We start from the raw sequence: 55650 nt of genomic DNA, 5'->3' as shown, positions 1-55650 counted from the left end.
TCAACGCGGCCCTGATGGCGAAAGCCAAGCCGGACGCGCTGTTCATGCACTGTCTGCCGGCGCATCGCGGTGAGGAGGTTACCGACGAGGTCATCGATGGGCCGCATTCGGTGGTGTTCGACGAGGCCGAGAACCGGCTCCACGCCCAGAAGGCGGTTTTGGCCTGGTGCCTGGGCGCTTGATCCGGGCCGCCTTGATCCGGGAGTTCGTGGTGCCTATCTCAGGCGCATCACGCAAATCGAGCGCGTCTCGTCGCATGCGCCCCGGAGGGCGGCATCGCCGCGCCCCGGAGCTTTGTCATGTTGGAAACTCGTCAATTGGCTGAACATCAACCCAAGCTCGGCGAGTTCGGCTACGCCGGCGACGACCATGTCGTGCCGTTTGAGGTCGGCCCGCTCGACGTGCGCGGCCGTACCGTCCAGCTCGGGCCGATGCTCGACGCTATTCTCAGCCGCCACGAGTATCCCGAGCCGGTGGCACGACTACTGGCCGAAGCCTGTGTGCTGACCGTCCTGCTCGGAACTTCGTTGAAGTTCGAGGGCAAGTTCATTCTGCAGACCCGCACCGACGGGCCGGTCGATATGCTGGTCGCGGATTTCTCCACGCCGCACGCGCTGCGCGCCTATGCCCGCTTCGATGCCGACCGGCTGGAGGCTTTGACGGCTGCCGGCGAGACGTCGCCGCAGACGCTGCTCGGCAGCGGCGTCCTGGCGCTGACAATCGACCAGGGCGCCCACACGCAACGCTACCAGGGCATCGTCCAGCTCGACGGCGTCACGCTGGAAGAAGCCGCACGCACCTATTTCCGCCAATCGGAGCAGATTCCGACCGACCTACGGCTTTCGGTGGCCAAGCTTCTGACGCCCGGCGTCGGCGGTGCCCGCGAGCAATGGCGCGCCGGTGGCCTGCTGGCACAATTCCTGCCGCAGTCGCCGGAACGCATGCGCGTACCCGACCTTCCCGGGGGCGACGGCGATCCGCGTGAGGAAATCCACGACCCGACCGACAATTCCTGGCAGGAACTGCTGGCGCTGCTTGGTACCATTGAACCGACCGAGCTGATCGATCCGACTATCGGCGCCGAGCGGCTGCTTTACCGGCTGTTCCACGAGCATGGTGTCCGCGTCTTCGGCGGCGTGCCGGTCGCCGACCAGTGCTCATGCTCGAGGGAGAAGATCCGCGGCATCCTCGAGGGTTTTTCCGCCGAGGAGATCAGAGACAGCACCGAGGATGGTAGCATTCACGTCGCCTGCGAATTCTGCTCGAAGCAATATGACTTCGACCCGGCGGAATTTGCAGCGGCTCAATAACGAGCGTCAGTGCGGCTGCCTTCGCAGAACTTGGGTTCCTCGCCCCGCAAGGCGGGAAGAGGAATCAAAGTGAACGTCAATTGACGGTGCGCCGCGTGCCTGGCAAATCGAGTGAGAAGGCGGGGATGGCGACGTCGAAGGTCTCGCCCCGCTTGTTGCGCATTGTGTAGTGCCCGACCATGATGCCGGACGGGGTCGAGAGCGGGCATCCAGACGTATACTGATAGCTGTCGCCGGGGTTGAGTCCCGGTTGCTCGCCGACGACCCCGGGGCCGCGCACTTCCTCGACCTTGCCGGTGCCGTCGGTAATGTGCCAGTAGCGCGACAGAAGCTGCACGAACTCGTCCGACTGATTGTCGATGGTCACCTGGTAGCCCCAGACATAGCGGTTTTGCGGCGGGTCGGAGTGATCCTCCAGATAGAACGGCCTGACCTGCACTTCGATGTTGCGGGTGACGGCGCTGTACATAAACTGCTCCAAAGCAATGTAGATGGAACTTTCGACGCTCAGCGCAGTTTGATCAACGATGCGCGTCATCTCCTTGCCCGACTCAAGCGCAGGTGCCGAAAAACAATGTCATTTAAGTGACACATGACAATGATGGTGTGCAGGCTTGTGCCGGGCGACTCGGTGTTCTGTCGAATTGTTGAAAACGGCCGTCAGGCGGCCGGCATTTCTGGAGTGACCAGATCTCGATGGAACCGACATTCGCAGCCGCCCTCTTTTCCATAGCTCTCCTTCTTTCAAATCTCGCCAGCATCCTGTTAGCTTCGCTGAAGCTGAAGCGAGCAGCCAGGATCGCATCGCCCGCCGCCACCGTGCTACCGGTATCGATCGTCGTCCCGGCGCGCGGCGTCGAGCCGTTTACCGAGGAGACGCTGGAGCGCGCCTTCTCACTCGACTGGCCGCGCTACGAACTCATCTTCTGCGTCGCCCATGCCGACGACCCCGTGGTCAAGTCGATCACCGCTGCAATGGCGCGTTTTCCGGCTATACGCGCCCGGCTGCTCGTCGGCGACGACCGCATCAGCGGCAATCCGAAACTCAACAATTGCGTGAAGGGTTGGGAAGCGGCGCTTTATCGCTGGGTCATCCTTGCCGATTCCAACGTGCTTATGCCGAGCGATTATGTCCAGCAGCTGATGGCGGCATGGCGGCCCGACACCGGCCTCGTCTGCTCGACACCGATCGGCTCGCGGCCTGAAGGGTTTTGGGGGGAGGTCGAATGCGCCTTTCTCAACACGCTGCAGGCACGCTGGCAGTACGCTGGAGAGGCGCTCGGCCTTGGCTTCGCCCAGGGCAAGAGCATGTTGTGGAACAAGTCGATGCTTGACGCCAATGGCGGCATCCGCGCACTGGCCGCCGAGATTGCCGAGGACGCCGCCGCGACCAAGCTGGTCAACCGGCTCGGACTGCGGGTCAATCTTGTCGCTTCGCCGTTCGAACAGCCGCTCGGCCGGCGCACGCTTGGCGAGATCTGGTCTCGGCAGGCGCGTTGGGCGCGGCTGCGCCGCGTCACCTTCGCGCTGTTCTTCGCCCCCGAGATCCTGATCGGCGCGGCGCCGCCGCTGGTGCTTGCGCTGATCGCGGCGGCTGACGCCGGCGTCAGCCTGCCGGCAACCGCCATCGCCGTGCTGGTCGCGGCCTACCTGCCGGAATGTGCCCTGGCCTGGGTCAAAGGATGGCACCTGTCGCTGCGCACCATCTTGGCAATGATGGTTCGCGACTGCATGCTGCCGGCGATATGGGCGCGCGGCTGGCTGAGCGGCGCCGTCGACTGGCGCGGCAACGTTATGACCATCCAGACCAAGGCCGTCGCGGAGCTGGAAGAGACCCCGTCCGGCGCCTGACCGGCACGTCCGGCGCGGGCTGTACGAACCCGCTCGCCCTGTTCGGCCAGCCTTATCCGGCAGCTCTCAGCGCTTGCTCGATATCTTCGAGCAGATCGTCGGTATCTTCCAGGCCGACGGAAAGCCTGAGCGTTCCCGGTCCGATGCCGAGCTCGGCGCGGGCCTCATCGGTCAAATTCTTGTGCGTGGTCGTCGCCGGATGGGTGATCAAGCTCTTGGCGTCGCCGAGATTGTTGGAAATCAGCACGATGTCGAGCGCGTTCTGGAAAGCAAAGGCCGCCTGCTTGCCGCCCTTCACATCCAGGCAGATCAGCGTCGAACCACCCGACATCTGCTTCTTGACCACGGCCGCTTGCGGGTGGTCGGCACGGCCGGGATAGATGACGCGGGCGATTTGCGGGCGCTCGGCGAGCAAATCCGCGATGCGGCCGGCACTTTCCGTCTGCTGGCGTACGCGCAGCGGCAGCGTCTCCAGGCCTTTCAGCAGGGTCCAGGCATTGAAGGGCGAGAGGCTGGGGCCGGTGTGGCGGAAATAGTCATGCAGGTTCTCGTCGATCCATTTTTTGTCCGACAAGATAACGCCTCCAAGGCAGCGCCCTTGGCCGTCAATATGCTTGGTGGCCGAATAGACGACGATATGGGCGCCGAGCTGCAAGGGTTTCTGCTGCAAGGGCGTGGCGAAGACATTGTCGACGATCAGCCTGGCGCCAATCGAGTTGGCAAGTGCCGCGACGGCGGCGATGTCGACCACCTCCAGCGTTGGGTTGGTCGGGCTTTCCAGGAAGAACAGTTTGGTGTTCGGCTTGACCGCCTGTTCCCAATTGGCGATGTCAGTGCCATCGACCAGCGTTGCCTCGATGCCGTATTTCGGCGCCAGCGTCTCGACCACCCAGCGGCAGGAGCCGAACAATGCGCGCGCCGCCACGATATGGTCGCCCGCCTTGGCGCTGCACAGCAATGCTGCCGTCACCGCCGCCATGCCGGACGCCGTGGCGCGCGCGTCCTCGGCGCCTTCCAGCGCGCACATACGCTTTTCGAACATGTCGACCGTCGGATTGGCATAGCGCGAATAGATGAAGCCCGGCTCCTCACCCTTGAAGCGCGCTTCCGCTGCTTGCGCCGTCTCGTAGACATAGCCTTGGGTGAGATACATCGCCTCAGAGGTCTCGCCGAAGCCGGAACGCAGCGTCCCGGCATGCACGAGTGCGGTCTGAGGCTTCCAGTCGCGCTTCTTGGTCATCATTCTATCCAAACACCAAAAATGGTCCAAACAACAAAAAACCGGTCGCGAAAGTCGCAACCGGTCCATATGGCCTTGCGGCCCGACGGTCCTTTAGCGACTTGTTTAACGTGGCTGCAAGCCGACCGGCCAAATCACCACGGGATAACGAGCTTTAGACCCGCGCCACGCTTGCGTCAATTGCCGGCATGATTAAGAGGGTTGTACCAAGCAGGTGCCAAAGGCGTCCAGTGTCGGACCTGCGGCAGAACAAGACCTCGCCCGGCGTTCGAACGGAGCCAGACCCTTGCGGCAGACAGGCATTCTTCCCGATCAGGATATTTCCGCGCTGTTCCAGACGGGCGCGCTGAAATCGCCGCGCGCGCTCGATGCCGACCAGATCCAGCCGGCCAGCCTTGACCTCAGGCTCGGCGACAAGGCCTGGCGCGTGCGTGCTTCCTTCTTGCCCGGCCCCGACCACAGAGTTGTCGACAAGCTCGACCGGCTGAAGTTGCACGAGATCAACCTCGCCGAAGGTGCCGTGCTCGAAACCGGCTGCGTCTACATCGTGCCACTGCTCGAAAGCCTGGCGCTGCCCGCGCATATTTCGGCTTCGGCCAACCCGAAGAGCTCGACCGGGCGGCTCGACATCTTCACTCGGGTAATGACCGACCGCGGCCACGAGTTCGACAAGATCGCCGCCGGCTATGAAGGCCCGCTCTATCTGGAGGTCAGCCCGCGCACCTTCCCGATCGTCGTGCGCACCGGCTCGCGGCTGTCGCAGATCAGGTTCCGCACCGGCAATGCGCTTTTGTCGGAAAGCGAACTGCACGACCTGCATCGCGCCGAGATGCTGGTCGCCACCGAGCCGCCCAACATCTCAGGCGGCGGCATCGCGTTGTCGATCGACCTCGACGGTGACAAGGACGGGCTGGTCGGCTATCGCGGCAAGCACCACACCGGCTTGGTCGACGTCGACAAGCGCGCCGCGCAGGATGTCGTCGATTTCTGGGAGCCGCTCTACAAGAGCGGTGCCGGCGAGCTGGTGCTCGATCCGGACGAATTCTATATCCTGGTGTCACGCGAGGCGGTGCATGTGCCGCCGCTCTACGCCGCCGAAATGACGCCCTTCGATCCGTTGGTCGGCGAGTTTCGCGTCCATTATGCCGGTTTCTTCGACCCCGGTTTCGGCCATTCGGCGTCGGGCGGCACCGGCAGCCGGGCGGTGCTCGAGGTGCGTAGCCACGAAGTGCCGTTCATTCTCGACCATGGCCAGATCGTCGGGCGGCTGGTCTACGAGCACATGCTGAAACGGCCGCAGGCACTCTACGGCACCGATCTCGGCTCCAACTATCAGGCGCAGGGCCTAAAACTGTCCAAGCATTTCCGCGCGGCGCGCTGAGCTTCCCCTTACTTGCGGCTATGCCGGCTCAAAGCGCCTTCACCGCCACCTTCACCGGCTGCTCGATTTCGAGCGGATTGCGCAGCGGCAGGCCGAAATCCTTCGCCTCGATTTCGAACACGTCGCCGGCCTCCGTCCTGATGCCGTCGGCGAAGGACAGCGTCGCCGTGCCGAACATGTGCACATGCACGTCGCCCGGCTGGCGGAAGGCCGAGTATTTGAAGTGGTGATGCTCGAGATTGCCAATGGTGTGCGACATGTTCGCCTCGCCCGACAGGAACGGCTTTTCCCAAAGCAGCTTGCCGTGGCGCAGGATGCGTGAAGCGCCGCGAATGTCGGACGGCAGGTCGCCGATCAGGATCTCCGGCCCGAACGAGGCGTTGCGCAGTTTCGAATGGGCGAGGAAGAGATAATTCACGCGCTCGGTGACGTGGTCGGAAAACTCGTTCGACAGCGTGAAGCCGACGCGGAACGGGGCGCCGTCGTCGCCGATCACATAGATTCCGGCGATTTCCGGCTCCTCGCCGGCATCCTGGGCGAAGGCGGGCGACATGAGCGCCGCGCCGGGCGCCACTGCCATGGTACCGTTGCCCTTGTAGAACCATTCGGGCTGCACGCCGATCTGGCCCTTCGCCGGCTTGCCGCCCTCCAGCCCCATGCGGAACATCTTCATGGAATCGGTCAGCTGTTCCTCGCCGCCATCGCTGAGCTTCTTGTGCATGGAATCGCGGGTCGCGGCGGAGCCGAGATGCGTCAGCCCGGTGCCGGTGAGATGGAGATGCGCCGGATCGGGATGGTTGATCGGCGACAGCAGCCGTCCCTTCTTGTAGGCTGCGTCGAGATCGACGGTTTCGCCGAAGCCCTTGCGCTCGATCAGGGCGACAAGCCCGGTGCCGGTGCGCGCGGCTTCCATCGCCAGCGAATAGACGCTGCGGGCGCCGTTGATGACGCGGGTCTTGCCGCCGTTGCGGGCAACGACGCGGATCGTCTCGGCGTCGTCGAGGATCTGTGAGATCAGCATGGTAACCCTCTCTGAATTGCGGCCTGCCTTCTTGGCAAACCCTGCCCGGCGCGGCTCGGACCCTGTCCACGCCGCGGTTGAAATTCTTCGTCCGGATTGCGCTCGCGGGTCAGGTCCCTCGGGGGACTTCTTCGCGCCGCCCGGCAGCGCCGCGATGTGACCCGTATGCCTCCTGGTTGCCTCTCAAGCCTTGTTCTTGTTGTAGACGTCGAAGACGACGGCGCCGAGCAGCACCAGGCCTTTGACCACCTGCTGCCAATCGACATTGACGCCCATGATCGACATGCCGTTGTTCATGACGCCCATGATGAAACCGCCGACCACCGCGCCGATGACCTGGCCGACGCCGCCCATCGCCGAAGCGCCACCAATGAACACCGCGGCGATGACGTCGAGTTCGCTGCCGAGGCCCGCCGCCGGCACCGCCTGTCCCAAGCGCGCCGCGATAATCAGGCCGCCGAGTGCCGACAGCACGCCCATGTTGATGAACACCATCAACGTCAGCCGTTCGGTCTTGATGCCCGATAGCTGCGCTGCCTTGGCATTGCCGCCCATCGCATAGATGCGGCGGCCGATCGTCATGCGTTTGGTAACGAAGACGAACAACGCGATCAGCACGCCCATCACCATGAGAACGATGGGCAGGCCCCTATAGGTGGCGAATTGGTAGACCAGAAACAGCGCCAGCCCGCTGATCACCAGGGTCTTGACGACGAACAGCGAGAAAGGCTCGGCTTCGTAGCCATGCCGCTCGCGGGTGCGCCGCGCCCTGAGCCCGAAATAGGCATAGGCGAGCACGGCGGCGAGGCCGATCACGATAGTCGTCAGGTGCAGCGTCAGGCCGCTGCCGACAATGGTTTTGCCGGCGGCGTTCACGGTCGGTGGTATCAGCGTCAATGGGCCGATCAGGTCCGGAATGAAGCCGGAACTCAGCGCCTTGAAGCCGACTGGAAGCGGCCCCACGGAAGACCCGCCACCCAGCAACGCCTGACAGATGCCGCGGAAGATCAGCATGCCCGCCAGCGTGACGATAAAGCTCGGTATTCGGTGATAGGCAATCCAGTAGCCTTGTGCCGCGCCGATCGCGCCACCCACGATCAGGCAGACGATCGACACCACCAGCGGATTGCTCAATGGGCCAAGCGGCCAGATAACCATCATCATCGCCGCCAGTGCGCCGATGAAGCCGGCGACTGAGCCGACGCTGAGATCGATATGGCCCGAAACGATCACCAGAAGCATGCCCAGCGCCATCACGATGATGAAGCTGTTCTGCTGCACGAGATTGCTGAGGTTCACCGGCTTGAACAGCGTTCCGGACGTGGTGAACTGGAAGAACACCATGATTGCGATCAACGCCAGCACCAACCCGTATTCGCGCAGATTGGTGACCAGCGCCGAGACGGCAATGCGAGGTGCCTGTTGTATATCCTGGGCGACGCCGGTTTGCGGCCCGGGAGCGCTTTCGGTGCTCATGATGCTTTCCCTTCTCCACGGACGATGGCGCGCATGATCTTTTCCTGGCTGGCGTCGCTCGCCGCCATTTCGCCGACGATGCGTCCTTCGTTCATGACGTAGATGCGGTCGGTGATGCCGAGCAGTTCGGGCATTTCCGACGAGATGACGATGATTGCCTTACCCTCGGAGGCGAGACGCGCGATGATCGTATAGATTTCATATTTGGCGCCGACATCGATACCGCGTGTCGGCTCGTCGAGGATCAGCACTTCCGGATTGGCGAACAGCCATTTCGACAGCACCACCTTCTGCTGATTGCCGCCAGAAAGGTTGCCGGTCATCTGGTAGACGCTTGAGGCGCGGATATTGGTCCTGCCGCGATAATCGTTGGCGACGGAAAGCTCGCGCAAATCGTCGATCACGCCATGGCGCGAGACGCCGGGCAGGTTGGCCAGCGTGATGTTATGCTTGATATGGTCGATCAAGTTGAGACCGTAGGTCTTGCGGTCCTCCGTAACATAGGCGATGCCGTGTTCCACCGCCTTGCTCACCGAAGAGACATCGATCGGCTTGCCGTTAAGGAACACCTCGCCCGTGATGCGACGGCCATAGGACCGGCCGAACAGGCTCATGGCAAACTCGGTCCGGCCGGCGCCCATCAGCCCGGCAATGCCGACCACCTCGCCCTTGCGGGCGTTGAGGTTGATGCCCTTGATGACCTGCCGCTCGGCATGGATGGGATGGTAGACCGACCAGTTTTTCACTTCGAGAACGGTCTCACCGATCTTCGGCTCTCGCGGCGGGTAGCGGTCGTCGAGCGAACGGCCGACCATCGAGGTGATGATGCGGTCCTCCGAGATGTCCTTCTTGGCCAACGTCTCGATGGTCCGGCCGTCACGGATGATCGTGACCTTGTCGGCGACCCGGTTCACCTCGTTGAGCTTGTGGGAGATCAGGATCGAAGTGATGCCCTGCCGCTTGAATTCGAGCAGCAGATCGAGCAGCGCCTGGCTGTCCTTTTCGGACAGGCTCGCCGTCGGCTCGTCCAGAATGAGCAGCTTCACTTCCTTGCTGAGCGCCTTGGCGATCTCGACCAGCTGCTGCTTGCCGACGCCGATATTGGTGATCAGCGTGTTGGGGTCTTCCTTGAGGCCGACCTTCTTGAGCAGGGCGCTGGTGCGCGTCTCGTTGGCATTCCAGTCGATGACGCCGTATTTGGCCTGCTCGTTGCCGAGAAATATGTTTTCGGCGATAGACAGCATCGGCACCAGCGCAAGCTCCTGGTGGATGATGACGATGCCCTTGCGCTCGCTGTCATGGATGCCTTTGAAATGGCACTCATCGCCGCGATAGATGATCTGGCCGTCATAGGTGCCGGACGGATACACACCCGACAGCACCTTCATCAGCGTCGACTTGCCGGCGCCGTTCTCGCCGACCACGGCATGGATCTCGCCTTCCTCGACCATGAGCTTGACGTTCGACAGCGCCTTGACGCCTGGAAACGTCTTGGTGATGTCGCGCATCTCCAAAATCGTCGATGCCATTGAGAATACCACTCCTGCGAGGTCCGCAAACAATACCGGGCTGGCTCGCCAACGAAAAGGGGCCCTGCCTGCGCAGGACCCCAGGCTTTGTAACCGCGATTACTTCAGTTCTTCGGCCTTGATGTAGCCGGAGTCGACCACCAGGGCCTGGTAGTTCGACTTGTCGACGTCATGCGGCGTCAACAGGATCGAGGGAACGACCTTGACGTCGTTGTTGTAGGTCGTGGTGTCGAGGCCTTCCGGCTTGCCGCCCGAGAGCACCTTGTCGACGAGTTCGACCGTCGCCTTGGCGAGTTCGCGGGTGTCCTTGAACACGGTCGAATACTGTTCGCCGGCAATGATCGCCTTGACCGAAGCGGTCTCGGCGTCCTGTCCGGTGACGATCGGCCATGGCTGATCGGCAGTGCCGTAGCCTACGGCACGCAGCGAAGCGATGATGCCGCGCGACAGGCCGTCATAGGGCGAGAGCACGCCATCGACGCGGCTGCCGTCCGAGTAGTTGGCGGAGAGCAGATTGTCCATGCGGGCCTGGGCGGTTGCCGCCAGCCAGCGCAGCGTGCCGACCTTGTCCATGCCCATCTGGCCGGACTTCACGACGAGGGTCTTGTCGTCGATCAGCGGCTGAAGAACCGACATGGCGCCGTTATAGAAGAAGAACGCATTGTTGTCGTCCGGCGAACCGCCGAACAGCTCGATGTTGAACGGGCCTTTCTTCTCGGGATAGCCGAGGCCCTTGAGCAGCGATTTGGCCTGGATGACGCCGACGCCGAAATTGTCGAAGGTGGTGTAGTAGTCGACATTTGGCGTCTTCTTGATCAGGCGGTCGTAAGCGACGACGACGACGCCGGCGTCATTCGCCTTCTGCAGCGCATCGCCCATCGTGGTGCCGTCGATCGAAGCGATGATCAGCGCCTTCGGGCCTTTGGTGATTTCGTTTTCCAGCTGGCTGAGCTGGTTCGGAATGTCGTCCTGCGCGTATTGCAGGTCGACAGTGTAGCCCAGAGCCTCGAGCTGGGACTTGACGGCGTCGCCGTCGTTGATCCAGCGCTGCGAGGTCTTGGTGGGCATCAGCACGCCGACCAGGCCTTCGCCCGCTTGCGCCGGCAGCGTCATAGCCGCGATGCCTAGGGCCGCGACGGCGGCCAGTGTCTTGATAATCTTCACATTAACTCTCCCTGGTTGATGGACGCGTACCCTTGGGTTTCGTGGGCCGCGCAATCGTGCAGGAGCGCCAAACGCGCCGCTGCCGTCAATCGATCTCCGGTATCCTCCCAATCGGCCCCGAAACTCTGGTTTCAATCGATACGAGTTTTCCCTCGTCACCGACCGTCAAGTCTCAGGACGCGCGAAGGGTGTGTCGCTTTGCCATAACTGTCAAATGCGATCTTTGATGGTTGCTATATCGAGACTGATATGGCTTAGGCTAGTGACGACGCTGCCGGATCCAGCTGGGGCGCCGGGCGTAGGAGTAGGGAAAAATCATGGCGGCGCTGCGAAACCCTGGCGGAATATCAGCCGGTTACGATGAAATCCCGGGTGATGGCGGAACCTTGCTGCGCAGCGGCTTGAGCCTGCGTCACATGCGCATGATCGCAGCCCTCGACGAGCACGGGCGGGTGAGTGCCGCGGCCCAGGTCATGAACATCTCGCAGCCGGCGGCTTCGCGCATGATCGCCGAGATGGAGGCGGTGCTCGACGTCAAGCTCTGCGAAAGGCTGCCGCGCGGCATCACGCTGACGCCCTATGGCAAGGCATTGGCACGGCGCGCGCGATCGATCCTGCTCGAGATGCGCGAGGTCGACCGCGAGATCTTCGAGCTCAAGGCGGGCAAGGGCGGCTCGGTGTTCCTAGGCGCGGTCACGGCACCGGCGATCGAGCTGGCGGTGCCGGCGATCCGCGAGATCCGGCGCCTCTATCCGCGCATCGAAATCACCATGCAGGTCGAGACCTCGAACGTGCTGGCGCGCGAGCTGATCGCCTCTCGGCACGATTTCATCATCGCCCGCATCCCCGACGACCTCAATCCGCGGCTGTTCGAGGCCCGCGTCATCGGCGTCGAGAAGGCCTGCCTGATCGTGCGCCGCGGCCACCCGCTGACCAAGGGCAAGGCAGTGCGGTTGGAAGACACCGCCGCCTATGACTGGGTTTTCCAGTCGGGCGGCTCGCCGCTGCGCCAAGCCATGGAAAGCAACTTTTTGAACCGCAACATCGCGCTGCCGGATCGCATCCTCAACACCAGCTCGCTGTTACTGACTCTGGTCATGGTCGCGCAATCCGACGCGATCGCGCCGGTGTCGATCCAAGTCGCGAAGTTCATTCAGAACCCCGAAGGGCTCGACGGCGCCATCGACGTCGTCCAGACCGAGTTCGACATCGAGGTCAGGCCCTACAGCCTGATCACGGTAAAGAACCGCGCGCTGTCGCCGGCGGCCAAGATGCTGCACGATTTTATTTTGCGGGAGGTGGGCTGAGGATTGGAGCGGGTAGCGGGGCGCATCCCGTGGCCGGCCAGACGACCAGACAGGCCCACCAGCAGCGGCGCCGATGCACGTCGGCCACAACTGCTGCGTGATGCTCAAAAAAAGCCCGCCAGCAGAAGCCAGCGGGCCAAGGGTAGACATTCCGGTTGGGGTCATTCGAGGCCCCGCCGACCCTCAATGTGAGATATTCGACGAACTGGCACATCGGCCAAACAGATGAAGGACGGCCAGCAGCTGTAAAACTGCCTGTAAAGCCGCAAGTTTTCAACATCGCCAACTCAGGCGCAACCCGTGTGGCAAAAGCTGGAGCGGGTAGCGGGAATCGAACCCGCGCGTTCAGCTTGGGAAGCTGACAAGCTACCATTACATCATACCCGCGCTGGTTCCTCCGATATCATGGCCCGGCGCCGATGCGCAATCCGGTTTGAGGGCTCGGCTTGATGCCGGGCGGTCAACTGCGTATTTCTGGGCATGTGCCCGAATCGCGGCACCCGACTGTGGAGACAGGCCTTGTCCGCACTGAACCGCTTTCTCGGCGATACGCCGCTCCGGGTGATCTTGAAGCTGCTTGTGGTGTCGTTCCTCGTCGGCCTGGTCATGAATGCCTTCGGCTGGTCGCCGATGGACGTGCTCTACGGCATCCGCAAATTCTTCATCGACCTGTGGAATTTGGGCTTCCACGCCATCGACCGCTTCCTCGGCTACATCCTGCTCGGCGCCGCGATCGTCGTGCCGGCCTTCATCCTGCTCAGGATTGCCAACTACCGGAAGTGACTTTTCAGGCGTAGGCAGCAGCCACCTCGAACAGGATGGCGTGGCGTGCGGCAAGTGCTGCGACATCCGTTGAATAGCCGCCGCCGATAACCCCGCACACCGGGACGCCTAGCGTGCGGAAATGGCGGATCACCATATCGTCGCGGGCGCGCAGCCCGTCATCCGTGAGCGACAGTCTGCCGAGCCGGTCCTCGGCATGGACGTCGACGCCGGCATTGTAGAAGACGAGATTCCAGCGCGCTCGCGCCGACAGCTCCGGCAGGATGGCGCCCAGCCGCTCCAGATAGGCTGCATCGCCGGTGCCGTCGGGCAGGGCGACGTCGAGGTTGGAGGCGATCTTGCGCGCGGGGTAGTTGCGGTCGCCATGCATGGAGAAGGTGAACACGCGCGGCTCGTCGTTCAGGATATCCGCCGTGCCGTCGCCCTGATGCACGTCGAGGTCGACGACCAGGATGTTTTGGGCGGCACCTTCGGCGAGCAGCACCAGCGCGGCAACGGCCACGTCGTTGAAGGTGCAGAAGCCGGCGCCTTGCGCGCGCCGCGCGTGATGACTGCCGCCGGCCGTGTTGCAAGCGATTCCGTTCAGCAAAGCCAGCCGCGCCGCCAGCACCGTGCCGGCCGTGGCGAGCTGCGCCCTCAGCGAAACCCGCGGTCCCACGGGAAAGCCGATCTCGCGCTCGATCCTCACCGGCACGTCGCAGGCAAGCACCTGGTCGACATAGTCTGCAGCGTGGGCAAGCTTCAGCCATGATGGCCGCGCCGCCGCTGGCATGTTGAGCGCTTCGGGCCGCGCCAGGCCGCGTGTCCGCAAGGCTTCCATTAGCAGCGGATATTTGCTCATCGGGAAGCGATGGTTGACGGCGAAGCCGGCGTCGTAGTCGGGATGATGAACGATCTGCAAGGGCGTGGGACGGCCGGTGCGCCAGAGGCGGGTTTCGGTTGACCATACCGGGATGGATGGTTGCGCGAGGTCCGCAAATTGGGGCACATCGGCTAGCCGATCAAGCCGCAACAGGAAGCGACACGCGTTTGGAGCAGGCTTTACCCACCGAAGCCCACGTCACCGAAGCCAGGGCTTTCGTGGTCACCAACCGTTCGGTGCTCGCCATCGCCGTGCCGATGACGCTTGCCTATCTGACGACGCCGTTGCTCGGAATTGTCGACACGGCGGTGGTCGGACAGTTCGGCGACGCCGCCCTTCTCGGCGGCCTGGCGGCCGGCGCCCTGATCTTCGACGTCGTCTTCACCACCTTCAACTTCCTGCGCTCCGGCACCACCGGCCTCGTCGCCCAGGCCTTCGGGCGCGGCGATGCGCTGGAGGAGCAGGCGGTGTTCTGGCGCGCCGTGCTGATCGCGGTCGTCGCCGGCATCGTGTTTGCCGCACTTGCGCCCCTGGTTTCGGCTGCCGGGCAATGGTTCATCGGCGCCGAGCCGCGCGTCGGCGCGGCGATGGACGTCTATATCCGCATCAGGATGCTCGCAGCACCGTTCTCGCTTATCAATTACGCCATCCTTGGTTATGTGCTGGGGCGCGGCGAGGGCGGGCTAGGGCTGATGCTGCAATTGATACTGAACGGCATTAACATCGCCCTCTGCTTCCTGCTTGGCCTGGAGCTTGGCTGGGGTGTTGCCGGCGTCGCCTGGGCGACGCTCACCGGCGAATTCGTCGCCATGCTGCTTGGTCTCGCCATCGTCGGCCGGCGCTTCTGGGCCGCACCCAGGCTGCCACGCCATCGCGTGCTCGATCTGGCGGCATTCCTGCGCATGATGTCGCTCAATCGCGATATCATGATCCGCTCCTTCTCACTGCTCGCCGCCTTCGCGCTGTTCACCCGCCAGGGCGCGCAGTTCGGCACTCTGACGCTGGCCGCCAATGCCGTGCTGATGAACCTCTTCCTGGTTGCCGGCTATTTCCTCGATGGATTCGCCACCGCCGCCGAACAGCTCGCCGGGCGCGCCATCGGCGCCCGTGCCGCCACGGCGTTTGACCAGGCGGTGCGGCTGACGCTGTTCTGGGGGCTCGGTCTGGCCGGCGCTGCGACGCTCTTCTTGTTGCTGGAGGGCACGGATCTGATCGCCCTGATCACGACCTCGACAGACGTCCGCGCCATTGCCGACATCTACCTGCCGTGGGCGGCGTTCGCTGCGCTCAGCGGCGCGCTGGCCTTCGAGATGGACGGGGTGTTCATCGGCGCGACATGGTCGCGCGACATGCGCAACATGATGCTGTTGTCGTTCCTGGCGTTCAGCGCCGCGTTGGTGATCCTGGCACCGGCGTTCGGCAATCACGGCCTGTGGGCCGCGCTGCACGTGTTCCTGCTGGTGCGCGGCTTTAGCCTGCTCGCTATATTGCGGCTGCGGGTGCGCACGGCCTTTAACTGATCGCTAAAGCGGTTTCGTCGCCCAGTGATCGAGGCGGCTGTCGCGAAGCTCGCGCAGCGATTTCAGCCCTTGACTGTCCATGAAACGGACCATGCCGGAAAGAATGCGCCCCGGCAGCGCCGGCCCGGCATAGATCATGCCGGTATAGAGCTGGACGAGATCGGCGCCGGCACGGATCTTTTCCAGCGCCGTCTCGGCGGAATCGACGCCACCGACGCCGATGATGGCGGAATCCGGGCCAAGCAGTTTTCGCATCCTTGCCAGCACGATGGTCGAGCGCTCGAACAAGGGTTTTCCCGAAAGCCCGCCGGTCTCGCCGGCAATGCCGGCGTTGCGCAGGCCGGGTCGCGCGATCGTGGTGTTGGAGATGATGACGCCGTCTATTTGCTTGTCGGTGATCTCGGCGGCGATGTCCTCCAGTTCGGCCTCGACCAGGTCCGGCGCGATCTTGAGAAAGACGGGCGGCTTTGCCGGTGCCGCCGCACGCGCGGCCATGACCCGCGACAGGAGTTCACCAAGCTGTTCGCGCGCCTGCATGTTGCGCAGGCCCGGCGTGTTTGGCGAGGAGATGTTGATCGTCAGATAGCCGGCGTATCGCGCAAACCTGATCACGCCGCGCTCATAGTCGCCGATGCGGTCGGCGCTGTCCTTGTTGGCGCCGATGTTGACGCCGACGACGCCGGCGCGGCCCTTGCGGGCAGCAAGACGCTTTTCCGCGGCGGCGTGGCCTTCATTGTTGAAGCCCAGCCGGTTGATCACTGCCCCGTCCGAAGGCAGCCGGAAGATGCGCGGCTTCGGATTGCCCGTCTGCGGCAGCGGCGTGATCGTGCCGACCTCGGCGAAGCCGAAGCCGAGGCCGAGCAGCGCGTCCGGCACTTCGGCATTCTTGTCGTAACCCGCGGCCATGCCGAGCGGGTTCGGAAAATCGAGCCCGCAGATGCGTGTCTTCAACCTGTCGTCTCGCAAAGGGCGCCCGGCGACCGGCAGGCCGCATCTCAGCGCGGCAATCGACAGCCCATGCGCGGTTTCCGGATCGAGCGTGAACAGCAGTTTTTGGCCGATCCGGTCGAACGCGCTCATTCGGCCTCCAGCGCCGGGAATTCATGCCGGCCGTGGGCGCCGAGCGGCAATGCCTGCACAGAAACGACCGCATTGAGGCCGAGCCCGCCGTAGAGATGAGGGAACAAGGCGCCGCCGCGCGAGACCTCATATTTCAGCGCGTCGCCGAGGCGCGCGCTGTCGACGGCGACCAGCAGCAACCCGCTTTGGCCGGTGAAATGTCTGGCCGCCGTTTCCCGAACCTGCCCGGCGGTGGAAAAATGGATGAAGCCCTCGGCGACGTCGATCGGCGCGCCGGTGAAGCGGCCTTCTCTTTCAGCCTCGCGCCACAGCGCCTCGGGAACTATCTTGTAGATGATCTCGGACATCATTGCGCTATAGTCCGAACAGATCATGCGGGGAAGGGCAGGCCCGCGTTCTTCCCCATTTCAGGTTCTTCCCCAATTCCGGCGCAAACTGTGATAGATTGCGCCGACTGGCTCATGGAGGAAAACATGCGTCTGAAACACGTCTTGATCCCCGCAGCACTGGTCTCGCTTGTCGCAGCTTCGGCCTTTTCCGAGGAAGCCGATCGCTACCGGCTGGAAAAATCGGCCAATGGCTATGTGCGCATGGATACGCAGACCGGCGCCATGTCGCTCTGCGTGGAGCGTTCCGGTCAGCTCTTCTGCAAGACAGCGGCCGACGAACGTGCCGCCTTCCAGGATCAGGTCGACCGGCTGCAAAATTCGGTGAAGGCGCTCGACGAACGCGTCGCCAAGCTCGAAAATTCGCTAGCCGCCCGTTTCGAATCGACTTTGCCCAGCGAGGAGGATTTCAACAAGACGATGGGCTACATGGAGCGCTTCCTGCGCAGCTTCATGGATATCGTCAAGGACATGGACAAGGACGAAGACGGCGCCAAGCCCAATTCGCAAAAGACCTAGGCAATTCGCAAAAAGACCTAGGGCGGGAATAGCAAGCCGGCCACGCCGAACAGCAGGCGTAGCGTTATGATCGTTCAGATCCTGCAAGGCGGAAAATCGCCAACGGGATTCGGGGAGGGATATAACCGTTGGGCTACACATTCGTCATTGCCGACGATCATCCGCTTTTTCGCGGTGCATTGAGGGAGGCACTCGCCGGCATCGGAGATGTTGCCGCCATTCACGAGGCCGGCGATTTCGAAAGCGCCAAGGCGCTGGTCCTGGCCAATGAGGATGTCGATCTGGTCCTGCTCGACCTCTCGATGCCGGGCGCAAGCGGCCTTTCCGGCCTGATCTCGTTGCGCGGCATCCATCCGGCGGTGCCGATGATGGTGGTCTCGGCGCATGACGATCCGGTGACGATCCGGCGCGCGCTCGACCTGGGCGCCTCGGGGTTCATCTCCAAATCGGCCAGCATGGAAGAGATCCGCAATGCGGTGCAGTCGGTGCTCGCAGGCGACATCGCGGCACCCGCCGGGGTCGATCTCGGCGTCGAGCGCGATCCCGAGATTTCCGACCTGATCAAGCGGCTGCAGGCGCTGACGCCACAGCAGACGCGCGTGCTCGGCATGCTGGCGGAGGGACTGCTCAACAAGCAGATAGCCTATGAGCTCGGCGTCTCCGAAGCGACGATCAAGGCGCATGTCTCGGCCATCCTGCAGAAGCTCGGCGTCGACAGCCGCACCCAGGCGGTCATCCTTTTGTCCAAGATCGGCAGCGACCCGGTTCAGGCGGCTGGCTGATTCTCATTCGGCCGCCGGCGCCAGCGGCCTGACCCTGGCCATCATCGAGCGCAGCATCGCCGGTTTCAGCGGTTTGCTGATCACCGGCACGTCGAGCCTGCCAGCAGCGGCGCGAACCTCGCTGGAGCGGTCGGCGGTGACCAGCACGGCCGGCAGGTCCTCGCCATGGATCGCACGCAACTGGGCGATCAGTTCGAGGCCGGTCTTGTCGTCGAGATGATAGTCGGCAAGCACAATGTCCGGCCGATGCATGGCGGACCTGTCGAGATCCTCCGCGCCGGAAAGCGTGTCGACGCTGCAGCCCCAGCCCTCGAGCAGCAGCCGCATGCCGTCGAGGATGCGGCCGTCATTGTCGATGCAGAGCACATGCAGCCCGGCAAGCGAGGTCGTAGCGCGGGCAGGCGGCTTCGCCTCGGCCTCGCGCCGCGGTGCCTGCACGGCCGCCACCGGCAGCAGCACGGAAAAGCGCGTGCCCTTGCCGGGATTGGAGAAGATCCGGATTTCAAGGCGCAGGACGCGGGCGATGCGGTCGACGATGGAGAGCCCCAGGCCGAGGCCTTCCGCCTCGCGCATGCCCTCGTCGAGCCGGGTGAATTCGCGGAACACGGTGTTGAGCTTGTCGCCGGCAATGCCGATGCCGGTGTCGATAACCTGGATCTCGGCCAGTTCGCCGCGCCGCCGCACGCCGACCAGGATGCGGCCATGGCGCGTATATTTGATGGCGTTGGAGACCAGGTTCTGGATCAGCCGGCGCAGCAGATTTCGATCCGTCATGACGCTGAGCGACGACGGCATGATCGAGAGTTCGAGCTTCTTTTCGGCGGCAAGCGGCCGGAAGTCGTTGCCGATCTGGCGCAGCAGCCCGTCGAGGCCGAAGCTCGTATCGTCCGGCTTCATCGCGCCGGCATCGAGGCGCGAAATGTCGAGCACCGCGCCGAGGATGGTCTCGACCGATTCCAGCGACGATTCGATATTCATCGCCGCCTTACCGGCAGGCCCCTTGCCGGTCTTCTCGATCAGCGACGAGCAATAGAGGCGGGCGGCGTTCAGCGGCTGCAGGATGTCGTGGCCGGCGGCAGCGAGGAAGCGCGTCTTGCCGAGATTGGCCTCCTCGGCCAGCATCTGCGCCTGCGCCAGCTCCTCGTTGACGCGGGTGAGCTCGGCGGTGCGGCTCTTCACGCGCTGTTCCAGCGATTCATTGGCGCGCTTCAGCGCCAGATCCTGCTCGACGCGCCCTGAGATGTCGGCATAGGTGGCGACGATGCCGCCGTCCGGCATCGGATTGGAGCGCAATTCCAGGATGCGCCCGCTGGTCTTCAGCTCCATCTGCCATGGGCTGACGAAGCTGGTCAGGCGGTTTAGCATGGTGACACGCTGGTCTGCCGGTATATCGCCGCGCTCGGCAAGGTGGCGCAGGATATGATCGAGCGAAACGCCGACCTGGCCCATCTCGTCTGGCAGGTCGAACAGCGCCCGGTACTGGCGGTTCCAGCAGATCAACCGCAAATCGCGGTCGAAGACGGTGATGCCTTGTTCCATCTGGTCGAGTGCGATCTGCAACAGGTCGCGATTGTGCTGTAGCGCCTCGGTGGCGTCGTCGAGCAGGCGGAAGGCGTCCTTGGATTCGCGGTCGTTGCGGCGCAGCAGCAGCGACAGGATCAGCCGCGCCGAGGAGGAGCCGACGGCACTGGCCAGAAGCTGCTCGGAGAAGCGGATGACATCCATGCTGGCCTGTTCGTTGCCGTGCAGTGAAGTGCCGCTGCTCTTCTCGAATGACTGGAAGGAGCGCTCGGTGCGTTCGACACCGAGATAGCGCGCGATCGTGTCCTTGAGGTCGTTGACGGTGATCGTGGTGCGGAAGCGGCGCAGGCTCGGCAGCGGCCCCGCCTCGCGCGGCACGAAGATCGACGCCTGGATGCGTTCCAGCGGCACCGACGCGCGTGACAGTGAGCCGAACACAAAAAACAGCGTGTTGATCGACAGGCTCCACAGCACGCCATGGTTCAGCGGCTCGGCGACGGTGCCGAACAGAGCCTGCGGCCGCAATGCATCGAAGCCGAACAGGCCGTGGACGAGGATGCCGGTGTCGGGCGCGGCGAGCGAGGGAAGCAGCAGCGTGTAGCTCCAGACGACGATGCCGGCCACCATGCCGAGTGCCGCACCCCTTCCGTTGGCGCCGCGCCAGACCAGGCCGCCGATCATTGCCGGCGCGAACTGCGCGATCGCGGCGAACGACATCAGGCCGATCGAGGATAGCCGCGCGCTGTTGGTGCTCTCGCGATAATAGAGGAAGGCGATGAACAGCATGATGAAGATCGCCGCCCGCCGCACATTGAGGATGAGCGTCGACCAGTCCTCGCTCTCTGAGGTCGTGGTCCGCAGCAGCCGGCGCACGAACAGCGGAATGATCAGGTCGTTGGAGATCATGATCGACAGCGCGACGCTTTCGACGATCACCATTGCCGTCGCCGCCGACAGGCCGCCGATAAAGGCGGCCATGGCCAGAACGTCGTGGCCGCTGAACAGCGGCAGTGACAGCACATAGAGGTCGCTGCTGGTCCTGGGGCCGACCAGTTCCAGGCCGGCCAGCGCGATCGGCAGCACGAACAGGTTGATTGCCACGAGATAGAGCGGAAACACCCATGTCGCGGTGCGCAGCTCGGCCTCGCTGCGGTTCTCGACGATGGTCACGTAGAACTGGCGCGGCAGCATGAGGATGGCAAAGCCGCTCAGGCATGTCAGTACCAGCCAGGTCGCGAGCGAGGTGTTGTAGCCCATCGCCTGGCGCACCTGCGTGTTTTCGGCGAGCCGGTCGAACATATCGCCTGGCCCGCCGAAGATCAGAAACGTGACCATCAGGCCTATCGCCAGGAAGGCGGCGAGTTTGACCACGGTTTCGACCGCCACCGCCAGCACCAGACCGTCCTGGTGTTCGGTGGCGTCGGCATGGCGCGTGCCGAACAGCACGGCAAACAGCGCCAGCAGCATGGCAACGACAAGCGAGATGTCGCTGACGAACGGATCGAACGACGGCGGCGAGCCGGTATAGTGCTCGACCATCAGGCTGACCGAGCCGGAGATCGCCTTCAATTGCAGCGCCATGTAAGGCACCGCGCCTATGGTTGCGATCAGCGTGGCGATCGCCGCGACAGCGAAGCTCTTGCCGTAGCGGGCGCCGAGAAAGTCGGCGATCGAGGTGATCTTCTCGGTCTTTGCCAGCCTGACGATGCGCTGCAGCAGCGGAAAGCCGAACACGAACACCAGAACCGGTCCGATATAGATGCCGAGGAATTCGAGGCCGCGCTCGGAGGAGAGCCCGACCGAGCCGAAGAAGGTCCAGGAGGTGCAGTAGATGGCGAGGCTGAGCGCATAGATAAAGGGCCGGGCGCGGCCAGGCCCGGATGAAGTCGAGCGCCGGTCGCCCAGGCTGGCGATAGCAAACAGCAACGTCACATAGGCGATCGCGATGATGACGATGAACCAGCCCTGCACGCCTCGAACTTCCTCCCTGCGCCGGCTTTTTCATCCGGCCTTGCAGACGCAATCACAGCTTGGCCACCGAGTCCATCGCGGCTTTCGGCGCATTATGGCCGCGGCTTCGCGCAATCCAGGCCGGGGAAACACGTCTTTGCTCCTGTCGCAACCGCAGGTTTTTGCTATTCTGCCTGCCGGTCGATGCCGAGGGCGTGGACGGCAGCACGGCCGGTCAGGAAAAGGAGGGTCGAATGCTGAAAGAGTTTCAGGAATTCATTTCCAGGGGCAATGTGATGGACCTGGCCGTCGCCGTCATCATCGGCGCTGCCTTCGGCAAGATCGTCACCTCGCTGGTCGACGACATCATCATGCCGGTCATCGGGGCGATTTTGGGCGGATTAGACTTCAACAACTACTTTCTGCCCTTGTCCTCGGCCGTTAACGCCACATCGCTGGCGGATGCCAAGAAACAGGGCGCGGTCTTCGCCTATGGCAGCTTCATCACCGTGGCGTTGAACTTCCTTATTCTCGCCTTCATTATCTTCCTGATGGTCAAGGCGGTGAACAATCTGCGCCAGCGGCTGGAGCGCGAGAAACCGGCTACCCCGGCCGCTCCGCCACCAGCCGACGTCGCGCTGCTCACCGAAATTCGCGATCTCCTCGCCAGAAAGTAGCGCCTGCGGCAACTTTCTGGACCAAAACCCCGGTCGCTTGCGGCCGGGGTTTTCTGTTTTCGTCCGCCCTGAAACACGCTAGCAGTCGAGCAAACGAAAACGGACCCATCCATGACCCTGATCGATACTCTGCGCGCCGAAGCGCGGGCGGCGCCCGAAAGCGGCATTGTCGCCCTCATGAATCGTGGCCGCGGCCGCGACGGTATGATCCCGCTTTGGGCCGGCGAGGGCGACCTGCCGACGCCTGCCTTCATCACCGATGCCGCCGCCAAGGCGCTGGCCGCGGGCGAGACCTTCTACACCTGGCAGCGGGGCATTCCCGAACTCAGGCAGGCGCTCGCCCGCTACTACACCAGGCATTTCGGCAAGACTTTCGCCAACGAAGAATTCATCGTCACCGGCTCCGGCATGCATGCCATCCAGATGGCCATCGACGCGGTGGCCGGCAAGGGCGACGAACTTGTCTACCTGTCGCCGGCATGGCCGAATTTCGCCGCCGCCGCCGGCGTGGCCGGCGCCGTTCCGGTTGCAGTCACCCTTGATCAGTCCGGCAATGGCTGGTCCTGCGATATCGACAAGATCGCAGCGGCGATCACGCCACGGACCAAGGCGCTGTTCGTCAACACGCCGTCCAACCCGACCGGCTGGACCGCCGACAAGGAGACGCTGCAGGCAATCCTCGATCTCGCCCGCGAAAGGGGCCTGTGGATCATTGCCGACGAGATCTATTCGCTGTTCCACTACGGCCATGGCCGCGCGGCGTCGTTCATCGACATCATGGCCGATGAGGACCGCATCCTGTTCGTCAATTCCTTTTCCAAGAACTGGGCGATGACCGGCTGGCGCATCGGCTGGATCAAGATCCATCCCGCCTTGCAGCAGGTGTTCGAGAACCTGGTCCAGTATTCGACTTCCGGCGTTGCGCAGTTCATGCAGCGCGGCGCCGTCGTCGCCCTCGACGAGGGCGATGCCTTCATCGTCGAACAGGTGGAGCGGGCGAGGGCGGCGCGCGACCTCGTCTGCGGCATTCTCGCCGAAACCGGCAGGGCGCGGTTCACCGTGCCGCAGGGCGCGTTCTATCTGTTCTTCGCCGTCGACGGCATCACCGATTCCCGCGCTGCCGCTTTCGACATGGTCGACCGCGCCAATGTCGGCCTGGCCCCCGGCACCGCCTTCGGCCCCGGCGGCGAAGCTTTCCTCAGGCTATGCTTCCACCGCCGCCTCGACCAGCTCGAAGAAGCCGCGCACCGGCTGGCGAAATGGATGAAGACTGTGTGAGGTGTGTTGAGCTTCGCGCCAGGCATCGCAGCACTGAAAAATGAGGCGGCACCGATAGGCGGCTTCCGCAATGGTGCCCGTAGCGGCGGAGGTTACCCGCCCGACTTCGGCACCAGCAACGGAATGACGCGGTCGCTCTTGGCCACTGAAGGCCGGCCGGCCGAACCGTAGGGAATCCCCAACGCATCCCATGTCTCGACTAGCGCGTCCTGTAAGGAGGCAATCAGCGCGTCAGAATGGAACGGTGTCGGCGTGATGCGCAGCCGTTCGGTGCCGCGCGGCACTGTCGGGTAATTGATCGGCTGGATATAGATGCCGTGCACGCCGAGCAGGCGGTCGCTGGCCATCTTGCAGAGCTCGGGATCGCCGACCAGCAGCGGCACGATGTGGGTAGGTGACTCCATTACCGGCAGGCCGGCCGCGGCAAGCACTTCCTTGGTCCGCGTCGCCTGACGCAGCTGCGCGTCGCGCTCGGCCTGCGAGCGCTTGAGATGGCGGATCGAGGTGGTTGCCGCGGCAGCGATCGCCGGCGGCAGCGCCGTGGTGAAGATGAAGCCCGGCGCATAGGAGCGCACGGCGTCGATCACGGCGCTGGTACCGGTGATGTAGCCGCCAAGCGTGCCGAACGCCTTGGCCAGTGTGCCCTCGATGATGTCGATGCGGTCGGCCAGCCCTTCGCGCTCGGTGATGCCGCCGCCGCGCGGCCCGTACATGCCGACGGCATGGACCTCGTCTATATAAGTCATCGCATTGTAACGCTCGGCGAGGTCGACGATCTGCTTGATCGGCGCGATGTCGCCATCCATCGAATAGACGCTCTCGAAGACGATCAGCTTGGCACGCTCGCGGCCGGCCGCCTGCAGCAGGCTTTCGAGATGCGCGACGTCGTTATGGCGGAAGATCTTCTTCTCGGCGCCCGAGCGCCGCACACCCTCGATCATCGAAGCGTGGTTAAGCTCGTCCGAGATGATCAGGCAATTGGGAAGCAGCTTTGCAATGGTCGAGATCGACGCTTCGTTTGAAACGAAGCCGGAGGTGAAAACCAGTGCCGCTTCCTTGTCGTGCAGGTCGGCAAGCTCCAGTTCGAGCTCGACCAGCGGGTTGCTGGTGCCCGAAATGTTGCGGGTGCCGCCGGCCCCCGATCCCATTTTGCCTGCCGCCTTCTGGAACGCGGCGATGACGTCGGGATGCTGGCCCATGCCGAGATAATCGTTGGAGCACCAGACGGTGATTTCCTCGGCGCGGCCATTGGCACGCCAGATGGCGCGCGGGAATTTTCCCACGATACGCTCAAGGTCGGCGAAGACGCGATAGCGACGCTCTGCATGGAGCTGGTCGATCGCTTCCTCGAAGAACCGCTGGTAATTCATGTCGCCTTCCCAATTTTGCGCGGGATCATAGTCATTGGCCTATTCGCCGTCCACCGCACCGTTTTGGTCAAAATGCCACGCCCCAGGCCTGTTCCTAACGACCACGGAACGTGGCCTATTCCCTTGATGTGGATCAATCTTGTTTCAGGACAATGCCACCCGCCGATGAGACTGGTTACCGCAGATTGTAATGGCCTGGCGGCAGGTTTTCCAGTACGGCGACGATTGAGACAGTTCCGATAAATCATGAATAGCGAGGATGCGGATGACGGTTTTGGTGACAGGCGGTGCCGGCTATATCGGCAGCCATATGGTCTGGGAGTTGCTGGACACGGGCGACAGCGTCGTCGTCCTCGACCGGCTTTCGACCGGCTTTGAATGGGCGGTGGCTCCGGAAGCAAAGCTCGTCGTCGGCGATGTCGCCGACAAGGAATTGGTCGCCTCGATCATCCGCGACAACAAGGTCGACGCGATCATCCATTTCGCCGGCTCGATTGTCGTGCCCGAATCGGTGGCCGACCCGCTTGCCTATTACGAGAATAACACCTGCAAGACACGCACCCTGATCGAGACCGCGGTGCGCGAAGGCGTGCCCAATTTCATCTTTTCCTCGACCGCCGCCGTCTATGGCGGCGCCGGCCTGGAGCCGGTGCGCGAGGACGCCAGGCTTGCGCCGGAATCGCCCTACGGCCTGTCCAAGCTGATGAGCGAATGGATGCTCCGCGACGCGGCTATTGCCTATGGGCTGCGCTATACGGCGCTGCGCTATTTCAACGTCGCTGGCGCCGACCCGAAGGGCCGCACCGGCCAGTCGACGCCCGGCGCCACGCATCTGATCAAGGTCGCCTGCGAGACGGCGCTCGGCAAGCGCCCCTTCATGCAGGTGTTCGGCACCGACTATCCGACGCCGGACGGCACCTGCATGCGCGACTATATCCATGTCAGCGACCTGGCGGCGGCGCATCGGCTGGCCCTGCAGCGGCTGCGTGCCGGCGGATCGAGCCTGGTCGCCAATTGCGGCTACAGCCACGGCTATTCGGTGCTCGAGGTCATCGACAGCGTACGCCGCGTCTTCGGCCATGATTTCGAGGTGCGGATGGGCGAGCGCCGCCCCGGTGACGCCGCCGCGGTTGTCGCCAATTCGGAGCTGGCCCGCGGCGAACTCGGCTGGACCCCGCAGCGTGACAACCTCGACCAGATCGTCTCCGATGCGCTTGCCTGGGAGCGCATCCTGACCAGCAAGAATTCGGCTCTGGGCTAAGCGCGGGCTCTCCGCAAGGGCTCGTCGGCAGGAGGCAGAGGCGCTATTGAAGGGCCTCACGGCTGAGCGTGCAGGCGTTCGGCTGCGTTCGACTTGGGGGCGGCATGAAAATATCGGTGCTTGGAGCCGGCGTCGTTGGCACGGCGGCGGCCTATTGTCTGGCCAGCGACGGCCATGAAGTCACGGTGATCGAGCGCCATCCGGCGGCGGCGCGCGGCACCAGCCAGTCGAATGCCGGCCTGGTATCTCCCGGCGATGCCACCGCCTGGGCTTCGCCCGCCGCGCTTAAAACGTTCCTGCGAGCCCTCTACAACCACAATCTCGGCATCAAGGTGCGGCTGCGCTTCGATCCGTATTTTGTCGCCTGGAGCCTGCGCTTCCTGCGCCAGTGCACGCACAAGCGCATGCGCGCCAACACCGAGATCAAGCTGCGGCTGGCGCTCTATTCGCGCAACTGCATCAACGCCATCTCCGCCGACACCGGCATCCACTATGACGAGCGCAAGAAAGGCATTCTGTATTTCTTCCGCTCGCAGCAGAGCTTTGATACCGGGATCGACAATTACCGCTATCTCGGCGAACACGGCCTGCCGATCGAGATCGTCGGCCGCGACCGGCTGGTCGAGCTCGAGCCAGGCCTCGCCGGCGCCAAGGACAAGATTGCCGGCGGCGTCTATTCGCCGATCGACCAGACCGGCGATTCCAGTCAATTCACGCAGCGCCTCGCTGCCTATGCCGCCGAAAAACTCGGCGTCCAATTCCTCTACGGCACGACGGTCGAAGGCCTCGACATCGACGGCGACCGGGTGCGCGCGGTGATGAGCTCGGCCGGTCCGGTGGCTGGCGATGCGGTGGTCATCTCGATGGGGCCGGAGAGCGGTCTGCTCGGCCGCCGCTACGGCATCGACCTGCCGGTCTATCCGGTGAAGGGCTATACCGCGACCATCCCGCTGGAGGATGAGGGCAAGGGGCCGACCATGGGCGGCGCCGACGAGGACCAGCTGATCGCCTATTCCAGGCTCGGCAACCGGCTGCGGCTCACTTCCACCGCCGAATTCACCGGCTTCGACCGCACCCACCGGCCGAGCGACTTTGCTGCCATGTTCAAAACCGGCAAAGAGCTTTTTCCCGGCGCCTTCGACGAGAGCAAGGCCGTGCTCTGGGCCGGCTTGCGCCCGATGATGCCGAACTCCGTGCCGGTCATCGGCCGGGCGCGGTATGACAATCTATATCTCGATACCGGCCACGGCCATCTCGGCTGGACCATGGCCTGCGGTTCGGGAAAATTCCTTGCCGACGTGGTCGCCGGCCGCAAGCCGGAGATCGATCCACAAGGATTGCTCTACGCGGGCTAGCAACGGCCTGACCGCAGGGCGCCATGAGCTCGGCGGTCAGGCTCGTTCGTCGACTGCCGAACGCCAGGAGCGCACGTAACTTGTCCAGAGTGGATCGGCCGACGGTTCGGTCCTTTCGCCTCTGCCTTGCGGTGTCCCCTGGTCCGACGCCAGCAAGGCGGCGCCGATGCTGGTGCCTGTTGCGGCCTCGGAGGCAATCACGGCCCGCGCCGTCGCCGCCGCCAGCATGCGGGTGAACAGCCGTTTGCGGGCAAAGGGCCCCTCGACGATGGTGGGACCGTCGGCGCCGATCAGATCGAGGCTCGTCGCGGTCATCAGCGCCAGGTAGAACGAGATGGCGACAAAGCGCTGGCCATTGTTGATGCCGTCCGCGTTAAGCCATGATGCGGTATGATGCGGGAATGGCCCCGAGCCTTGTTGGGTCGAAGGCAGCAGTGATGCCTTGCGCGCCAGCACCGCGGCGACATCGTCTTCGGTCCAATCCTCCGATTGGCCTTCCGTCAGCACGGAGAACTCGCGGCCGCCCATGAAGCGCGCCGAAGGCACGGGATCGCCGAGCGCGTTGACATTGACCAGCGTGTCGCGGGCCGGATCGAGCGTGACCTTGCTGCCGCCAACCGCCATCGACACCACCCAGGTGCCGGTTGAGACGACGGAGAAAGGCGGCTTGTCGGACAGGAGATGCGGCAGCAGCGAGGCGTTGGAATCGTGCAGGCCGCAAAACACCGGCGTTTGCGGGTCGAGCCCGGTTTGCTGGGCAAGGGCGGGCAGGATCGGCCCGAGCCAATCCTTCGCCGGCCGCACGGGCGCCATCAGGCGCCGCCATTCCATTTTGTCGACCAATGACGAAAAATCGGCTCTCCACGGGTTCCACAGATCGGTGTGGCAGCCGAGCGAAGTTACCTCGCTGGCGGCGACGCCGGTCAGGCGCAAGGCCCAGTATTGCGGATACATCAGCATCGCGGCGGCCCTGGCGAAATCCGCTGGAAAGCGCTTCTGCTGCCAGAACAACTGCGCGCCGAGATTGAGGCCGGCCGGCAGTCGCGGCGAGCCGGTCTCGGAGAATGCCGGACGGATCGCGTCGTAGTCCTTGGCGAAGGCATCCGGACCGTCGAACTCGTAATCGAGCACCGGCAGCGCCAGTTCGCTTGATGCGTCGGCCAGCACCGCCGTTGCGCCATGGGTGGTGATCGATATCGCGTCGATGCGCTGCTCGCGATCGATCTCGGCCAGGCTGCCGAGGATGAACGCCCATAACCGCTCGACGTCGTGATGCGGATACGGGCGTTGCCGAACCGGCTCGTTCACCATCCTGCGCAGCGCCACTTCGCTTGCTGCGGCGAGATCGACCAGCGCCACCTTGGCGTTGGTCTTGCCGATATCGATGACGGCGACGTGGCGGGTCATTCCATATGGAACATTGTTTCCAGCGGCACCGCCACCGGCTCGTTGTTCGGCTTGGTTTCCATGATGTCTGCCATCTCGGCCCACCAGCGCTGCATCGCCGGATGCTTAGGCAATTCGTCCATGCCATGGTCGTCACGGCGCCACAGCACGCCGAACAAGGTGTTGGTCTCCTCGTCGAGATGGATCGAGTAATCGGAGATACCAGCCTGTTTTAGCAACGCGACGAGTGACGGCCAGATGTCGTCGTGGCGCCTCTTGTATTCGGCCTTCATGCCGGGATTGAGCTTCATCTTGAACGCATATTTTTCGGGCATCAGGCAAAGCGCTCCCGCCGTACGCGCCGCCACAGGATCGGCAGTGCGATGACGATGATCAGCAGCAGGCCGATGAAGATCGACATGACGATCCCCGGCACGTTGAGCAGGCCAAGGCCAAAAGTTACCAGCCCCATGATGAAGGCCGCCAGCACGACGCCCAGAATGCTGCCGGCGCCGCCGAGAATGCTGACGCCGCCGAGCACCACCATGGTGATGACTTCGAGCTCATAGCCCTGCGCGATCGACGGCCGGGTCGAGCCGAGCCGCGAGGTGATCAGCACCGAGGCGATGCCTGCCATCAGGCCGGTCAGGCAAAACAGGATGAATTTGATACGGCCGACACGCACGCCGGAAAACTGCGCCGCAACCGGGTTGTTGCCGATGGCAAAGACCCGGCGGCCGAAGCTCGTCCGGTGCAGAAGGAACCAGTAGACGACGGCCGCGACGAGGAAGAGCGTCAGTTCGAACGACACCACCCACCAGACATAACCTTGGCCGAAGAAGGCGAAGCTCGCGGGATAGCCCTTGTAGGCCTGGTCGCCGAGGATGATGAAGGCAACGCCGCGAAACAGGCTCATCGTGCCGATGGTGACGACGATCGACGGCAGCCCCAGCCTGGTGACGAGCAGCCCGTTGAAGGCGCCGCAGCCGAGCCCGACGACGATGCCGATCGCCACAAGGGCAGGCGTCCCGGCGCCAGCCTGCACCGCCATGCCCATCATCGTCGAGGCCAGCGCGATGATCGCCGCGACCGACAGGTCGATCTCGCCGGAGATGATCAGCAGCGCCATGGCCAGCGCGATCAGTGCCTTTTCCGTGAAGTTGAACGTCAGGTCCGACAACGACCACGCGTCGAGGAAATAGGGCGAGGCAAAACTGTTGATGGCAAAGATAGCGACCGCCACGACGACCAGCAGCGCCTCCCAGGAGAAGATCGCCGAAGTGAACGGCTTGTCGAGTCGGTTCGGAATATGGCGCGGGGCAGGGGTATCGGTCATGCCGCTTCCGCTTTCTTGAGGATGATGCGGCCTTGCCGGCGCTCGCCGCGCGCGTTGAGCACCACGGCCAGGATAATGGCGCTGCCCGAAATCGCCATTTGCCAGAAGGGCGAGATGTTGATGACCGGCAGCGCGTTGGAGATGATACCGAGGAACAGCGCGCCGAGCACCGCGCCGCCGACCGAGCCGATGCCGCCGGCGATCGAGATGCCGCCAATGACGCAGGCGGCGATGATGTTGAGCTCGTAGCCATTGGCGACCTCGACCGAGGCGATGACGTAGCGCGAAATCCAGAGATAGCCGCAGAGGCCGCCGATCATCCCCGAAATGCAGAAGACGATGAATTTCGTCCGGCCGACGTCGATGCCGGCATAGACCGATGCCGTCGGGTTGACGCCGATGGCGTAGATCGAGCGGCCGAGCGCGGTGCGCGTCATCACAAGGAAGAACAAGGCGATGACCAGCAGGGCAATCCATGACAGCACCGGAATGCCGAGGAACGCCGCGCGCTGCAGGCCGATGAAATCGGGGCTCATCTGGTCGGCGTTGACCCAGGCGCCGCCTGAAATAACGAAGGTGGCGCCGCGGTAGGTGGTGAGAGTGCCGAGCGTTACCACGATCGAGGGAATGTTCAGCCGCCACACCAACAGGCCATTGATGGCGCCGAGCACCAGGCCGACCAGAAGTGCGATGACGATCAGCAGCGGGATCGGGATTGCCGGATGCGCGGCGTTCAGCATCGCCACCACCATGCCGGTGAAGCAGAGATTGGCTGCCATCGACAGGTCGATCGAGCGGGTCAGGATAACCACCATCTGGCCGAGCGCCAGGATCATCAGGATCGACGTGTCGTTGAACACCTGGCGCACATTGCCGGGAGCGGCAAAGCCCGGAAAACGCATCGAGATCAGCCCGATCAGCACGGCGATTGCCGCCAGCAGCCAGACTTCGCGGTATTTGAGAAGAGCCTTCATGCCGCGATCCCCGCTGCCGTCCTGACCAGCGTTTCGGCGTCGAGCCCCTTATTGTCGTAGACCGCGGCAATGCGGCCCTCGCGCATAACGACGACACGGTCGGACATGCCGAGAATTTCCGGCAGTTCGGACGACACCATGATAACCGACAGGCCTTGCGCGACGAGCTCGGCCATGAAGCCGTGCACGGCGGCCTTCGAGCCGATGTCGATGCCCTTGGTCGGCTCGTCCAGTATGATCACCTTGGGCGCGGTCGCCAGCCATTTGGCGATGACGATCTTCTGCTGGTTGCCGCCCGACAGCGTGCCGACGTCCTGGCTGAGCGAGGAGGCGCGCAGGTCGAGCCGCTCTGTGTAGGAGCGGGCTAGCGCAAACTCTTCCGCCACCCGCAATATGCCGGATTTGGAGGTTCGCTTGAGCGAAGGCAGCGAGACATTCTGGAAGATAGGCAGGCCGATCACCACGCCTTGCTTGCCGCGTTCCTCCGGCACATAGACGATGCCGGCATCGATCGAATCCGCCGCCGATTTCGGCGCGATCGCTTTGCCTTCCAGCGTGATCGTGCCGCCGCTGGTGCGGGTGATGCCTGATATCGCCTGCATCACCTCGCTGCGCCCGGCGCCGACAAGACCGTAGAAGCCGAGGATCTCGCCCCTGTGCAGCTCGAAGCCGATATCATCGAACTCGGTCGGATGCGACAGGCCGGAGACGGCCAGCACCGGCGCGCCGATCTCGGCCTTGCGCTGCGGAAAGATATGGTCGACCGCGCGGCCGACCATCATGCGCACGATCTGGCTCTGGCCGGCATCCTTGATCAGGCCTTCGCCAACCATCTCGCCGTCACGGAACACGGTATAGCGGTCGGCGATGCGGTAGATCTCATCGAATTTGTGGCTGATGAACAGGATCGCCTTGCCGTCGCTCTTGAGGAATTCGATCAGCAGGAAAAGCTCTTCGATCTCCTTCATCGAAAGTGCTGCCGTCGGCTCGTCCATGATGACGATCCGCGCGTCGATCGACATGGCGCGGGCAACGGCGACGAGATGCTTGTTGGCGATGCCGAGATCCTTCAGCCTGGCATCGGCGTCGATATGGCCGGCGCCCATCGTGTCCAGCACCTCGCGGGCATTCTTGCGCATGGTGCGCCAGTCGATGGTCTTGAAGCGGGTGCGCGGCGCATGGCCGAGGAAGATGTTTTCGGCCACCGTCAGATCGTCGAACAGCACGGTTTCCTGATGGATGGCGGTGATGCCATGCCCGAAGGCGGCATGGGCGCTGGGCAAAGCGACGGGCTGGCCGTCGATGTTGATTGTGCCTGAATCGGGCTGATAGATGCCGGTCATGATCTTGACCAGCGTCGACTTGCCGGCGCCGTTCTCGCCGATCAGCGCGGTCACCTGGCCGGGATAGAGCGACAGGCTGACATCGTGCAGCGCGCGCACGCCGGGAAAGCTTTTCGAGATGCCGGACAGCGTCAGCCGCGGCCCGGGAGACAAAGGCGCTTCCTTCGCCACTTCGTGTTGGGCTGTCGTGTCCATAATCGTATCAAGCCCTGAAACTAGGTCCGGTTGAGGCCGCGGCGGGGCCACGGTCCCGCCGCACCAGTTCGAAGGCTCCAGGATCAATAGATCTTGGAGAACTTTTCGATGTTCGACTTGTCGAACTGGAAGGGCGGAGCCATCGCAGCCGAGTTGGTGTCGTCGAGCGTGACCTTGCCGACGCGGCCGATCGACAGCGTAGCACCGGGCTTCGCCTCTTCCTTCTTCACCGCCAGGTCGTGGGCGAGGTAGACGGCCGAATAGCCGAGGTCGATCGGGTTCCACAGCGCAACCGCTTGGCTGGCGCCGTTGTCGATGAACTTCTTGAACTCCGACGGCAGCGCCAGGCCGGTGACGTTGACCTTGCCGATCAGGCCTTCATCGGTCACCACCTGCGCGGCGGCAACGACGCCGACCGTGGTCGGTGCGATGATCGCCTTGAGGTTCGGGTAGGACTTCAGCAAGCCCTTGGCCTCGTCCGTGCTCTTGGCCGAGTCGTCGTCGCCATAGACGGTGGCGACGAGCTTGATCTTGGGGAACTTCTCCGGCAGCACCTTCTTGGCCGCGTCGATCCAGGCGTTCTGGTTGGTCGCGGTGGACGAAGCCGACAGGATGGCGACATCGCCGCCTTCCGGCAGGTAGTCGGCGGCAAGCTTGATGATGGTCTCGCCGATCAGGTTGGTGTCGGAAGGGTTGAGGTGAAGCTGGCGGCCTTCCGGCGCGACGCCTGAATCCCACGAGATGACGGTGATGCCGCGTTCCATCGCCTTCTTCAGCGCCGGAACCAGCGCGTCGGCGTCATTGGCCGAAATGGCGATGGCGTTGACCTTCTGGGCGATCAGCGAATTGACCACTTCGATCTGCGCTTCGGCGGTCGCCTTGGTCGGGCCGGTGTAGATGATCTCGACGTCGCCGAGTTCCTTGGCCGCCTCTTCGGCGCCCTTGTTGGCGGCGTCGAAGAAGCCGTTGCCGAGCGACTTCACCACCAGCGCGATCTTGACGTTTTCGGCATAGGCGGCATTCACGAACATGGCGGCGGAAAACGCCGCCGTAACCATCAGTTTCTTCAGAAAGCTCATCGAATATCCTCCCTTGAGCGTTGCATTCCATCGCCGCTGCGGGCGTGAGTTTTCTCAGGCCTGCAGCGAAGATTCTTCCTTATTGCCTAGCGTTGTGCGGGCGACGATCAGCGTCACGCCGGCGGTCTCCAGCATCTTGGCTTCGCGATCCTCGATGCCGTCGTCGGTGATCACCGTGGCGATGCGCGACAGGCCGCACAGGATCAGGCTCGAGCGCTTGCGGAATTTCGAGGAGTCGACCAGCACCACCAATTCGTCCGCCTGGTCGATAAGCTTCTGCTCGGCCTGGATCAGCAGCGGGTCGCCTTCCATAAGACCCAGCGGCCCCAGTCCCTGCGCGCCCATGAACATGCGGCGCGCGTAGAAATTGCGCGTCACGTCATTGTCGAAGGGCGACAGGATGATGTTCTGCTCGCGGTAGATGGTGCCGCCCGACAGCATCACCGTGTTCTTGGAATGCCTGAGCAGGTGCTCGGCGATCGGAAAGGAATTGGTGAAGATCGGCATGCGGCGGCCGCTCAGGAAATGCACCATCTGGAACGTGGTGGTGCCGCCATTGATGATGATCGGCTCGCCGTCCTTGCAGAGTTCCACGGCCTCTCGTGCGATCGCCCGCTTCTGCGAAGCGTTGATCGTCTCGTTGACGGAAAACGGCCGGCCGGCAAGGCCGATGAACTGCGGAGGCGAGAGCGCCTCGGCGCCGCCGCGCACTCGGCGCAGCCGCTTTTGCACATGCAATGCCGCGATGTCGCGCCGGATCGTCGCCTCCGACGACTCCGTCAGGTCGACCATCTCCTGCACCGTCACCACAGGCTTTTCCTGGACGGCGGACAGAATGATCCTGTGGCGCTCTTTCTCGTGCATGGTTCCTCCCTGCTTGAGCATCTAGGCACCCAAAGCGCGCAGTGTCAATCATTTCCGATCAGATAATTTCATTGTGCAGTGCAATATGATTGATATTGATCGTTTGTGATTGACAAGACAGCCGCTTGCGTAGAAATTCGCACAAAAGGGACCCGCGCCGTTTGCGTGTCCCAAAGGGAGGATTACCTATGCTCGACAAGCGCTCCGGCACGCGCCTCGCCAATCTTTGGGATGACGCAAAAGCGCAAGCGATGAGCGAGCCCGAACGTCTGGTCTATCGCTCGAATGTTCTTGGCTCCGACAAGCGCGTCACCAATTATGGCGGCGGCAACACCTCCTCCAAGATCTGGCAAAACGATCCGCTCACTGGGCAGAGCGTGGAAGTGCTGTGGGTCAAGGGCTCGGGCGGCGACAGCGCCTCGATCAAACTCGACGGCTTCGCCACGCTCTACATGGACAAATTGCGCGCGCTGAAAGGTCTCTATCGTGGCCTCGAACATGAAGACGAGATGGTCGGCTATTTGCCCCACTGCACTTTCAACCTCAACCCGCGCGCGGCCTCGATCGACACACCGCTGCATGCCTTCGTGCCGAAGCCTTATGTCGACCACATGCACCCCGACGCCATCATCGCTATTGCCGCCGCCAAGGATTCGCAGGCGCTGACCAAGGAGATATTCGGCGACACGATCGGCTGGCTGCCATGGAAGCGCCCGGGCTTCGAACTCGGCCTGTGGCTGGAGAAATTCTGCCTCGAGAACCCCGAGGCCAAGGGTGTCGTGCTGGCAAGCCATGGCCTGTTCAGCTGGGGCGACACGCCGAAGGAATGCTACGAGACGACGATTTCGGTGATCAACCAGGCGATCGACTGGTTCGAGCGCAAGAGCCAGGGCAAGCCGATCTTCGGCGGCGAAATCGTCAAATCGCTCGATGCACCGGCGCGTCGCGCTGTGGCTGCAAAACTGATGCCGAGGATCCGCGGCCTGATCTCGGAGAAAAGCCACAAGCTCGGCCATTTCGACGATTCTCCTGCGGTGCTCGAATTCGTCAATTCCAGGGATTTGCGGCCGTTGGCGGCACTCGGCACATCCTGCCCGGACCACTTCCTGCGCACCAAGATCCGGCCGCTGGTCATCGAGTTCGATCCCAGGAATCCCGATGTCGATGCCGTCATTGCCCGTCTTGTCGACGATGTGGCGGAGTATCGCGTCGGCTATCAGGCCTATTATGACCGCTGCAAGCACGCGGATTCGCCACCGGTGCGCGATCCGAACGCCGTGGTCTATCTGATGCCCGGTGTCGGCATGTTCACCTTCGCCGGCGACAAGGCGACGGCGCGTATATCGGGCGAATTCTACGTCAACGCCATCAACGTCATGCGCGGCGCCTCGACGGTGTCGACCTATGTCGGGCTGCCCGACCAGGAAGCCTTCGATATCGAATACTGGCTGCTCGAAGAGGCAAAGCTGCAGCGCCTGCCGAAACCGAAAGCTCTTGCCGGCCAAATCGCGCTGGTCACCGGCGGCGCCGGCGGCATTGGCCGCGCCACCGCCAACCGGCTGCTGCGCGAAGGCGCCTGCGTCGTGCTGGCCGATATCGACGAGGCAGCCCTTGCCAGCGCCAATGACGAGCTTGCCAAGGCCTACGGCAAGGATTTCGTGCGGCCCGTCGTCATCAACGTCACGTCCGAGGATCAGGTGATCTCCGGCTTTGCCGAGACAGCGGTCGAGTTCGGCGGCATCGACATCCTGGTGTCCAACGCTGGCCTGGCCTCCTCGGCGCCGATCGAGGACACCACGCTGGCGCTGTGGAACAAGAACATGGACATCTTGTCGACGGGATATTTCCTGGTTTCGCGGGAGGCGTTCCGGCTGTTTCGGACGCAAAAGATCGGCGGCAACGTCGTCTTCGTCGCCTCTAAGAACGGCCTTGCCGCATCGCCAAACGCCGCCGCCTACTGCACGGCCAAGGCTGCCGAGATCCATCTGGCGCGCTGCCTGGCGCTGGAAGGCGCGGAAGCCCAGATCAGGGTCAATGTCGTCAATCCCGACGCCGTGCTGCGCGGCTCGAAGATCTGGACCGGCGAATGGAAGGAACAGCGCGCCGCCGCTTACAAGATGTCGACCGACGATCTCGAAGAGCATTACCGCTCGCGCTCGATGCTGAAGCGGTCGGTATTCCCCGAGGACATCGCCGAAGCGATCTATTTTTTCGCCTCCGACATGTCGGCAAAATCGACCGGCAACATCATCAACGTCGATGCCGGCAACGCGCAGAGTTTTACGCGATAAGCGACCGTCTTTGAGGATTGCGCTGCCCCTCATCCGCCTGCCGGCACCTTCTCCCCGTAATAGTGACGCCGAGAAGGGAAGCGCTCCAACGCCGGTGATCTCCCCGTTCTTTACGGGGAGAGGGGTAAGGGTGAGGGGCAGCGCCGACCAACGCAAATTGGGAGGAAACCACCATGTCCGAAACCATCATCTCCGCCGACCTCGTCGACAGGCACAATGCCGCGCGCAATGCCGACCTCAAGCGCGACTACGAGTCCCTCGGCGAGCGCCTCGACCGCCGCGGCATCGCCATCGATGCGATCCGCGACAAGGTCGAGAAATTCGCCGTCGCCATCCCGTCCTGGGGCGTCGGCACCGGCGGCACCCGCTTTGCCCGCTTTCCCGGCGCTGGCGAGCCGCGCGACATTTTCGACAAGATCGAGGACTGCGCCGTCATCCGCCAGCTGACGCAGGCGACGCCGACCGTCTCGCTGCATATTCCGTGGGACAAGGCCGATCCGAACCGGCTGAAGCAGGCGGCATCCCGCTTCGGCCTCGGCTTCGACGCCATCAACTCCAATACCTTCTCCGACGCCAGGGACCAAAAACTTTCGTATAAGTTCGGCTCGTTGTCGCATGCCGATGCCGCAACACGCCGGCAGGCGGTCGAGCATAATCTCGAATGCATCGAGATCGGCAGGACGCTGGGCTCGAAAGCGCTGACGGTGTGGATCGGCGACGGCTCGAATTTTCCCGGCCAGGTTAATTTCGCCAAGGCGTTCGAGCGTTATCTCGACGCGATGAAGGAGATTTATGCCGGACTGCCGGACGACTGGAAGCTGTTCACCGAGCACAAGATGTACGAGCCGGCCTTTTATTCGACCGTCGTGCAGGATTGGGGCACCAACTACATCATCGCCAAAGAGCTTGGCGACAAGGCGTTCTGCCTGGTCGACCTCGGCCATCACGCCCCCAACGTCAACATCGAGATGATCGTGTCGCGGCTGATCCAGTTCAAGAAGCTCGGCGGCTTCCATTTCAACGATTCGAAATATGGCGACGACGACCTCGACGCCGGCTCGATCGATCCCTACCGGCTGTTCCTGGTCTTCAACGAACTGGTCGATGCCGAGCTTTCCGGTGCCGAAGGGTTCGATCCGGCCCACATGCTCGACCAGAGCCACAACGTCACCGATCCGATCGAAAGCCTGATGCTGTCGGCGGTTGAAGTGCAGCGCGCCTATGCCCAGGCGCTGCTGGTCGATCGCAAGGCGCTCGAAGGCTTCCAGGACGCCAATGATGCGCTGATGGCAACGCAGACGCTGAAGATAGCCTATCGCACCGATGTCGAGCCGATCCTCGCCATGGCACGACTAAAGACCGGCGGCGCCATCGATCCGGTCGCAGCCTACCGCGCCGCCGGCTACCGGGCGAAGGTCGCAGCCGAACGGCCGGCGGTGGCGAGCGTCGGCGGCGGGATTGTTTGATGTCGGGGTGAAAAATGAAAAACCCGCCAGAGGCGGGTCGCGGTGCGATTCAGCACCATAGATAGATTAGTAGCATAGCTGCCGGCACAAAGCAAGAACAAAGTTGCTCGCCAGCGTTGAATGTTGGCGAAAACCAAAGGCGAAATCCGATCTCCCCCCTTGCGGGGGAGATGTCCGGCAGGACAGAGGGGGGTGGGAAGGATCTCCAACGTCGAACCGTGCAACCTGCAAAATAGCCAGAGGATGTGCCCGCGCATTGCTGGAGAGGTCCGAGGGACAGCACCCCCCTCCGGCCTGCCGGCCATCTCCCCGCAAGGGGGGAGATCGGCAGCTCAGCCGGAGGCGCGAAGCCTCGCCGTATCTTCCGATTATTGTCAGTAGACTCAACCGCGCCAAGCGCGTTTCCTAGGCTCACCCCAAGCCACGGAGAACGGCCATGCACCGCCGAACCCTAATCGCCGTCAGCCTTTCCCTCACCCTGACCTTCTTGCCGTTCCTCGCCTTCGCCGCTTCGCCACAGCCGGCGAAGGGCGAGCACGGCATGGTGGTGACCGCCCAGCATCTTGCGTCTGAAGTCGGCGTCGAGGTGCTGAAGAAGGGCGGCAATGCCGTCGATGCCGCGGTCGCCGTCGGCTATGCGCTGGCCGTGGTCTATCCGACCGCCGGCAATATCGGCGGTGGCGGCTTCATGACCATCCGCTTCAAGGACGGCCGCTCGACCTTCCTCGATTTCCGCGAGCGCGCGCCGCTCGCCGCAACCAAAACCATGTATCTCGACAAGGACGGCAAGCCGGTAAAGGGCGCCAGTCTCGACGGCTATCTGGCCGTCGGCGTGCCGGGTTCGGTCGCCGGCTTCGAGATGGCGCGGGAGAAATACGGCACGCTGACGCGGCAGGACTTGCTGGCGCCGGCCATCCGCTTTGCCAAAGAAGGCTTCGTACTGGAGCAGGGCGATGCGGCCTCGCTCCAGGGCGGTGCGGAGCGGTTGGCGAGGGACCGAGCGGCGGCGGTCGTTTTCCTCAAGCCGGACGGCAAGCCTTACACCGTCGGCGAGCGCCTCGTTCAGCCCGATCTCGCGGCTTCGCTTGCCGCCATTTCCGAACGCGGTGCGGATGCCTTCTACAAAGGCGCGATCGCCGACGCCATCGTCAAGGCGAGCGGCGAGAAGGGCGGCATTCTGGCCAAGGCGGATTTCGAAAACTACGCGGTGCGCGAGCTCAAGCCGGCGACCTGCAATTATCGCGGCTACGAGATCACGTCCTCGCCGCCGCCGAGCTCCGGCGGCGTCATCATCTGCGAGATCCTCAACGTGCTTGAGTTCTACCCGCTGTCCTATCTCGGCGCTGGTTCGGCCGAGACGGTTCACGTCATGGTCGAGGCGATGCGCCACGCCTATGTCGACCGGAATTCGGCGCTCGGCGATCCCGGCTTCGTCGACAATCCGGTCGCAAAACTGCTCGACAAGAATTACGCCAGGGAAATCCGCGAAAAGATCGATCCGTTCCGGGCCGGCGTGTCGCAGGAATTGATGCCGAAGGGCTTTGGCGAGAGCAACGAGACGACGCATTATTCGATCATCGACAATGACGGCAACGCCGTCGCGGTAACCTACACGCTGAACGGCTCTTTCGGCGCCGGCGTCGTCGCCGACGGCACCGGCATCCTGCTCAACAACGAGATGGACGACTTCACCCAGAAACCCGGCGTGCCCAATCTCTACGGCCTCGTCCAGGGCGAGGCGAATGCGATCGCGCCGAAAAAGACGCCGCTGTCGTCGATGAGCCCGACCATCCTCGCCAAAGACGGCAAGCCGTTCATGGTCATCGGCAGCCCTGGCGGTTCACGCATCATCACCATCACGCTGGAGGCGATCGTCAACGTCATCGATCACGGCATGAACATCCAGGAAGCGATCGACGCGCCGCGCATCCACCACCAATGGTTACCCGACACGGTCTATATCGAACCCTTCGGCCTGTCGCCGGATACCGAAAAGCTGCTTACCGGCATGGGCTACCATCTCGATCTCGCCGAGGCGAATTGGGGCCAGGCGGCCGGCATCCTGGTCGGCGGCAAGAGCCTGGCGGAAATCGAGAAGGGCGGCGGCGCCCGCTACAACGGCGCCATCGACAGCCGCGCCGCATCCGGTGAGGCTATCGGGTATTAGACCATGGTCTCAAAAGGCGGAACCGGTTTTCGGATAAGGTCACGGTCAATAGGAAGATTCGCCTTGCTTCAGGTGACCAGCGCGATGGTCGACGCAATCAGCATCAACGCCGCGACGCCGACGAACAGGGCGTAGATGCGCGGCCGATCGAGCAGGAGCGCGTTGCCGGATATCCATGCCGCGGTGGCGCCGCCAAGCGCGAAAAAGAAGGTGCTGCGGCGCCCGAAGCTCAAGCCGGCGGCCATCAGGCCGCCGATGATCAGGGCGCCGAATACGATGATCACGGCTACCGCGTATTTTTCGAAATCGTTGCTGCCGGCGCTCGGGCCGATCGCGTTCAACCTCGACAGATCGTCCGGATCGAACGGGCTGGTCGACCCATATTCGTCTTGACCGACAGGCTCATGCATCATTCGTTCTCCGCAAACCGACAGCAAATCATCAAGCCTCGCCGAGCGCAACCGCTCGCCGAATGTGATCGGCACGGTGTTCAACACTTTCTGGCGGCGGCTTGCCAGAGATTTTTGGGTGCGTGCTTTGATCGCCCTGCTGCTCGGTCTGATCAAAGTGCTTTGCCCGAGCTTGATCTTCAAGCCGCCCTGGCCAAAGACTGCGTCGCCTGAACGGAAGCTCCAAGCACCGCCTGTGCGGTGTCGGCCTGTCTTTCATCGACATGCGCCAGCACCAGGATCACACCTTGTGCGGCATCCGGCTGGCCCGGCTGCTTGCCGATACGGGACAATGTCGCGAAAAGTCTGCCGGCAACGCCGCCCAAGACTGCACCGACGAGGGCCGATGCCAGCCATCCCGCGCCGAGGGGATCGATGCCGGGCATATCAAAGGCGCCGAGGCCGGCCAACAAACCGGCTGCCGCACCAAGGACGGCACCCGTACCTGGATCGCGCAAGACGGCGCCGATTTCATCATCGTAGGGTCCGATGACGCTGATCTTCTGGCGAGCAATTCCTGCTGCCTGAAGCGTTTCGACGGCACGCGCCGCCTGGTCATGGGAATCGAAAAGTCTGCTGATTGTTCGCATTGAAACTGCCTGTGAGGCCCCCCGGCCCTCGACGGTAAGGCGGGTTCCAGCTGAGCGCCGAGGAACCGCCTAACGCAGACGTCACCCGCCGCTCATTTCCGAGCGACGGGCGACGGCTGCCCGAGTTTTCACGTCACTCGATGACCTTGATGACCTTGCGCGTGCCTGGGTCGACGACAACGGTGCGGTTGTCAATGACGACATAACGATATTTGACGTTCGGGACCTCATGAAGCTCGACGGTGTCGGGGAGCGTCGAGCCGATGTTGAGCTCCACCCCAGGGATTTTCACCGAGGCCAGCGGCTGCTTTTTCACATACTCCCTGATGACGGTTTCCTGCTGCGGTTCGATGACAACGTCTTGCGCCGCAGCGGCGCCGACGCCTGCCAGCAGCAAAAGTCCCGCCGCCGCGGTGGAAAGATGCATTCTCATGGTCGTCTCCTTTGCGAACTCGGTCCGCTCTTCGCGCCAAGGCTCATTCGAACGGAAGCCAGCTGAAAACGTTCCGTCGACGGGGCTTCGGTCCCACCCGGCGGGGACCAATCGACGTGTTGCCGCAGGACCTAAGTCTGATCCTCGCGGGCAAAGGGTAGGTTTGTCGCGAAGCCCGGAACCGCCGCCGCTCAAACTCGTTGCTGGCTGCACGTTCCGGGAGGATTCTTTGGAAAATGTCGACGGTTGCTCGCACCGATCTTGGCTGTTTCCATTCCGATCGAACCTGGCATCTGCGCAGCCCTGTCCCTTCCTGCGCCGATAGGGTTCGCGCGTCACTTTTGTGGCGGGCGAACCCTCAATTGCAGCGTGCTTCTGACCAAAGTTGACCCTGAGGCGAGGAGAAGAGACGAGGAGAAGAGAAATGGCCGATGACAAGAGCAAGCGAGACTTCAGCGACCGCAACCGCGTGTCGGCGGATGAGTATTATGAGGTCGAATATTTCGCGCGGGAAAATGGTGTCTCGCCCAGCCAGGTGAGCAAGCTGATCAAAAGGACCGGTGGCGACCGGATGATCCTCTCGCAAGCGGTGAAAGCATTGCGCGAGCGCAAGTGAGACGGCGGCGGAGCCGGCGGTTGGAAAGGCACTGATCACGATCTGCCGAGAATTCCGGTCAGCTATCGACAACGTGCCCGGATGCCGCTGCTTCGGCCAAGCCAATGCCCCTTTATTTCTTCGATTCCGATGAAGACGGAATCGTCTATTCCGACGATCAGGGACGTCATGTGACGATTTCCCGCTGGTCAGGAAAGAAGCCCTTCGCACATTGGGCGAGATGGCCAGGGATGGCCTTCCTCACCGTAGGATCACAGTCAAGGTCCGGAACGACCATGACGGTCTGGTGCTTGAAGTGGCTTTGACCTTTGCCGTCGAAACGCGGCATTTCGACGAACGGATTTTCCAGATCAACATGCGCATGAGTTGACGGCCCGATCGTTGTCGTGCCGACCATGAGATTTCTGGAGCAGCCGGCATCTTGCCCAAGGGAACATTAGAAGTCTCTAATTGTTATCTTAAGCAGCGGGAACCTCCCGGGTTTCTGCTGCAGATCGGGGTGCAACCCGGTCGGCCCGCGCCCTCCGCCAGAGGCGCGGGCTTCGTTTGTTTAGCCGATGCGCAACGCCATGCGGTGGCAGCATATTGGAAACCTGCGGGAGCATAAGTAGCAGAAGTCGCTACCGCGGCGCCCTGGCGCCCAGGCAACGGAGCCCGTCGTCCGACAGGGCGGCGGGCTTTTTGATGCGGGCCGGGCCATCGCGCAACCGGTGGAAATCCAATGCATGTCGCGCAAAAGTGTGAAGCGGTTTTGCGATAACGACATGCATCAAGACAAGAACCTTAAGCGCGTCGCATGAGGCCGGTCGAACGCGACGCGCTTTAGCTGGGAGAGATGGCCGGCGCTGCTTCGTGAGGCGTGGGGTAAGGTGCCTGATGCAGCGCCGGCCAAGCGGAAATCAGGTCCGCCGCAGCCAGATAGTAGCTGCGTTGGCGCGGCGGGTAATTGCGTGATCGCGGAAGCCACACCATTGCAGACCACTTGCCACGAGCCCGGCCTGTGCAGCGGCTGACCCGAAGCATTCATTCATTCTGACGATGCACCGGACGCCCGGACGGCGGAAATTGGACGCCGCGTTCGCTCTCGATTCAGCGGCCAGCGGTGTTCCCTGCAGATTTCGGACGAAAGGCCATTTCACCCTTGTTGCGCCTGGATTCTTATCAGATCGTGGCAAGGATTGCTTTTCCCGCCGCGTTTGCCGGCGTTCTGCTGTTTGCCCTTTTGCCGGAGCAGCTCCTGCAGGGTCTTGGCCTGGCTTTCACGTTTGGTCACGACAAGCTCAATCACGCCGCCGCCTTCGTCGTGCTGGCGGCTCTCGGAAGTCTCGGCTGGCCGGAACACAAGGCGAAGCTGATCGTCCTCCTCGTGCTCACGGGCGCGGCGATCGAGGGCCTTCAGGCCGTGCAGCTGATAGGGCGCCACCCGGATCTATTCGACTGGGTGGCCGACTGCGCCGGAATGGCCTTCGGGCTGACAATTGCAGGCTGGACAAAGCGGCTCGCCGGCGGATTGCCATAGCTCGAAAGCGCATAACGGAATCGGCGCGCCCGTGCTGCAATATGGGGAAAATGGCCGGCGTCACTTGGGGGGGCGCGTTGGGGTAAGTTGCCTGACGGACGCCGGCCAGGCGGAAAAATCAGGTCCGCCGCAAAGTAATGTAGCAGCAATGGCAAAGCGCGGCAGTAGCGTGATCGCGGAAGGTCCGCCTTCTCGCCTCCGATGCGGTGACCCGTTTTGGGTCAATAATTCTGGCACCTGAATTGCGCTGTAAGCAATGCCGGGGAACACTCCGGCGATCGTCCCCGAATATGGGGCCTCGCCGCTTCGCAAATGGAGCGGCGGGCCTTTTTGCCGGACGTTGAAAGCGGCCGATCAGCGGCTTAGCTGATGACGGTGTGCTTGCCCCATTTTCCCCCCAAGTGTTTATTCTCACAAGAGAAATTCTAACGCGCACAAGCTTCGGTGCTTGACACAGGTCGCGACAACTGGATAAGTGGATACACAGATACGCTCTGATTGGACCAAGGACATGGCAGCAGACGCAATCGAGCCGCTGGGCATCACGACCGCCGAGGAGGAGGCTTATCGCCACATTCAGCGTGCCTTGAGGATGGGGCGCTACCGCGCCGGGGACCGGCTTATCCCGGAAGAGATCGCGACGGAAATCGGCATGAGCCGCATGCCGGTTCGCGAAGCGTTCCGCCAGCTGGCCGCGGAAGGTCTTGTGGTCATTCGCCCGAACCGTGGCTGCATCGTCGCCGGGCTTACCCTCGATGAGATTTACGAAACCTTTGAAATGCGCTCGGTGCTCGAAGGGTTGGCGGTGAGGCTTGCCATGCCGCACATCGATGTCGAAGTGCTTGAAGAACTGGAACGCCAGCTCGACCGCATGGAGCGCGCCAGCCAGACCGGCAGCAGCGACTGGGTCGTGCGCCATCAGGCCTTCCATTTGCAGATTTGCCAACTGAGCAACCGACCCAAGCTGGTCCGGCAGATTGCCAGCCTGCACGTCGTGATCGAACCCTACCTGCGCATCTGGTTCGACTATGTCGACAAGCCCGCCAGCGCGCGCGCCGAGCACGAGATCCTGATTGAGGTGTTGCGGTCAGGTGATGCCGGCAAGGCAGAGATCGTCATGCGGGATCATATCGTCGAGACAGCGCCCCTTCTGGCCAACTTCGCAAGTCCCGGCCGCCGCTAGAAAACGCCATCTAACTCGTTGAAGCCGGAAGATAATCCGGCACGACGAAAGGGAACTGCCATACCGGCAAAAAAGAGGAGAATGACATGAAAATTAGCCGCATCGCAGCCATTGCGTCGGTCCTGTTCGGCCTGGTCCAGGCCGCCGTCGCACAAGAAACACCAAAGGCAATTACCATTGCCACCGAAGGAGCCTACGCGCCCTGGAATTTCACAACAGCCGACGGCAAACTGGACGGCTTCGAAGTCGATCTCGCCAATGATTTGTGCGGGCGAATGAAGATCGAGTGCAAGATCGTCGCACAGGACTGGGACGGCATGATCCCCGCGCTGACCGTCGGCAAGTTCGACGTGATCATGGCGAGCATGTTCATCACTGAAAAACGTCTGAAGATCATTGACTTTACCCAGCCATATGCGGTGGATCCCTCAGGTTTCGCGGTCGCAAAGGATAGCGAACTGGGCAAGGTCGGCATTTCCAACGAGCGGTTCAAGCTGGAGAATGAAGCCTCTGCGCAGGCGGCAATCGACAAGCTCAAGCCATTGCTGAAGGGAAAGATCATTGGAGTTCAGGCCGCAACGGCGAACCTGGAATTTGTGAAAAAATACTTCTCGGACGTCGCTGAGATTCGCGAATACAAGACCACCGAGCAACACGATCTCGATCTTGCCGCGGGTCGCATCGACGCGCTCTTCGCACAGCAGACAGCGCTGGCCGCCACGCTGGGCAAACCGGAGTTCAGCGACTATACGCTTGCCGGGCCGGGATTTGTCGGGGGGCTCTTCGGTCTTGGCTCCGGTGCCGGTATCCGCAAAGAGGACATCAAGCTGAAAGATATGCTCAACGGGGCCATCGACGCCGCGATCGCCGATGGCACGATCAAAACCCTGTCGCTTAAATGGCTCAAGAGCGACGTCACTCCAGTCAAGTAGGCGCTTGTCGGCGAACGGCCATTCCTGACCCGTTCCGGAGCTGAGCCGTTCGCCCTGCCGGGGGTATCGATGGTTGACGCATTCCGGCTACTTGGTTTCCAGCACGGAGGTTGGGGGGCTGCTCTTCTCATGGCGGCCTCGGTTACAGTGCTTCTGTCTGTGCTGGGCTTTGCGCTTGGCGCTGTATTCGGTGGGCTGGCAGCGGCCGGCCGTCTCCGCAACTCCAAGGTATTGAGGTTCTTGGCCCTTGGCTATTGCACGGTTTTCCGAGGCGTGCCCGACCTTCTGACCATTTATCTGCTTTACTATGGAGGAAGTGTCGCCCTGACCTCGCTTGGTCATAGCCTGGGCGGGTCCGGATTCGTCGGCGTTCCGGCCTTTGCCACTGGAACCTTGGCCATCGCAATCATCTCGGGCGCCTATCAAGCCGAGGTCTATCGAGGGGCCTACCTCGCCATCGACCAAGGACAGCACGATGCCGCTTGCGCGCTTGGTCTCAACCGGCTGCAGCGGCTGCGACAGGTTATTTTTCCCCAGCTCCTGAGCTACGCGCTGCCAGGTCTCGGCAACGTGTGGCAGTTGGTTCTGAAGGACTCGTCGCTGATATCGGTAATCGGCCTCGTTGAACTGATGCGCCAGGCACAGATCGCTGCAGGTTCGACCCGTGAACCATTCATCTTCTACATTGCTGCAGCCTTGCTCTATCTGGCTATCGCTTCCGTCACGGGCCATGCCTTTTACCGTCTGGAACGAAAGGCGCCGTGGCGCGTCCGGTCGGCATGATAGATTTCAGTTTTTTCCTCGAAATCCTGCCGAAGCTCCTCGCCGGCCTGCCGCTTACGATAGAATTGGCCCTGACTTCCATTGTTGCCGGCTTCGTCCTTGCCGTCACATTGGCGCTTGCCCAGCAATCGGAATCGCCCTTCGTCGTTTTGCCGATCCGTGGCTTCGTTGCCGTGTTCAGGGGCACGCCCCTGCTGGTGCAGATTTTTCTGACATATTATGGCCTTGGTCAGTTCCGGCACCAACTGTCGGCAATTGGATTATGGGCCGTTTTCCGCGAACCCTACTGGTGCGCAATCATCGCGCTGACACTCAACACCACCGCCTATGGCAGTGAAATCCTCCGCGGCGCGATTCAATCGGTGCCGCGCGGCCTTGTCGAGGCGGCCCGGTCTGTCGGCCTGTCCACCTGTCTGACCTATCGGCATGTTATCCTGCCGCTGGCCTTTCGCCAGGCTCTGCCGAGTTACGGCAACGAAATCATCCTGATGATCAAGGGCACGTCTCTGGCCTCCATCGTGACCTTGATGGAGGTGACTGGAATTGCCCAGGGATTGATCTCCCAGACTTACCGCGCCTTTGAAGTCTTCATCTGCGCGGGCGCCATTTATCTCACTTTGAATTTCGCGATCATCCGTGCCTTGGCGGCACTCGAATACTGGATGTCGCGGCATCTGCGGCACCGCCCCTCGACGATGAGGGACGCCGCCTCTTGAGCACGATCAGAAGGGCGTAGCATGCGAAATTTTGAGAAACCAACGCGCTCGGTCGTCGTTTCACGCGAGGCCATGGCCGCCACCTCTCATCCGTCGGCGACCCTGACGGCGGTGGAGATCATGGCGACCGGCGGCAACGCCATGGATGCCGCCATCGCAGCCTGCGCGGTGCAATGTGTCGTCGAACCAGCCTCGACAGGCATTGGAGGCGATTGCTTCGCTCTTCTGTCGCGAAACGGATCCGGCGAGGTCATCGCCTACAACGGATCGGGCAGGACACCCGCCGTCCTCACAATTGACTGGTTCCTCGAACGTGGCATGGCGGAGGTAGCTCGCAATTCTCCTGGCTCCGTCACCATCCCGGGAGCGATCGATGCCTGGACCAGATTGCACGCTGATCACGGGCACATGCCCTTCGATCAAATCCTGGCCCCTGCTATACGCTTCGCCGAGGAAGGCTACGCCATTTCACCGCGGGTCCATCGTGACTGGGCGTTGGAGGAAGAACTTCTGGCCTCCGATGTTACTGCGAAACGGATTTTCCTGCCAAACGGTCGCGCGCCAAGCGTTGGCCAAGTGCATCGCCAGCCTGAGTTGGCTGCAACGCTGCGGCTGATCGCAAGAAAAGGACGAGAGGCTTTCTACGCTGGCCCTGTGGCCGAAGACATGGTCGCCTATCTTCGTGGGCTCGGCGGATTGCACACACTCGAAGATTTCGCCTCGGCAACAGGCGAGTACGTGACCCCGATCAGCACGGCGTTTCGAGGCTGCGATGTGTTCGAATGTCCGCCGAATGGCCAGGGTGTGATCGCGTTGCTGATTCTAAACATCCTCTCGCGCTTCGAAGCCAACGGCGACCCGCAATCCGCGGACCGGCTTCACCTGGAAATCGAAGCGACACGCCTCGCTTACGCCGCGCGTGACCTGCTCGTCGCCGATCCTGATGCGTCCGAGGTCCCGGTGGCCGATATGTTGTCGAATGCTTGGGCCGATCGTCTGGCCGGCATGATTGACCTAAAGCGCGCCCGCGCGGACCTGCCGGCGTTCGATATGCCGCTGCACAGCGACACGGTCTATATTTCCGTTGTCGACAAGGATCGCAATGCGGTCAGTTTCATCAACTCGGTCTTCGACAGCTTTGGCTCGGGCCTGGTCTCGCCACGCTCCGGTGTCGTCTTGCACAATCGCGGGCAAAGCTTTTCGCTTGACCCCAGGCACCCCAATGCAGTGGCACCGAACAAGCGACCTCTGCATACCATCATACCCGGGATGCTTGCGAGAGGCGGCCGGGCAGAGATGCCTTTCGGCGTTATGGGTGGCTACTACCAGGCAATGGGCCACGCGCACCTGCTGACGAAGGTGCTCGACTTCGGGATGGACCTGCAGGAGGCGATCGATCTGCCGCGGGTCGCCCCCGTCAGCGGCACGATGAAGGTCCAGGCCGAACACGGGCTCGCTCGCGAAACCGTAGCTGAACTTAGCCGGCGCGGTTTCGAAATTATCCCTGCGACGGACCCGATCGGCGGTGCGCAGGCCATCCGCATCGATTGGGCAAACGGGACGCTGCTGGGCGGTTCTGAACCGCGCAAGGACGGCTGCGCCCTCGGTCTTTAGAGCGGTTGTGGCCGGAGCGGAATCCAAGATGCTGAAGGCGTTCTTCATCGCCATTTGGCCGGCGAGCAGGAGCCTCTGGCGCCATGGTCCAGATAATTCTTGCACGCCATCGACAATCCGCTCGGCGCGAGATTGTCGCCCATGTCTAGGTATAAACTGTTACCTATGTCTCCGGGCCGTACAGGGAAAAATGGTGCCCAGAGGCGGATTCGAACCACCGACACGCGGATTTTCAGTCCGCTGTCGGTGATTGATATTGTTCAGATTTTAGGCCGAATGTCGCGTTTGTGTCGCGTCAAGCCAAAACCGCCCGCTCGGCTGAACTCGTTGCCCTGTTCAGCGCCCAAACGCGCGTGCCGTGGTGCCGACAGTCATTCAGATGGATGATGGTATGGTTCGGCACTCATAGTAAGCACTGATCCCCAGGCAATTTAGAGACTTTCTGAGGTCCATGTTCCCTATGGGCGCAAGCGGCGCGACGACGGAGGTGTTGGCGCAGGCGGCGGGGTCGGCGTCGTCGAGGCTCGCACGCCTGGAAGCCACGACGACCGACGTCGACCAACGGGCAACCGTGGGGCGCTCGATCGATCAGGAGATGGCACGGGCGACGAGCCAGTTCGACAGCGACAGGCGTGTCAACCAGCCGCAAGCGCAGGCGATCGAGAAGCAATTGCAAGTTCTCAAGTCAACCGGCAACGCTGTCGCGGCTCAACAGGCGGGACTGCACGCCATGGAAAGGCAGTCTTCCACCGCATCGCATCTCCTCCAAAGCTTTTTGCGGCGTCAGCAGGATGCCAGCGAGCGGGGTCAACTCGGCCAGGCGGATGCCAGAGTGTTTACGCTCGCCACACCGCCGGAGCGGGCGAGCTCGCTTCATCCGATCTTTCTGCTTCCTGTTCGGGAGATCCCTACATGATTATCGAGTTGTTCGGTCCGCCTGGCGCAGGCAAGACGACCCTTCTCCGCGCCCTTTGCCGTGAGCTGGCGAAACACGACATCCGTGTGAAGACAGTCAATGGCTATCGCCGGATTGATTTTGTGTCTGTCGGTAGCGAAGTCGATTCGGTCGAGGATGAAGGCCCGGAGACACGCCATGGCATCCAGCGTCTGGTGCACAAGCTCGCCACCGCGAGTCCGGTCTTGTTCTCGACCCCGCCGAGCGAGGGGGCCGCTGCGCGGCTTTTGGCATCGATCCCTCCAAAAAGTCGAATATGGGCGTTGCGTCTGAAGATCGACGTCGTTTTGCTTTTCGAAGCCTGGAATACGGCGCAGGCCTCAGAAGGGTACTTCATTTTCGAAGAGGGCATTGTTCAGGCGTTGTGCGCGCTCGTCCTGTTGGGACGAAATCAAAGTATCGACATGGTTCGTAATTGCCTGACGTTCCTGCCGCGACCGGATCTCCTCATTCAAGTCGACGCGCCCGGGGAAACGCTGCGCCACCGCCTCATTGAGCGGTATGCGCGGCAGCCGTACCTCGAGCGCCTTCTCGAAGTCGGAGTGGTCAGGGGCCTGAAGCAAGCGGATATCGCGAGGGAGATCGGGCAATGCCTGCAAGACAAATGGCCGCTGATGCGTGTCGACGGCCTCGACCCACGCAATTTCGAACAGGTCGTCGCGCGCATCGTGGGGCACGGATTGCCCGCGACGGCATGCGTCGGGCCAGACTAGAGGCGCGAGTTGCATGGTGCTCACGGTGAGATCGTTCGTTGGCATTCGCAGATTTCTGCGGGCGCAGCGGCGACCGTTCGGGAGCGTCCATGAGAACCGTGCACCCGCTCGTCGGGATTACCGAGCAAGCCACCAGACGGCTGGGTACGGTGCCCATTACTCCGACACGTACCGGTCCGGCTACTATGCAGCTCTGTGGTCGGGTATCGAAAAGCCTTTGGTCGAACGTATTCTCCTGCCTGTCGGCGGGCCGAACCGGAAATGCCTGGACTTCGCATGCGGCACAGGCCGCATAGCAAATATCGCAGCTCCATTTTTTGGTGAAGTCGTCGGCGTTGACATCTCCCAATCTATGCTGGCTAGCGCACGGGTTCCGAAGAACGTGAAATTGGTCCGCGCTGATCTTACGTTCTCTCCGCTTGCCGAAAGGTTCGACGTGGTCACGGCATTCAGATTCTTCCTCAATGCTGAAGATGAGCTCAGGAAGGATGCACTGTCGGCCATCAGCGCGCATTTGAACGAAGGTGGATTGCTAATCTCGAATATCCACATGAATGCGACCTCCCCAATAGGGCTGGTCTGCCGCATTCTGAACCGTTATGCAGGAGGGACAGTCCGCCACACTTTGAGCATTAAAGGATACGAGCAGACGCTCATTGCAAATGGCTTTATTGTCGAGCGGATAGTTGGGTACGGTTTTTTGCCGCGACCCGGGAAATTGCTGCCAAGACTGTGCGAAATATTGATGGTGCCGTTTGAAAGGATCTGCGCAAGTGCCAGGATTCCGGCGGAGCTTGCGCAGAATTTCCTGGTGGTTGCCAGAAAGCGGTAAAGCCGGCGGGCACATGAAATTTGAAACCGAGCATTTGCCATGAGGCTGGTCTTTGTTGAAGCTCATGTCGCGTTCATGTCGCGTGGAGTTGCCGACAGTCGCAGGAAACCCTTGAAACTCAACGGTAACAGTTCGCAACACGGCGCGACATGAAATGCCGTAAGTCGCCAAGCTGGCGACACCGCAAGCCATTGACTTTATATGAGGAAGTAGTGGTGCCCAGAGGCGGATTCGAACCACCGACACGCGGATTTTCAGTCCGCTGCTCTACCAACTGAGCTATCTGGGCCTGCTCCGGCGGGCGGCAATCTGCACACCGGGTTCATGAAAGCGCCGTCGGCACCCCTTGAAAGCGCGTGGGTTATAGCACGGGAATTCGGCCTGTCCAGCGCTTAGAGCATGATCCCGAAAAGTGGAATCCGGTTTTCGGAAAAGATCATGCTCAGGCAAAACGCCAGAACCTGTTCCATCCGACTCTACCCGGATGGAACAGCTTCTGGACATTGAGTTCAGGCGGGAAGCGACAGGCAGTCGGCAAGGCCGATCATCGGTCACAATCGCGGCCGCGAAACCGTCCCGAGCTTGTGGAAAACTGCAGGCGGACGGCGCTATTTCTGGTGGTCGTCGTCGTCCTCGTCGTCGCGGCCCGGGATGACGTAGACGCCCTTCAGCCAGCGGTTGAGGTCGATGTCCTTGCAGCGCTTCGAGCAGAACGGGTAGGTTTCGCGCGCCGATGGCTTGCCGCATTCGGGGCAGGGCCGCTTGGGTCGCAGCGGCGTGACCTTGTCGTCCGGGCTCATATCCGCGCACCCGCCAGCCAGTTGACGTGCACCTTGAAGCCTTCGCCGCTCAGCAGCGCCACCGTCTCGTAGAGCGGCAGGCCGACGACGTTGGTGTAGGAGCCGACGAGCTTGACGACGAAGGCGCCGGCAAGCCCCTGGACGGCATAGCCGCCGGCCTTGCCGCGCCATTCTCCCGACGCGATATAGGCGTCGATCTCCTCGCGCGGCAGCCGCTTGAAGCGCACCCTGGTCTCGACCAGCCGCAAGCGCTGCTTGCCGCCCGGCGTGATCAGGCAGATGCCGGAATAGACCCGGTGCGAACGGCCGGACAGCAGCCCGAGGCAGTTGGCGGCATCGTCGAGCGTCTCGGCCTTGGGCAGGATGCGCCGCCCGACGGCAACCACCGTGTCGGCGGCCAGCACGAAGCTCGGCAGGTAGTCCGTCTCGGTTTTCAGCGAGACCAGCGCCTTCTCGGCCTTCTGCGTCGCTAGCCGCTTGGCCAGCGACCGCGGATGCTCCGCGCGCAGCGGCGTCTCGTCGACATCGGCCGGCAGCACGCGATCCGGCTCGATGCCGGCCTGCTGCAACAGCTCGATCCGGCGCGGCGAACCCGAGGCAAGCACGAGCTTCTGCAAAATGCCCATCGCGATCCCGGCCGGGTCCTTGAACTTACTTGAAGCGGTAGGTGATGCGGCCCTTGGTCAGGTCGTAGGGCGTCATCTCGACCAGGACCTTGTCGCCGGTCAAAACGCGGATGCGATTCTTGCGCATGCGGCCGGCCGTATGGGCGATGATTTCATGTTCGTTTTCGAGCTTGACCCTGAACATCGCGTTGGGCAGCAATTCCGTCACGACACCCGGAAACTCGAGGACTTCTTCCTTCGGCATTCGATACCTTTGCTTGGATGGGTACTTCCAGCGCCCCGGCCGGAAAGTTGCGCGGAACCTATATGATAAACGTCCGCTTGTGAACACGCTTAATCCGCGGCGTTTTCAGCCTCGTTGCCGAGAAAACGGCGGCCGATCCGCGCCTTCAGCCGCTCGCGCACGTCGCGATAGGCAGCCATGATCTGTTCGCGCGTGCCGCTGACGCCGGTCGGGTCGGGCATCGGCCAATATTCGACTTCGACGGCCAGCGAGCGGGTGAGTTCGAGCGCGGTATGGTGGGCTTCCGGCGCCAGCGTCACGATCAGGTCGAAATAATCGTCTTCGAGGTCGTCCATCGTTCTCGGGTGCCGTTCGCCGAGCGACAGCCCCTCTTCGGCCAGCACGGCATCGACGAACGGATCGCGTTCGCCGCCGCGCACCCCGGCCGAGGCGACGAAAGTGGTAGGCGGGAGCACCTTGCGCGCCAGCAATTCGGCCATCGGCGAGCGCACGGCGTTCATGCCGCAAACAAACAGGATCGAGCGGGGCAGGATCGAGCGGGGCAGCGGGGCGGCCAGTTTAACCTCGCCAGTGCAGCACGCAAACCAGCGTGAACAGCCGGCGCGCCGTGTCGAAATCGATGTCGATCTTGCCGGCAAGCCGGTCCATCAGCGTCTGCGAGCCTTCATTGTGCAGGCCGCGCCGGCCCATGTCGATCGCCTCGATATGGCTGGGCGTCGCGGTGCGGATGGCGTCGTAATAGCTTTCACAGATCATGTAGTAATCCTTGACGATGCGCCTAAGCGGCGTCAGCGACAGGATATGGGTGACCACGGCTGCGCCGTCCTCGCGCGCCACCGCGAACACCAGCCGGGATTCGGCCAGCGACAGTTTCAGTCGGTATGGCCCGGCACCGTCGTCATTGACCGGCTGGAAACGGTTCTCCTCGATCAGGTCGAAGATCGCCACCGCCCGCTCATGCTCGACATCGGGCGTCGATCGGCCGATCGTCTCGTCGAGCTCGACATCGATCAGCCTGGCGCGGGTTTCGTCGTAGTCGGACATTTCTACATGTTCAGCCGGATGGCGACGGAGCGTCCATGCGCATCGAGTCCTTCCGCCTTGGCCAGCGTGATTGCCGCCGGCGCCAGCGCCCGCAACTGTTCCGGCCCGAGCTTCAGGATCGAGGTACGCTTGACGAAATCGAGCACCGAAAGCCCGGACGAAAAGCGCGCCGAGCGCGCCGTCGGCAGCACGTGGTTGGAGCCGGCGACATAGTCGCCGATGGCCTCCGGCGTATGACGGCCGAGAAACACCGCACCGGCATTGCGCATCCGCGCCAGGAAAGGCTCTGGGTCGTCGATGGCAAGCTCGACATGTTCGGCCGCGATGCGGTCGACCAGCGGCAGTGCTGCCTCGATCGTCGGCACCAGGACTATGGCGCCGAAATCGCGCCAACTCGCCGCCGCCGTCGCGGCGCGCGGCAGGTTCTGCAATTGGCGTTCGACCGCCTGTTCGACCGCGTCGCCGAAGGCAGGGTCGTTGGTGATCAGGATCGATTGCGACGACACGTCGTGCTCGGCCTGGGCCAGCAGGTCGGCTGCGATCCAGTCGGGGTCGTTGCTGCCGTCGGCGACGACCAGCACTTCCGAAGGCCCGGCGATCATGTCGATGCCGACCGTGCCGAACACCTGGCGTTTGGCCGCCGCGACATAGGCATTGCCGGGGCCGACGATCTTGGCGACGGGCTTTATCGTCTCGGTGCCATAGGCAAGGGCTGCGATCGCCTGGGCGCCGCCGACGCGGTAGATTTCGGAAACGCCGGCAAGGTCGGCCGCGACCAGCACCAGCGGCGGCACGTCGCCGCCGGAGGCTGGCACCACCATGGCAATGCGCTCGACGCCGGCGACCTTGGCCGGCACGGCGTTCATCAGCACCGAGC

Annotated in this window: 54 protein-coding genes, 2 tRNA genes and 1 riboswitch (2 of these 57 running past the window's edge); of the genes, 27 read left to right on the top strand and 29 right to left on the bottom strand. The window is 62.7% G+C overall.

Features of this window, described 5'->3' with window-relative positions:
* Positions 1–182: the 3' end of an ornithine carbamoyltransferase gene (gene argF / locus NKH29_RS20205; protein ID WP_031194171.1), read on the top strand. It extends 730 nt beyond the left edge of the window; only the last 182 of its 912 coding nucleotides appear in the window; its start codon lies beyond the left edge, outside the window; it ends in the stop codon at positions 180–182.
* Between the two features lie 117 nt (positions 183–299).
* Positions 300–1310 (top strand): Hsp33 family molecular chaperone, encoded by a 1011-nt coding sequence (locus NKH29_RS20200; RefSeq protein WP_023719494.1) that lies wholly within the window; start codon positions 300–302, stop codon positions 1308–1310.
* A 76-nt stretch (positions 1311–1386) separates the two neighbouring features.
* Here the strand turns inward: NKH29_RS20200 and apaG are convergent, their stop codons facing one another.
* The gene (apaG, locus tag NKH29_RS20195; protein ID WP_254816331.1) at positions 1387–1779 is read right to left on the bottom strand and encodes a Co2+/Mg2+ efflux facilitator ApaG/CorD; all 393 of its coding nucleotides are present in this window, start codon (positions 1777–1779) and stop codon (positions 1387–1389) included.
* A 227-nt stretch (positions 1780–2006) separates the two neighbouring features.
* Here apaG and NKH29_RS20190 point away from each other — a divergent pair, with 227 nt between their 5' ends.
* Positions 2007–3161, top strand: a complete 1155-nt coding sequence (locus NKH29_RS20190; RefSeq protein WP_352790954.1) for a ceramide glucosyltransferase — start codon at positions 2007–2009, stop codon at positions 3159–3161.
* A 52-nt stretch (positions 3162–3213) separates the two neighbouring features.
* On the opposite strand, the gene NKH29_RS20185 is transcribed toward NKH29_RS20190, so the two are convergent.
* Complete coding sequence (locus NKH29_RS20185) at positions 3214–4404, bottom strand: O-succinylhomoserine sulfhydrylase (protein WP_353000454.1); 1191 nt, start codon at positions 4402–4404, stop codon at positions 3214–3216.
* 70 nt (positions 4405–4474) lie between these two features.
* Positions 4475–4552, bottom strand: a riboswitch (SAM riboswitch).
* 135 nt (positions 4553–4687) lie between these two features.
* Between NKH29_RS20185 and NKH29_RS20180 the strand changes: the two genes are divergently transcribed.
* A complete protein-coding gene (locus NKH29_RS20180; protein WP_352790958.1) occupies positions 4688–5782 on the top strand; it encodes a 2'-deoxycytidine 5'-triphosphate deaminase in 1095 nt (364 codons plus the stop codon).
* Between the two features lie 28 nt (positions 5783–5810).
* Here the strand turns inward: NKH29_RS20180 and araD1 are convergent, their stop codons facing one another.
* The 4 genes from araD1 to chvE form a co-directional block, all read right to left on the bottom strand.
* Positions 5811–6803, bottom strand: a complete 993-nt coding sequence (gene araD1 / locus NKH29_RS20175; protein ID WP_352817560.1) for an AraD1 family protein — start codon at positions 6801–6803, stop codon at positions 5811–5813.
* A 183-nt stretch (positions 6804–6986) separates the two neighbouring features.
* Entirely contained in the window at positions 6987–8279 is a 1293-nt protein-coding gene (gene mmsB / locus NKH29_RS20170; RefSeq protein ID WP_352790962.1) for a multiple monosaccharide ABC transporter permease, read from the bottom strand.
* The gene (mmsA, locus tag NKH29_RS20165) at positions 8276–9808 is read right to left on the bottom strand and encodes a multiple monosaccharide ABC transporter ATP-binding protein (RefSeq protein WP_023719487.1); all 1533 of its coding nucleotides are present in this window, start codon (positions 9806–9808) and stop codon (positions 8276–8278) included. Before mmsA ends, mmsB begins: the two co-directional genes overlap by 4 nt.
* A 99-nt stretch (positions 9809–9907) precedes the next feature.
* Positions 9908–10972: a multiple monosaccharide ABC transporter substrate-binding protein gene (chvE, locus tag NKH29_RS20160; RefSeq protein WP_023719486.1), complete on the bottom strand. Its 1065-nt coding sequence runs from the start codon at positions 10970–10972 to the stop codon at positions 9908–9910.
* A 317-nt stretch (positions 10973–11289) separates the two neighbouring features.
* Between chvE and NKH29_RS20155 the strand changes: the two genes are divergently transcribed.
* A complete protein-coding gene (locus tag NKH29_RS20155; protein ID WP_352716963.1) occupies positions 11290–12279 on the top strand; it encodes a LysR family transcriptional regulator in 990 nt (329 codons plus the stop codon).
* Between the two features lie 313 nt (positions 12280–12592).
* On the opposite strand, the gene NKH29_RS20150 is transcribed toward NKH29_RS20155, so the two are convergent.
* Positions 12593–12666 (bottom strand) — tRNA-Gly (locus tag NKH29_RS20150).
* Positions 12667–12798: 132 nt separating this feature from the next.
* Between NKH29_RS20150 and NKH29_RS20145 the strand changes: the two genes are divergently transcribed.
* Positions 12799–13062 carry a DUF6460 domain-containing protein gene (locus NKH29_RS20145; protein WP_023677362.1) on the top strand — a complete coding sequence of 88 codons (264 nt, stop codon included), beginning with the start codon at positions 12799–12801 and terminating at the stop codon, positions 13060–13062.
* A gap of 4 nt (positions 13063–13066) precedes the next feature.
* Here NKH29_RS20145 and NKH29_RS20140 read toward each other — a convergent pair whose 3' ends face one another.
* On the bottom strand, positions 13067–13903 hold the full coding sequence (locus tag NKH29_RS20140; protein WP_245278609.1) for a histone deacetylase family protein: 837 nt from the start codon (positions 13901–13903) through the stop codon (positions 13067–13069).
* Between the two features lie 116 nt (positions 13904–14019).
* Between NKH29_RS20140 and NKH29_RS20135 the strand changes: the two genes are divergently transcribed.
* Positions 14020–15444 (top strand): MATE family efflux transporter, encoded by a 1425-nt coding sequence (locus NKH29_RS20135; RefSeq protein ID WP_031194167.1) that lies wholly within the window; start codon positions 14020–14022, stop codon positions 15442–15444.
* 3 nt (positions 15445–15447) lie between these two features.
* Here the strand turns inward: NKH29_RS20135 and NKH29_RS20130 are convergent, their stop codons facing one another.
* Both NKH29_RS20130 and NKH29_RS20125 read right to left on the bottom strand, forming a co-directional pair.
* Positions 15448–16524 carry a quinone-dependent dihydroorotate dehydrogenase gene (locus tag NKH29_RS20130; protein ID WP_023719481.1) on the bottom strand — a complete coding sequence of 359 codons (1077 nt, stop codon included), beginning with the start codon at positions 16522–16524 and terminating at the stop codon, positions 15448–15450.
* A complete protein-coding gene (locus NKH29_RS20125) occupies positions 16521–16871 on the bottom strand; it encodes a DUF952 domain-containing protein (RefSeq protein WP_353000460.1) in 351 nt (116 codons plus the stop codon). The genes NKH29_RS20130 and NKH29_RS20125 overlap by 4 nt, the downstream gene beginning before the upstream one ends.
* Positions 16872–16997: 126 nt before the next feature.
* On the opposite strand from NKH29_RS20125, the gene NKH29_RS20120 reads away from it, so the two are divergent.
* Together NKH29_RS20120 and NKH29_RS20115 are read left to right on the top strand one after the other, a co-directional pair.
* A complete protein-coding gene (locus tag NKH29_RS20120; RefSeq protein ID WP_023719479.1) occupies positions 16998–17429 on the top strand; it encodes a hypothetical protein in 432 nt (143 codons plus the stop codon).
* 128 nt (positions 17430–17557) lie between these two features.
* Positions 17558–18211, top strand: coding sequence for a response regulator (locus NKH29_RS20115; RefSeq protein ID WP_023719478.1), 654 nt, complete (start codon positions 17558–17560; stop codon positions 18209–18211).
* Between the two features lie 3 nt (positions 18212–18214).
* Here NKH29_RS20115 and NKH29_RS20110 read toward each other — a convergent pair whose 3' ends face one another.
* Positions 18215–21703 carry a PAS domain-containing hybrid sensor histidine kinase/response regulator gene (locus NKH29_RS20110; protein ID WP_352817568.1) on the bottom strand — a complete coding sequence of 1163 codons (3489 nt, stop codon included), beginning with the start codon at positions 21701–21703 and terminating at the stop codon, positions 18215–18217.
* A 233-nt stretch (positions 21704–21936) separates the two neighbouring features.
* Between NKH29_RS20110 and mscL the strand changes: the two genes are divergently transcribed.
* Positions 21937–22359, top strand: coding sequence for a large conductance mechanosensitive channel protein MscL (gene mscL / locus NKH29_RS20105; RefSeq protein ID WP_023719476.1), 423 nt, complete (start codon positions 21937–21939; stop codon positions 22357–22359).
* 111 nt (positions 22360–22470) lie between these two features.
* Positions 22471–23637, top strand: coding sequence for a pyridoxal phosphate-dependent aminotransferase (locus NKH29_RS20100; protein ID WP_353000451.1), 1167 nt, complete (start codon positions 22471–22473; stop codon positions 23635–23637).
* 92 nt (positions 23638–23729) lie between these two features.
* Here the strand turns inward: NKH29_RS20100 and hemA are convergent, their stop codons facing one another.
* Positions 23730–25007 carry a 5-aminolevulinate synthase gene (gene hemA, locus NKH29_RS20095; RefSeq protein ID WP_023719474.1) on the bottom strand — a complete coding sequence of 426 codons (1278 nt, stop codon included), beginning with the start codon at positions 25005–25007 and terminating at the stop codon, positions 23730–23732.
* A gap of 265 nt (positions 25008–25272) precedes the next feature.
* On the opposite strand from hemA, the gene galE reads away from it, so the two are divergent.
* Both galE and NKH29_RS20085 read left to right on the top strand, forming a co-directional pair.
* Positions 25273–26268 carry a UDP-glucose 4-epimerase GalE gene (gene galE / locus NKH29_RS20090; RefSeq protein WP_023719473.1) on the top strand — a complete coding sequence of 332 codons (996 nt, stop codon included), beginning with the start codon at positions 25273–25275 and terminating at the stop codon, positions 26266–26268.
* 104 nt (positions 26269–26372) lie between these two features.
* Entirely contained in the window at positions 26373–27623 is a 1251-nt protein-coding gene (locus NKH29_RS20085) for a D-amino acid dehydrogenase (protein ID WP_353000449.1), read from the top strand.
* Between the two features lie 36 nt (positions 27624–27659).
* Here NKH29_RS20085 and NKH29_RS20080 read toward each other — a convergent pair whose 3' ends face one another.
* From NKH29_RS20080 to NKH29_RS20050, 7 genes are all read right to left on the bottom strand, one after another.
* Positions 27660–29030, bottom strand: coding sequence for an FGGY-family carbohydrate kinase (locus NKH29_RS20080; RefSeq protein ID WP_353000448.1), 1371 nt, complete (start codon positions 29028–29030; stop codon positions 27660–27662).
* Positions 29027–29344, bottom strand: coding sequence for an L-rhamnose mutarotase (rhaM, locus tag NKH29_RS20075; RefSeq protein ID WP_352482465.1), 318 nt, complete (start codon positions 29342–29344; stop codon positions 29027–29029). The genes NKH29_RS20080 and rhaM overlap by 4 nt, the downstream gene beginning before the upstream one ends.
* Entirely contained in the window at positions 29344–30345 is a 1002-nt protein-coding gene (locus NKH29_RS20070; RefSeq protein ID WP_023719469.1) for an ABC transporter permease, read from the bottom strand. The genes rhaM and NKH29_RS20070 overlap by 1 nt, the downstream gene beginning before the upstream one ends.
* Positions 30342–31319, bottom strand: coding sequence for an ABC transporter permease (locus NKH29_RS20065; RefSeq protein WP_353000446.1), 978 nt, complete (start codon positions 31317–31319; stop codon positions 30342–30344). The genes NKH29_RS20070 and NKH29_RS20065 overlap by 4 nt, the downstream gene beginning before the upstream one ends.
* Positions 31316–32857, bottom strand: a complete 1542-nt coding sequence (locus tag NKH29_RS20060; protein WP_352682873.1) for a sugar ABC transporter ATP-binding protein — start codon at positions 32855–32857, stop codon at positions 31316–31318. Before NKH29_RS20060 ends, NKH29_RS20065 begins: the two co-directional genes overlap by 4 nt.
* Positions 32858–32940: 83 nt before the next feature.
* Positions 32941–33936: a rhamnose ABC transporter substrate-binding protein gene (gene rhaS / locus NKH29_RS20055; RefSeq protein WP_023719466.1), complete on the bottom strand. Its 996-nt coding sequence runs from the start codon at positions 33934–33936 to the stop codon at positions 32941–32943.
* Between the two features lie 54 nt (positions 33937–33990).
* Positions 33991–34800: a DeoR/GlpR family DNA-binding transcription regulator gene (locus tag NKH29_RS20050; protein ID WP_023719465.1), complete on the bottom strand. Its 810-nt coding sequence runs from the start codon at positions 34798–34800 to the stop codon at positions 33991–33993.
* A 188-nt stretch (positions 34801–34988) separates the two neighbouring features.
* On the opposite strand from NKH29_RS20050, the gene NKH29_RS20045 reads away from it, so the two are divergent.
* The 3 genes from NKH29_RS20045 to ggt (NKH29_RS20035) all read left to right on the top strand — a co-directional run bounded on the left by NKH29_RS20045 (position 34989) and on the right by ggt (NKH29_RS20035) (position 40724).
* The gene (locus tag NKH29_RS20045; RefSeq protein ID WP_023719464.1) at positions 34989–37091 is read left to right on the top strand and encodes a bifunctional rhamnulose-1-phosphate aldolase/short-chain dehydrogenase; all 2103 of its coding nucleotides are present in this window, start codon (positions 34989–34991) and stop codon (positions 37089–37091) included.
* Positions 37092–37264: 173 nt separating this feature from the next.
* Positions 37265–38557, top strand: a complete 1293-nt coding sequence (rhaI, locus tag NKH29_RS20040) for an L-rhamnose catabolism isomerase (RefSeq protein ID WP_023719463.1) — start codon at positions 37265–37267, stop codon at positions 38555–38557.
* A gap of 436 nt (positions 38558–38993) precedes the next feature.
* Positions 38994–40724 carry a gamma-glutamyltransferase gene (ggt, locus tag NKH29_RS20035; RefSeq protein WP_353000443.1) on the top strand — a complete coding sequence of 577 codons (1731 nt, stop codon included), beginning with the start codon at positions 38994–38996 and terminating at the stop codon, positions 40722–40724.
* 68 nt (positions 40725–40792) lie between these two features.
* On the opposite strand, the gene NKH29_RS20030 is transcribed toward ggt (NKH29_RS20035), so the two are convergent.
* The 3 genes from NKH29_RS20030 to NKH29_RS20020 all read right to left on the bottom strand — a co-directional run bounded on the left by NKH29_RS20030 (position 40793) and on the right by NKH29_RS20020 (position 42196).
* Entirely contained in the window at positions 40793–41137 is a 345-nt protein-coding gene (locus NKH29_RS20030; RefSeq protein ID WP_198030499.1) for a hypothetical protein, read from the bottom strand.
* Between the two features lie 176 nt (positions 41138–41313).
* On the bottom strand, positions 41314–41763 hold the full coding sequence (locus NKH29_RS20025; RefSeq protein WP_352848045.1) for a hypothetical protein: 450 nt from the start codon (positions 41761–41763) through the stop codon (positions 41314–41316).
* Positions 41764–41896: 133 nt separating this feature from the next.
* The gene (locus tag NKH29_RS20020; protein WP_023719460.1) at positions 41897–42196 is read right to left on the bottom strand and encodes a DUF1236 domain-containing protein; all 300 of its coding nucleotides are present in this window, start codon (positions 42194–42196) and stop codon (positions 41897–41899) included.
* A 424-nt stretch (positions 42197–42620) separates the two neighbouring features.
* Between NKH29_RS20020 and NKH29_RS20015 the strand changes: the two genes are divergently transcribed.
* From NKH29_RS20015 to NKH29_RS19965, 11 genes are all read left to right on the top strand, one after another.
* A complete protein-coding gene (locus tag NKH29_RS20015; protein WP_023719459.1) occupies positions 42621–42812 on the top strand; it encodes a DUF3606 domain-containing protein in 192 nt (63 codons plus the stop codon).
* A 211-nt stretch (positions 42813–43023) separates the two neighbouring features.
* Positions 43024–43182 carry a hypothetical protein gene (locus tag NKH29_RS32680; RefSeq protein ID WP_502911289.1) on the top strand — a complete coding sequence of 53 codons (159 nt, stop codon included), beginning with the start codon at positions 43024–43026 and terminating at the stop codon, positions 43180–43182.
* 732 nt (positions 43183–43914) lie between these two features.
* A complete protein-coding gene (locus NKH29_RS20005; protein WP_352885291.1) occupies positions 43915–44331 on the top strand; it encodes a VanZ family protein in 417 nt (138 codons plus the stop codon).
* A 511-nt stretch (positions 44332–44842) separates the two neighbouring features.
* Complete coding sequence (locus NKH29_RS20000) at positions 44843–45514, top strand: GntR family transcriptional regulator (protein ID WP_023719455.1); 672 nt, start codon at positions 44843–44845, stop codon at positions 45512–45514.
* An 86-nt stretch (positions 45515–45600) separates the two neighbouring features.
* Entirely contained in the window at positions 45601–46446 is an 846-nt protein-coding gene (locus NKH29_RS19995; protein WP_023719454.1) for a transporter substrate-binding domain-containing protein, read from the top strand.
* A 69-nt stretch (positions 46447–46515) separates the two neighbouring features.
* Positions 46516–47229 carry an ABC transporter permease gene (locus NKH29_RS19990; protein WP_023719453.1) on the top strand — a complete coding sequence of 238 codons (714 nt, stop codon included), beginning with the start codon at positions 46516–46518 and terminating at the stop codon, positions 47227–47229.
* Complete coding sequence (locus NKH29_RS19985; protein WP_352716986.1) at positions 47226–47945, top strand: ABC transporter permease; 720 nt, start codon at positions 47226–47228, stop codon at positions 47943–47945. Before NKH29_RS19990 ends, NKH29_RS19985 begins: the two co-directional genes overlap by 4 nt.
* Before the next feature lie 21 nt (positions 47946–47966).
* Positions 47967–49559 (top strand): gamma-glutamyltransferase, encoded by a 1593-nt coding sequence (ggt, locus tag NKH29_RS19980; protein WP_352716937.1) that lies wholly within the window; start codon positions 47967–47969, stop codon positions 49557–49559.
* 460 nt (positions 49560–50019) lie between these two features.
* On the top strand, positions 50020–50475 hold the full coding sequence (locus tag NKH29_RS19975) for a hypothetical protein (RefSeq protein WP_352791676.1): 456 nt from the start codon (positions 50020–50022) through the stop codon (positions 50473–50475).
* Entirely contained in the window at positions 50472–51227 is a 756-nt protein-coding gene (locus NKH29_RS19970) for an AAA family ATPase (RefSeq protein WP_352716933.1), read from the top strand. Before NKH29_RS19975 ends, NKH29_RS19970 begins: the two co-directional genes overlap by 4 nt.
* A gap of 217 nt (positions 51228–51444) precedes the next feature.
* Positions 51445–52059: a class I SAM-dependent DNA methyltransferase gene (locus tag NKH29_RS19965; protein ID WP_352482429.1), complete on the top strand. Its 615-nt coding sequence runs from the start codon at positions 51445–51447 to the stop codon at positions 52057–52059.
* Positions 52060–52272: 213 nt separating this feature from the next.
* Here NKH29_RS19965 and NKH29_RS19960 read toward each other — a convergent pair.
* The 7 genes from NKH29_RS19960 to hisD all read right to left on the bottom strand — a co-directional run.
* Positions 52273–52348 (bottom strand) — tRNA-Phe (locus tag NKH29_RS19960).
* A 319-nt stretch (positions 52349–52667) separates the two neighbouring features.
* Positions 52668–52859: a DNA gyrase inhibitor YacG gene (gene yacG / locus NKH29_RS19955; protein WP_023719447.1), complete on the bottom strand. Its 192-nt coding sequence runs from the start codon at positions 52857–52859 to the stop codon at positions 52668–52670.
* A complete protein-coding gene (locus tag NKH29_RS19950) occupies positions 52856–53485 on the bottom strand; it encodes a Maf-like protein (protein WP_023719446.1) in 630 nt (209 codons plus the stop codon). The genes yacG and NKH29_RS19950 overlap by 4 nt, the downstream gene beginning before the upstream one ends.
* A 25-nt stretch (positions 53486–53510) precedes the next feature.
* Positions 53511–53729 (bottom strand): translation initiation factor IF-1, encoded by a 219-nt coding sequence (gene infA / locus NKH29_RS19945; protein WP_006200926.1) that lies wholly within the window; start codon positions 53727–53729, stop codon positions 53511–53513.
* 89 nt (positions 53730–53818) lie between these two features.
* On the bottom strand, positions 53819–54229 hold the full coding sequence (locus NKH29_RS19940) for an arsenate-mycothiol transferase ArsC (RefSeq protein WP_023719445.1): 411 nt from the start codon (positions 54227–54229) through the stop codon (positions 53819–53821).
* 58 nt (positions 54230–54287) lie between these two features.
* A complete protein-coding gene (locus NKH29_RS19935; protein WP_023719444.1) occupies positions 54288–54773 on the bottom strand; it encodes a UPF0262 family protein in 486 nt (161 codons plus the stop codon).
* 2 nt (positions 54774–54775) lie between these two features.
* A protein-coding gene (gene hisD, locus NKH29_RS19930; protein WP_023719443.1) for a histidinol dehydrogenase crosses the window boundary here: on the bottom strand, positions 54776–55650 show its 3' portion. It continues 418 nt past the right edge of the window; only the last 875 of its 1293 coding nucleotides appear in the window; its start codon lies off the right edge, out of view — the gene reads right to left on this strand; it ends in the stop codon at positions 54776–54778.

Origin of the sequence: Mesorhizobium sp. M1295, assembly GCF_040318135.1 — a bacterium.
In the GTDB taxonomy this organism is placed as follows: Bacteria; Pseudomonadota; Alphaproteobacteria; order Rhizobiales; family Rhizobiaceae; genus Mesorhizobium.
This window is presented reverse-complemented; position numbering and strand designations above follow the sequence as displayed.

What these genes read in the sequence shown, in the direction of transcription:
- NKH29_RS20200 (WP_023719494.1), top strand. Translation starts at nt 300, where the DNA reads ATGTTGGAAACTCGTCAATTGGCTGAACATCAACCCAAGCTCGGCGAG.
- apaG (WP_254816331.1), bottom strand. Translation starts at nt 1,779, where the DNA reads ATGTACAGCGCCGTCACCCGCAACATCGAAGTGCAGGTCAGGCCGTTC.
- NKH29_RS20190 (WP_352790954.1), top strand. Translation starts at nt 2,007, where the DNA reads ATGGAACCGACATTCGCAGCCGCCCTCTTTTCCATAGCTCTCCTTCTT.
- NKH29_RS20185 (WP_353000454.1), bottom strand. Translation starts at nt 4,404, where the DNA reads ATGATGACCAAGAAGCGCGACTGGAAGCCTCAGACCGCACTCGTGCAT.
- araD1 (WP_352817560.1), bottom strand. Translation starts at nt 6,803, where the DNA reads ATGCTGATCTCACAGATCCTCGACGACGCCGAGACGATCCGCGTCGTT.
- mmsB (WP_352790962.1), bottom strand. Translation starts at nt 8,279, where the DNA reads ATGAGCACCGAAAGCGCTCCCGGGCCGCAAACCGGCGTCGCCCAGGAT.
- mmsA (WP_023719487.1), bottom strand. Translation starts at nt 9,808, where the DNA reads ATGGCATCGACGATTTTGGAGATGCGCGACATCACCAAGACGTTTCCA.
- NKH29_RS20155 (WP_352716963.1), top strand. Translation starts at nt 11,290, where the DNA reads ATGGCGGCGCTGCGAAACCCTGGCGGAATATCAGCCGGTTACGATGAA.
- NKH29_RS20140 (WP_245278609.1), bottom strand. Translation starts at nt 13,903, where the DNA reads ATGAGCAAATATCCGCTGCTAATGGAAGCCTTGCGGACACGCGGCCTG.
- NKH29_RS20135 (WP_031194167.1), top strand. Translation starts at nt 14,020, where the DNA reads ATGGTTGCGCGAGGTCCGCAAATTGGGGCACATCGGCTAGCCGATCAA.
- NKH29_RS20130 (WP_023719481.1), bottom strand. Translation starts at nt 16,524, where the DNA reads ATGAGCGCGTTCGACCGGATCGGCCAAAAACTGCTGTTCACGCTCGAT.
- NKH29_RS20125 (WP_353000460.1), bottom strand. Translation starts at nt 16,871, where the DNA reads ATGTCCGAGATCATCTACAAGATAGTTCCCGAGGCGCTGTGGCGCGAG.
- NKH29_RS20120 (WP_023719479.1), top strand. Translation starts at nt 16,998, where the DNA reads ATGCGTCTGAAACACGTCTTGATCCCCGCAGCACTGGTCTCGCTTGTC.
- mscL (WP_023719476.1), top strand. Translation starts at nt 21,937, where the DNA reads ATGCTGAAAGAGTTTCAGGAATTCATTTCCAGGGGCAATGTGATGGAC.
- NKH29_RS20100 (WP_353000451.1), top strand. Translation starts at nt 22,471, where the DNA reads ATGACCCTGATCGATACTCTGCGCGCCGAAGCGCGGGCGGCGCCCGAA.
- hemA (WP_023719474.1), bottom strand. Translation starts at nt 25,007, where the DNA reads ATGAATTACCAGCGGTTCTTCGAGGAAGCGATCGACCAGCTCCATGCA.
- galE (WP_023719473.1), top strand. Translation starts at nt 25,273, where the DNA reads ATGACGGTTTTGGTGACAGGCGGTGCCGGCTATATCGGCAGCCATATG.
- NKH29_RS20085 (WP_353000449.1), top strand. Translation starts at nt 26,373, where the DNA reads ATGAAAATATCGGTGCTTGGAGCCGGCGTCGTTGGCACGGCGGCGGCC.
- NKH29_RS20080 (WP_353000448.1), bottom strand. Translation starts at nt 29,030, where the DNA reads ATGACCCGCCACGTCGCCGTCATCGATATCGGCAAGACCAACGCCAAG.
- rhaM (WP_352482465.1), bottom strand. Translation starts at nt 29,344, where the DNA reads ATGCCCGAAAAATATGCGTTCAAGATGAAGCTCAATCCCGGCATGAAG.
- NKH29_RS20070 (WP_023719469.1), bottom strand. Translation starts at nt 30,345, where the DNA reads ATGACCGATACCCCTGCCCCGCGCCATATTCCGAACCGACTCGACAAG.
- NKH29_RS20065 (WP_353000446.1), bottom strand. Translation starts at nt 31,319, where the DNA reads ATGAAGGCTCTTCTCAAATACCGCGAAGTCTGGCTGCTGGCGGCAATC.
- NKH29_RS20060 (WP_352682873.1), bottom strand. Translation starts at nt 32,857, where the DNA reads ATGGACACGACAGCCCAACACGAAGTGGCGAAGGAAGCGCCTTTGTCT.
- rhaS (WP_023719466.1), bottom strand. Translation starts at nt 33,936, where the DNA reads ATGAGCTTTCTGAAGAAACTGATGGTTACGGCGGCGTTTTCCGCCGCC.
- NKH29_RS20050 (WP_023719465.1), bottom strand. Translation starts at nt 34,800, where the DNA reads ATGCACGAGAAAGAGCGCCACAGGATCATTCTGTCCGCCGTCCAGGAA.
- NKH29_RS20045 (WP_023719464.1), top strand. Translation starts at nt 34,989, where the DNA reads ATGCTCGACAAGCGCTCCGGCACGCGCCTCGCCAATCTTTGGGATGAC.
- rhaI (WP_023719463.1), top strand. Translation starts at nt 37,265, where the DNA reads ATGTCCGAAACCATCATCTCCGCCGACCTCGTCGACAGGCACAATGCC.
- ggt (WP_353000443.1), top strand. Translation starts at nt 38,994, where the DNA reads ATGCACCGCCGAACCCTAATCGCCGTCAGCCTTTCCCTCACCCTGACC.
- NKH29_RS20030 (WP_198030499.1), bottom strand. Translation starts at nt 41,137, where the DNA reads ATGATGCATGAGCCTGTCGGTCAAGACGAATATGGGTCGACCAGCCCG.
- NKH29_RS20025 (WP_352848045.1), bottom strand. Translation starts at nt 41,763, where the DNA reads ATGCGAACAATCAGCAGACTTTTCGATTCCCATGACCAGGCGGCGCGT.
- NKH29_RS20020 (WP_023719460.1), bottom strand. Translation starts at nt 42,196, where the DNA reads ATGAGAATGCATCTTTCCACCGCGGCGGCGGGACTTTTGCTGCTGGCA.
- NKH29_RS20015 (WP_023719459.1), top strand. Translation starts at nt 42,621, where the DNA reads ATGGCCGATGACAAGAGCAAGCGAGACTTCAGCGACCGCAACCGCGTG.
- NKH29_RS20000 (WP_023719455.1), top strand. Translation starts at nt 44,843, where the DNA reads ATGGCAGCAGACGCAATCGAGCCGCTGGGCATCACGACCGCCGAGGAG.
- NKH29_RS19995 (WP_023719454.1), top strand. Translation starts at nt 45,601, where the DNA reads ATGAAAATTAGCCGCATCGCAGCCATTGCGTCGGTCCTGTTCGGCCTG.
- NKH29_RS19990 (WP_023719453.1), top strand. Translation starts at nt 46,516, where the DNA reads ATGGTTGACGCATTCCGGCTACTTGGTTTCCAGCACGGAGGTTGGGGG.
- NKH29_RS19985 (WP_352716986.1), top strand. Translation starts at nt 47,226, where the DNA reads ATGATAGATTTCAGTTTTTTCCTCGAAATCCTGCCGAAGCTCCTCGCC.
- ggt (WP_352716937.1), top strand. Translation starts at nt 47,967, where the DNA reads ATGCGAAATTTTGAGAAACCAACGCGCTCGGTCGTCGTTTCACGCGAG.
- NKH29_RS19975 (WP_352791676.1), top strand. Translation starts at nt 50,020, where the DNA reads ATGGGCGCAAGCGGCGCGACGACGGAGGTGTTGGCGCAGGCGGCGGGG.
- NKH29_RS19970 (WP_352716933.1), top strand. Translation starts at nt 50,472, where the DNA reads ATGATTATCGAGTTGTTCGGTCCGCCTGGCGCAGGCAAGACGACCCTT.
- yacG (WP_023719447.1), bottom strand. Translation starts at nt 52,859, where the DNA reads ATGAGCCCGGACGACAAGGTCACGCCGCTGCGACCCAAGCGGCCCTGC.
- NKH29_RS19950 (WP_023719446.1), bottom strand. Translation starts at nt 53,485, where the DNA reads ATGGGCATTTTGCAGAAGCTCGTGCTTGCCTCGGGTTCGCCGCGCCGG.
- infA (WP_006200926.1), bottom strand. Translation starts at nt 53,729, where the DNA reads ATGCCGAAGGAAGAAGTCCTCGAGTTTCCGGGTGTCGTGACGGAATTG.
- NKH29_RS19940 (WP_023719445.1), bottom strand. Translation starts at nt 54,229, where the DNA reads ATGAACGCCGTGCGCTCGCCGATGGCCGAATTGCTGGCGCGCAAGGTG.
- NKH29_RS19935 (WP_023719444.1), bottom strand. Translation starts at nt 54,773, where the DNA reads ATGTCCGACTACGACGAAACCCGCGCCAGGCTGATCGATGTCGAGCTC.